Genomic DNA, 41,527 nt, shown 5'->3' with positions numbered 1-41,527 from the left:
CAGTAGTCAGTAGTCAGTAGTCAGTAGTCAGTAGTCAGTAGTCAGTAGTCAGTAGTCAGTAGTCAGTAGTCAGTAGTCAGTAGTCAGTAGTCAGTAGTCAGATGAGGCGGGTGACATATCACCTGCAGGCCTCGTCTACTTACTATTTACTATCTACTGCTTACTGAACATCCGCTCACTCATACTCCTTCTCCAGGGCATCCAGTTCGCGTGAAAGCTCATCCGGGCGCTGGGCGCGTTCGCGTTCGAGGCGATCGCGAAGTTTCAGATAGTCGTCGAAGAGATTGCTGTAGGTTTGTGTTTCGGAAGCTTCGTACCAGTCGAGGAAACTCTCCACCGACTTCGCTTTGCCCTGGATCTGCATGCGGCGCTGGCGCAGCGTCTCCAGCTTCTCTGCGATACCACGGTCCTTCCCGTTCAGCAGTTGCTGTACCACAGAAGCGTAGTCATCCACGAGTGGCTTGTAGAGCGGATGCGCGCGGAGCTTCAGAGCATTGAGCATCGCGAGGTTGCGATTCAGAATGTCCTCGCGGTCGGAGCGTTTCCAGATGCGGCGGTAGTCATCCAGTGCGGCCAGCTCTGGCTTGATCTTGGAGCCCGAGCCTGAAGATGAGGAGCGCGATGCGGCACGGCTGGGCTGGGTGGGGGGCTCAATCGCCTTTTCCGGCAGATCCGTCGCTGCTCGCGCGGGGCTGGTCTTGGGCGGCGTCGACGCAGGCTTTTCTGCGACCGCAGTTCCGGGAGCATTGGCCGGAGGAGTCTCTTCCTCCTTCTTCTCCTTCTCCTCACGCTTGAACCACTTCAGTGGGTTGAACCGGTTGCCTTTCTTCTCTTCGGACTGCCCCTCTTCGGCAGTAGCAGGCGCAGCTTCGCTGGGTTTCACAGGAGTGGGTTCTGGCTTTGTCTTCGGCGTCTCCGCGGGTTTCGGTGCTGGGACGGGAGCCGGTGTTGCTGCAGGCTTCGCGGGTTCCTGTGTTTCCGGCAGTCCGGCAGGTCTTGCGCCCACGCGTCGATTGTTGCGAGGAAGCGCCGGCACGGTTTCCTCCGGCTTTGCTTTCTGCTCTTCCTTGGCGGCAGGCTTTTGATTCTCCTTCTCCTTCGCGCTGGCACTCGCTGTGTTTTCAGCCACCGCAGCCATGGCAAGGAGCATCAATGTGTACGTCACATCCTTGCCGCCGAAGATATTGGGAAAGCGGAAGCGCTTGCGCTCCTTCTTCTCCTCGGGCGCGGCTTCTTCGGGCTTCGTGGTGTCGGCGGGTTTATCCGTGGCCTTGTCCTTCGTTGTCGGCGCAGCGGGTGTCGCATTGGCCTTGTCAGGCGCAGCCGTGGGAGTGGCTGGCTTGGGCTCCGCAGGTTTGGCGGCAGGCTTCGGGGCTGTCCTGCGGGTTTTGGGCTTTTCCGGGGCAGGTTCCGGTTTGGGCTTGGCCTCGCTCTCGGCAGGTTTGGTCGCCTCCTTTTCTTTCGGAGCGTCTGCTGCTGGAGGAGGTGGGGCGGCTTCGTTCGATGAGGGTGTTTCCGGTGCAGGAGCGGGCGTAGGACCGGGGGTGGACACCGCAGGCATCGGCGGTGGTGTATCCTGCGGAGCGGGGCCGGGGGCGTTTTGGTTGTCTGGAGACGGAGGTGGCAGGGAGGAGGGCAGCGGCGGCAAGTCGGTGCCGGGTGCAGGCTTGCCGAGGGGGGCGGGGAGATCCGGGGAAGCTGAACCCTCCACGGGCAGGGCAGAGGAGGCCGAGTTGGAGACAGGCATCTGCGGGCCGCCGTTGGTGAGCGCTGCTGTCACTTCCTGGGGTTTGCTCTTTTCCTTCGCCTTGTCGTCGCGCTTCAGCCATCCAAAGATGCCCTTGCCTTCGCGTCCCGCCTTGATGTCTTCGGGCTCTTCGCCAATCCGATCCGTGAAGTGGAGCGTGAGTGCCTTGTCCAGCATCTCCTCCGTCTCCTTGATGGTCATCGTCTCGAATGCCGAGGGCGTGGCCAGGGACGCCATCTGCAGCGTCCACCATTTCTCCAGGCTGTTCTTGGAAGCGCCCAGCGTGGGGAAATGTTGTTGGAGCAGATCGCGATCCGGCCGGTCATCAGTAGCCAGCGCGTCGAAGAACTTCGCCACGCGCAGTGGGCCGTCCGGCTGGTCCAGAAGCGTGAGCAACAGCGCGCAGGACGAGACTTCATACACACCACGCGCGAGCGCATCCAGGTTCTTTGGGTCAGCGGCGAGGATGCGATCAATGCTGTACACCTGGCCGCTCTTGAAGACCGCGGCAAAGAGCACACTCGGGCGATTGCGGCTGCGGAAGTCCATGGCTTGCATCACGCCGGTGAGCAGCCATTCGGGCAGGATGTCCTTTTCACGCTGGGTATTGATGTCCTTGTGGTTGCGCAGGATGCGCTCCGCCAGAAGAATGCGCACCAGCTCGCGGGTGTAGTCCTCCCTGCGGAAATCATTCCGAAGCTGCACCGAGAGCTGGAGATGGAAGCCGCCATAATCCATCAGGCTGATCCTGGGCCTGACTGTGGGCTCGGCGGGATTGATGTTTGGCGGTGTCTTCACCTCCACCACCACAGGGATGGCATAGCGTCCCTCATCCTTGAGCAGGCGGCCGAGCGTTCCTGCTGTCTCCTCGCTCATGAGGCAGAATGCACTGCGCACGGAGAGATCTCCGCCGTGCACCACGAATTGTTTGTTCGAGCTGACGGAGCTGCTGATGGTCGGGCCCGGCTGGGCGTGCACCGGTGTCTGAGCCTGGGTCTGGAGCGGAGCATCCGCTGCGGGAAGGGGATCCGGAGGGACAGGCACAGGGGCCGCATCCTGAGCAGAGAGTGGCGGCGTGTGGGAAAACAGGCAAAGCCACAGGGGGAGCAGGCTCAGGAGACTGATGGTGCGCAGACGCATGGGGAGAAGTCAGGACAGGGCAGGCAGAGAGACGGACAAATAGACTGGCAGGAAAGGGCGGAAATGGGAAGCGCCGATGTGCAGCGCCAGCTTCACGACTTCACCGTCTCCGAGCGCGGATCGAGGATGACCTTGTCCTTCTCGAAGCGGATCTGGTTCATTTGAAAGACAGTGTGGATCTCGCTGCGGAGGCTCTCCGAAAGGCTCTGCAAACCGGGCACCAGCGGGCTCATGAGGCCCCGAGGTAGTGGCAGCCGGCCAAAGGCGCCACTCTGCACCTCCACCACGAAGTTTCCTCCTTCGCGCTTCACGGTGAAATCCAGGGACGCGGTGGTGGAGTGCTTTTCATTCGCGCCACCCCACGCCAGGCAGATGCGGGCCACACCCGGCTCGAAGTCGAGCGCCACGCGGTCAAAGGGCTTCAGCGATCCGGTGAATCCCACTTGGTGCCCCGCGATGGTCGCGGCGAGGTAACGGTTCACGTCCTCCTCGCTCAGTTCCAGGGAGGAATTGCGACGCCACACGGTCTGCTCCATGCGATCCATGAGCGGCGGCGTGTTGTTCTTGGCCGCATGGTCCAGGCCCTTCAATTTCGACCAGTCTGCCGCGCGATGGGTCTGAATCACCGCGGCCGTGCAGAGGCCGAACCACGCGACAAGGAAGATGTTGTAGGCAAATCGGAGCACGCGCGGGCCGGTGTGGAGTGATGTGAAAAGCGGCGCCTCTGGCCGCTGTCGCTACGGCTCAGGCAGCCGTGCTGGAAGAGGCAGACGAGCCACCTCCAGAGGAAGACGACGAACCTGAGGAGCTGGACGAAGAGGAGGAACTGCTGCTGCCGGCACTGCTCGAGGCAGACGATGAGGATGAACTGCCGCTGTCGCTGTCTTTCTTCGCCGCCGCCTTGTAGGAGTCACTACGGTAGTCCGTGATGTAGAAGCCGCTGCCCTTGAAGATGATGCCGGCACCCTTGCCCAGCTTGCGCTCCACCGGTCCGGGACAGCTTTCCTGGGGGCAGTCCGTGAGCTTGGGATCCTTCATCGATTGCACGGCCTCGAACTGGTGGCCGCAGGTGGTGCATTCGTACTCGTAGGTGGGCATGGGCAGGTTTGGAGAAACAGGATGTTTTGGACCGAAACGATGCCTCACCGGGGGGCGGCTGGCAAGGGGGAAGGTAACGTAGCTCGCGAGTCCCTTCGCGAGGGGAGATTACGCCTGACGTACCATCCCCAATCCCGTCAAGAGAGACCTCGTACGGTGTCCTTGGTAAAACCCGGCGCAGCGGGGGCACCCCCTCGCGAAGGGACTCGCGAGCTACGTTGGAGCTACGAGCCCACCACCCAGGTCTCCGCCACGATGTCCTCCCGCGGCATCCAGCGGTGCTCGCGCCAGCAGTAGCCTTCCAGACCATGGAGTTGCTTCTTGTAGTCATAGGCGCTTGACCCATGGGTGGCGTAGCCGGGGTAGTAGAGGGCAAATCCCTGCGCCTGAGCCCAGAGCATCTCCTGTAGCAGGGTGTAGATGCCGAGGCTGCGCTTCGCATGCGCCGGCTCGAACATGCCGTACACGCTCGACACGGACTTCTCTCCCAAGTCCAGGTAGCTGATGGCCGCCAGCTCACCCGCGACCCACGCCTGAAATTCCATGCAGCGGCATGGCACGACATTCGGCTCGGTCGAGAGGAAGGTGGTGAGGGCCTCGGGGATGTTCTCGGTGAAGCGCGCCTTGTGCCTCAGGAACATGGCCTTGGCCTCTTCAGAGAGCGTGGCTGGCACGGTGCGCAGTTCCACGTCTTCGTTTTTCCGAAGCACGCGCCGCTGGCTCTTGGTGAGCGTCAGCTCCGCCAGATGCAGCCGCAGCGGCACGATGGTCTGCCAGCCGTCCGCCTGAGGACTCACGCTGTAGCGGAAGAACTCCGCTCCGAAATGCCTCCACCCCTCCGCCCAGAGCTCGTCCATCGTCTGCGGCGCGGCGTGCAGCGTTTGAAACGTGTCCCAGATGAGTGGTGGCAGGCTCATGACACTGGAACTTAAAGTGGCCGTGTCACCTCTTCAGTCAACTTGCACGAGGGCATGAGGCGAAGCGCAACCGGGAGAAGTTGATGGTTTATGGTCGATGGTTGATAGCCCGAGTTATTTTTGGGGCGGTCAGGTTGGGATTCAGCTCAATGCGCGCGAGCAACTTTGGAAAATTGTAGCCCCAGCGCATGGCTTCGAGTCTCAGGCTATCAACTATCAACCACAAACTATCAACCCTCTGCTGCCTCGCTGCTTTGCGGTTCTTCCTTGTAGCGGCTCAATGCTCCAGCTGCAGCTTCGCCAGGGTGCGGTACAGGCTGTGCTCGCGGGCGTAGAGTTCGTCATGCGTGCCGTTCTCCACCACCGTGCCGCCGCTCATCACCAGGATCTGATCCGCGCGACGCACGGTGCTCAGTCGGTGGGCGATGATGATGCTGGTGCGGTTCTCCATCAGCTTGTCCAGCGCTTCCTGCACGAGGCGTTCACTCTCGGCATCCAGGCTGCTGGTGGCTTCGTCCAGCACGAGCACAGCCGGGTTCGCGAGGATGGCGCGGGCAATCGCGATGCGCTGGCGCTGGCCACCGCTGAGTTGCGTGCCACGCTCACCCACGAGGGTCTTGTATCCTTCAGGAAGCTTTTCGATGAACAGATGCGCGTTGGCCTGCTTCGCGGCCTCGATGATTTCTGCCTCGGAGGCATCCGGCCTGCCGTAGCGGATGTTCTCCTCAATGGAGCCGCCGAAGAGCAGCACCTCCTGCGGCACGAGTGCAAAGTTCTTGCGCAGGGAGGAGAGGGGATAGTCGGAGGAAGGCTTTCCATCCAGCAGGATTTCACCCTTGTCCGGCTCATAGAAGCGGTAGAGCAGATTCACCACCGTGCTCTTGCCAGCGCCACTCGGACCCACGAGGGCAATCTTCTGACCGGAAGCCGCGGAGAGATTAAAATCCGCAAGCACGTGTGCATCTGGCCGGGAGGGATAGCTGAACCACACGCCGCGCATGCTGAGTTCACCTTTCAGCTTCACGCTTTCACCGATGAGATTCTCTTCTTTCTCCTGAAGAAGCTCGCGGACACGCTCCAGCGCACCGCCTGCTTTCTGCAGCTGGGACACCAGCTCTGGCATGCTGCCGATCGAGGCACTGAGAAAGGCCGTGTAGAGCGCGATGGCGATAAACGACTCACGGTTGATCTCACCGCTCTGGACCATGCGCACGCCAAACCACACACACAGCGTGATGACGCTCATGAAGACGAGAATGATGAACGCAACAAAGGCCCCGCGGAGCTTTGCACCATGGAGGGATGACTTGAGGAAGCTGGTGAGAAATCCCGTGTAGCGGCCAATCTCGTAGGTTTCATTGGCAAACGCCTTCACGCTGACGATGCTCTGCAGGCTCTCATCCACGACCACCTGGCTGGCGGCCAGCTCATCCTGGGCACGCCGGGAGACCTTGCGGATACGCGAGCCAAAGAGCGCCACCAGCAGGATGGCGGGAGGCAGGCTGGCCAGCATGAAGCCCGAGAGTTTGATGGATTTGGTGAGCACGATGATGATGCCACCCACCAGCACCACGGAGTGGCGGATCATCATGGGAATGGTCGATACCAGACTCTCGCGAATCACTTCCACATCATTTGCCAGCCGGGATCCCAGCTCGCCCACACGTCGTGCCTGCAGCACGGTCATCGGGAGTTTGAGGATGCGGCTGAAGGTGTCGAGTCGCACCTGCACCAGTGCGCGCTCCGCAGCCTTGCTGAAGAAAAGGATGCGCCAGAATGCCAGCACAGCTTGCAGGCCCAGGGCTGCGACAATGTACAACGCATAGCGGTTGACCTGCGCCCGGGCATTCTCGAGCTCTGCTCCTTCAGCGGGGAGCGCCAGGGCCACAAGACGGCTGATGAACTCCGGGAATGCAAAGGTCAGTCCCCCCGTGATCACCAGCACCAGCATGGCGGGGATGAACACCTTCGCATGCGGCTTCAGGTACTTGTAGAAGAAGGCAGCCTCGTGCTTCAGGCCGTGCTTCGCCTTGGTGGAGACTTTTTCTGGGGAGACAACGTCAGACACGGGGATGGCGGCGCGATCACTCACGGGGGCTGGATGAGAGGTATTTGTCGGATTCGGCTATCTGTCAGTAGAGCCGTACGGTCCAGCGACCCGTGGGCTTGTCGGAAAGTTCCAGCACCGCCAGGGATTCCGCATCATCACGATGACGTCCGTTCGCAGTCAGGCAGAAGGTCTGGTACGCGCCCTGACCGTTCTCGCCGTTCTGCCAGATTTGCAGCGTGGTGTTCACGCCAAGCTGGCTGTTTGCATTGCCCATGGCCCACTCATGCAGGTACAGGTAACCGCGCGGCAGCGTGATCGTGACGCGGCGTGCGCCATCAGGACGGCTGCTCAGGCGGCACTTCACCTGCTTCTCATCATAGTACATGGCGTAGCCATTGCCGAAGACCCACGGGGGCAGGGGAGCCACCGTGGCGTCACCATCGGCAGCAGCGGCCACGATGCGGATGGGATCGGTCGAGCCGGGGGTGAGACGCTTGCCATAGCTGCGGGCATCCACACTCAGCTCCAGACCCACAGCGCCGGTGCCGGCAGGGCTGTCCTGCAGACGGTACCCGTAGATGTCATAGGTGAGGTAGAGCGCATTGGAATCCGCATCCGCGCGCAGCACCACACCAGGGGAGGTGGTGTCCGGCATGAGGGGATTCTGCGGTTGGTCGCGGAGATAGGTGTTTGGTGAGAGGAGCGGCACGGGCTCCTTCAGTGAGATGTTCCGCACGACTTCCAGCTCCCGGTCAAAACGGTAGCTGTTGTTTCCAATGGTCACCTGGAAGGTCACGGTGCCCTTCTGGCGCGTGGTTGGTGGCACGTTGAACTTGATGCGGAAGGGTTCCTCGCTCGCGCCCGTGGCGCTGAAGGTGCCGCTGGCCGTTTGTCCCATCCACTTCGCTTCCCACTTGCCCACGACCGTCTGCCCGCTCGTATTCACGAACCGTCCGGAAAGGTCGATGGATTGCTGGTTGAATGCAGCACCGGTATTCCACAGCACCGCGATGGGGGTGATGCCCGCGCGTGCTTCTTCGATGCGTGCCATGCCACCGCCCACGGTAAGGATTGGCAGGCGGAACACGGCCTCATGAGGAGGGAACAGATCCGAGCGCCCCTGCGTGGTGGCGGGCGGGGTGCGCTTGTAGGTGATGTTCACCATGGTCTTCTTGCCCGGCTTCAAGACGACCTGGCTGGGGGCATCCTGAGGAGTCCACGTGGGGGTGAGCAGTGGCAGCACTGCGTAGGTCTGCTCCTGCTCGGTGGGATTCTCCAGGCGGTAGGTCAGCTTGCAGGTCTCCGCATTCTCCAGATTCACCGCCGCGGCGGCCATGACCCACGGCACCTTCTTCACCCCATTGATGAGCTCCTGATAAACATGGCGTCCCAGAAGCTGCTGGCTGGGTGTATCAGGGTGTACCAGGTCAGCGATGTCACCGTGGTTGTAGCGGGTCTTGAGCAGTTCCACGATTTGCTGGAAGCTCACCATCGCCTTCTTGTCCGGGTCGGCGTTCAGTTCGTCCTCCAGCGGGTTCTCAATCACCGGAGGGCGGGGAGGCGTGGGTGGAGCGGGTGCCTTGGGATCGTTCTTCGCGGCTTCGGCTGCTGCCGCGGCGGTGGCTTCAGCTTTCGCAGCCTGCTTCGCCAGCTTCTTTCTCACCTCGTCCAGTGGATGCACACGCTGCTCGAGCTGGATGAGCCAGGCCAGATCACCAAGGTCAGCGAAGAAGACCCCATTCGCCTGTGCCACCTCGCGCATGGTATCCGTGTAGGGGCGGGTGAGGGCCAGGTTCATCTCCGGCGGATCGCTGAGGATGAGCGACGGTCCGCAGAGGATGAGGTCGGCGTTGTGCGCCTTCACCGAGTCCACCACCTGTTGCACGTTCTTGCGGTACACGTCGAGCGGCTGGCCATTGAGGCAGTCATTGATGCCGTAGCTCACGATGACCAGGTCCGGATCGTTCTCGAATGCCGTCGTGCTCAGTGGCTGCAGCGCGTGGAAAATCTGGCGGCCACCGCGGGAGAAATTCTGTACGGTGATCTCCGGTCCCATGAAGTCCGTCAGCTTGGCGGGCTGGCCCTTGGCCGGGCGCACCAGACGCACGCCGCCATTGTAGATGAACTGGTCTGCCAGCTCCTGGAGGAAGATGCCATTCCATGCCTTGAGCACGTTGCCGTTGTCCGCGCCGTAGCTCCAGTTGATCATCACGCTGTCGCCAATGCAGATGGCATGTACCGGGGCTCGTTTGGCGAGCTTGGCATAGGTGCGGGGCAGGAACTGCTGGATGCGCGAGGTTTGCTCGGCGTTCAACTCAAAGCTGGCTGCCTGGGTGCTGGCACTGGCGCAGGTCATCCCAAGGGCCACGGCAAACAGGGCGAGGGGATGAAAAAATCGGGTCAACATCATGAGGAGGGGAAGGCTATTTCCACCATACGACGCACATTTCCAGCAGGAAAAGTGGAAGCGTACGCCGGTGGCGGAGGGGGAGTGGAGAGGTTGGAATTAGGTGTGGATCTCAAAAAAGGGAGAAATGTGACAAGCCCCTGCGTCTGAGGTCAGAATACGTGTAGCCAGTGCTGGACGGACCCCGCCTGCTGTACGAAACGCAGCCACGCCTCCTTCCGCGCCACGCGCTCCTTTTTCCGGCATCCCATGAGTGAAATCGCCACCATCATCCAGAAATGGAAGAGCAAGACCGTCTCCGGCGCCGCACTGCTGCGGCGACTGGTGATGCATGATCCGTGGCATGTGCCTATTTCTGAAGGGGCTATGGCGGATACCCTGGCCACACATTCCCTGGACCGCGTCCTCTACAATAGGGATGAGGCTGGCCGTACCCGGCTACTGGTCTTTTCCTCGGACGAGGCGCTTGGAGCCTACAGCGAAGCCAGCCACTCCCACGAAAAGCTCAACTTTCTAGGCAGCGCAGGCTCCTGGGTCTTCACCCTTCCTATTGAGGGCATTGATGAGGTGGTGCTGGACCCGGCATCCCCCACACCAATTTGTGCTCAGCGGCGGACGTGTGAAGGCCCTCGCTGCCATGGCGCATGCCGTGCAGGTGGAGCAGGCGCTGCAGCGTTTGCGCTCCGGGGAGTCTCACGCGGGCGACCTCCAGCTCGTGGCGAAATATCCCGACTATGTCATCGCCATCGCCAAATCATCCGGGGGCGACATGGCCCTGTGTCATGCCCCGGATGCGGACGGTCGGACTCTGGCCGCGGTCTTCACTCACAACGACGCAGCGGATCTGGCTCTGGGGAAGATGCAGGCCCACTACGCGCCCTCTCAGGTAGTGACCCTGAAGAGCGCTGGCCCCCAGCTCTTCCGCATGCTCGCAGGCATGCAAAATCTGGATGGCCTCGTCTTCAACTTCGAAGGACCCGGAAATGCCATTGCCTTCGCCGCTGGTATCTCAGAGATCCTCCTCGCCGAGGCAGAGAAGTAGCAACGAAGGAGGTTAGGCGTCCCGCCTGACAGTGGGCGTTAGGCCTCCGGCCTGACGGGGGCGAAAAGCGGGTATCACGCCGCAAGGCTGATTCCGGTTAACCGCAAAGGGGCAGAGAGGCAAAGGACGCAGAGATGTCCTTGGGTGGTGTGGATTTGGTGCTGCTTGAGGTGGTGCCTTTTCGATGCGGAGGAGGCAGAGGGCGCGGAGGTAGAAGGCTGGACTTGGCAACCCAATCGTACCCGCTTTACCTCACTTTTGCTGCTTCGTTGCGTTGCTGCTTTGCGACCCATCAAATGCAGACGTCAGTCGCCCTGCGCATCTCTGCCTCCTCTGCATCGAGGTGCACCACTCCTTCGCACGTGAAACTGCACGGCACCCAACCCTCATTTCTCCTCTGCGTCCTTTGCCTCTCTGCCCCTTTGCGGTTAACCGGAAGCGGCCCCGTGGTGGTATACGGGCTATAAGCACGCAGTCCACCTGCCGTCAGGCCAGAGGCCTAACGCCCACTGTCAGGCGGGACGCCCAACCTCCGTAGCTGCTTTGTGTTCCCTCCTCAGCCGCGCAACTTTACGAAGCGACTTGTCGCCCGGCGAACCCTGCCTAACGTATCCGTCACATGACCCCCAAGATTGACCCTGCGCTGCACACGGACAAGAAACCCGACTGGATTCGGGTGAAGCTGCCGCGTGACCCGGTCTTCTGGAGCACCAAGGCCCTCATTTCCGACCTGAAGCTGCACACCGTGTGCGAGGAAGCCCAGTGCCCGAACCGCTGGGAATGCTGGAGCCAGGGGACTGCCACCTTCATGATCGCCGGCGACCGCTGTACGCGCGCCTGCGGATTCTGCGCGGTGAAGACCGCCAAGCCCTTCGCCCTGGAGGCGGATGAGCCCCAGCGCGTGGCCCAGGCGGTGAAGCGCATGAAGCTCAATCACATCGTCATCACCGCCGTGGCGCGTGACGACGTGGCGGACGGCGGCGCCGAACACTTCGCCCGCACCATCGAGGCCGTGCGTGAGGTGCAGCCCACCATCACCATTGAGATCCTCGTGCCCGACTTCAACGAGAAGGACGATGCCCTGCGCACCGTCATGCTTGCGAAGCCGCACATCTTCAATCACAACCTGGAAACCGTCGAGCGACTCACCCCGCTCGTGCGCAGCCGCGCGAAGTACCATCGCAGCCTCCATGTGCTGAAGCGCGCCAAGGAAATGGCGGAAGAACTCGGCAACAAGGTCGCCACCAAGAGCGGCCTCATGCTCGGCCTCGGCGAGACCGAGCCGGAACTCTTCCAGGCCATGGACGACCTCCTTGATCACGGCGTCACCGTCTTGACCCTCGGCCAATACCTGCGCCCCTCACCCCAGCACCTTCCCGTGGTGAGTTATGTGCATCCCGACACCTTTGAGAACTACAAGCAGATCGCACTGAACAAAGGCTTCCGCCATGTGGCGAGCGCCCCGCTCGTGCGCAGCAGCTACCACGCGGCGGACTTCAAGCCGGAGTTGGATTTGTAGAATGCCGAGGAGGTTGGACTTTCCAGTCCGACAGTGGGCGTTAGGCCTTCTGGCCTGACGGTTCCAGTGTCATCGCGGTTGAGTGTTTTGTGTTTCCACCGTCGGGCCGGAAGGCCCAAAGTCCGCTGTCAGGGCAGAAGCCCTAACCTCCTGTCTTGAATGCCGGCGGGGACATGGCAGAATTTTTCACCGCGATATTCACTCCTTCTCCAACAAATTCAGAATCCTCATCAAGCTGGCGAAGTTCGCCCTTCTGGCGATTCCCTTGGGGTGATTGCCTGATATCTTCCGAGGGAGTCTCCCGAAGACATTGCCTTCGGAGTGCTCGCAGCACTGGTGGCCGCTCCATGTTTGGTGTTCGCTTACATCCTCACGATTCTGCATTGTAAGAGTCGCTACAAAGGTGACTACAGCGATCTCTGGGGTGTGCTCCTCATGGCGGAGACCACCGGATGGTTTAAGCTGATCTACCTCATCCGCCATATGATTCCTGACATGAGAGGAGAGGGGAGATATGTGCAGTGGTGATGGGCAGAGCATTTTACGCCGAAGGCGTTGTACATTGACCAGCCCAAGGTCAGCTTGCGAAGCAAGCGCCACCTTGGGTGACCGTCAGCAACGAATTGAACGCCGAAGGTGTTCTACAAAAGCGTTTCATTCGGCTAGCGATACGGTCTCGCATGAATCGGCGTTTGTGGAACTCCTTCAGAGTTCGATGCATTTCAGCGGCGACCCGGGGTGGCGCTCGCTACGCGAGCTGACCCCGGTCTATGCGTGTGAAACGCCTTCGGCGTAAAATGGCGAATCGCCAGTACCCGATGATGCGCGGATGTTGTCCTTCCGTCCATCCGCACGGTACAATAGTGGCACGAGACGTATTCAGTCCTTTCCCTATACTTGCCCTCATGCTCTCCATCATCATCCCCGCCCACAACGAGGAACTCCTCCTCGGGCGGACGCTTGATGCGCTGCTCTCCGCCGGTTTCAAAATCGATCATCCTCATGAAATCATCGTGGTGGATGATGCCTCCACCGATCGCACAGCGGCCATTGCCGAGGATCGCGGAGTACGGGTCGTCCACGTGAATCACCGCCAGATTGCCGCCACACGCAACGCGGGAGCACGTGAGGCTCGGGGAGACATGCTGCTCTTCGTCGATGCGGATACGATCGTGAATGACACCGTGCTCCGAGCGGCCATCGATGCCATGAGCCACGGCGCGGTGGGCGGAGGTTGCCGCTTCTATTTTGAAGGACGCCTCCCGCTTTACGGACGCATCATGCAGTCGCTGGCCATGCCGTTGTATGGTCTGGCGAAGCTTGCGAGCGGGTGCTTTCTCTTCTGCAAACGCGACGCCTTCGAAGCGGTGGGCGGATTTGATGAAAAGCTGTTCGCGGCTGAGGAAGCGTACCTGAGCAGGGCGCTTCACAAGCAGGGGAAGTTTGTCATTCTCCGCGCGGGCGTTCTCACGTCCGGTCGCAAGCTGCGCACCTACAGCGCCTGGGAGGTGCTGCGACTCTTTGGCGGCATTGGGTTGTCCGGATTCAAATCAGTGCGCCGGCGTGAGGGGCTGGACCTTTGGTACGGAAAGCGACGCGAAGATCCCGATGAAGCAATCCGCAAAGCCGAAGCCGCCAACTCTGAATGGCTCGTGGAACTCAACGGCCGCCCCGTGGCCCTGCTCTCCGAGCCCCTGTGGGAAGACATGTTCTGGGAGAGCTACAAATTCACCACCTTGGTTGAGGACGCGGATATCCTGGCGAAGCTGCAGGACACCGAGTTTTGGAAGGTCTGCGAATCCCAGGGAATCCGCTTCCGCCACAAGGCATCTTCCAAGCTTTCCGAATACGCCTTCCCTGCATTGACTCCCTTTCCTGTCCCGGGGAGGCTCATGATGCGGGGGATGCATCTTTAAGTCTGGTCGCATCTCCATCACAGTTGCCACAGGGGCGGGGATCCTTCATTCTGCTATCCGAATCCAAGATGATACACCCGGAAGTCGCCCAACGGATGAAGGAAACCCGTGCCGCGTTCCGGCAGTGGTTGGAAGGGCGGCGACTCTCAGGTTGCAGGCTGGTGCAATATTGTGGACCGGAACTGACCGGGGCCATCGATGTCGAAGCTGACGCGGTTGAAGCCGGGATCGAAGGAGTTGTTGCGGAAGGTTTCTATGTGAATTGGGCGGCCCACCACGACCGGCTCTACCTGAAAATTTGGGAGTATGGTTACCATGAACCATCTTGGGAGGATGTGTACGCTGAACGGAACATGCCGAAGCCGTGGAAACGCATGAGTGCCTGACTTCATCAGATTGAAGCTTCTTCGAGGCGCAGACTTCTCGTATTCCAGGGACCTTTGGTCACATTTTCAGTGTCATTCGCGATACCGGTGCCCTTGCCGTTCTCCCCTTCTCCCAGCTTGCAACCTGCCCGGGATTCGCTTTTTTATCGGTTCTCACTTCCTTGCTCCCCGCATCTCCCGACCGTTCCAGTTCGCAGCCGCAAGACGCCGCGTCCTCGCAACCTCATGCCCTGCTGTATGCCACCAGTGCGGGGTTGGGTGGGTCCGGGCTGGACTCGACCTCGCTGGAGGGGGTGCTGGCTTCGTGGCGAAAGGGTTTCCTGAAGAAGGCGTTGTGCTACCCGAACCGGCAGCGCGAGATTGCCTCCGCTCACGTGAGGTCTCTGCAATACCATCCCGTGCGCCTGCTCTCCGCGCTCGGCAGCAAGGACTACTACGCGGCGAAGAAGCGCTGGCTGGACTGGCTGGCCTCTCGCGAACTGCGACGGGGTGGGTACGATTTCTTCCACGGATGGAGCAGCGAATGTTTCCGCTCACTCGTGGAGGCGCGGCTGCTTGGCATCCCCTCGGTGATGGACGTGCCCACGTGGCATCGGAACAAAGGTGCGGACAAGCCAAATGAAACCAAGAAGGAACGTGAAGCCCGCCTGGCAGATCGCGGATGGAAGGACTGGCGCAAGCATCTGCACGTGACACGCCAGCAGCAGCTCGCGGAGTACGATCTCGCCACGTTGCTGTTCATGCCCTCGCACAAGTCCGCGGAGACATTCCTCGCGGCTGGCATTCCCGCAGAGAAATTGCACTATGTGGGCCGCGGCGTGGACGTGGGCCGCTATCACGTGGCGGAGCAGCCGCCGGAGATCTTCCGCGTGATCTTCGTGGGCGCACTCATCAAGCGCAAGGGCGTGCATCTCCTCTTGGAAGCGTGGAAAAAACTCAATCTCCCCGATGCGGAACTTCTCCTCGTGGGAAGTGTGCATGAGGAGATCAAGCCGGCGCTGAAGGAGTACTCCACCTCGAACGTGAAACTCCTCGGCTTCACCAAAAGCGTGCCGGAGGAACTTCGCCGCAGCTCTGTGTTTGCCTTCCCCAGCGAGTGCGAAGGTTTTGCCAAGGCCACGCTGGAGGCGGCCGCCTGTGGCCTGCCGCTCATCGCGACCCGCGAATCCGGCGATGCGATTGTCGGCGGCAATACCGGTTTCATGATTCCGCCCAATGATGTCGATTCCCTCGTCACCGCTCTGGAATATGCGCATTCGCATCGCGACACCTTGCTGAGCATGGGCAAAAGCGCCCGGCGCATGGTGGAGCAAAAGTACACTTGGGATGATTATCGCGATCGCGTGCTGGCCGGATATGCGAAGGCGATGGAACTCGTGAAGTGATGGATACCACACTGCGCACTCCGCTATCACCTTTCCGGCGTGCCCTCCGGGACGCCTTGATTTTCCCTGCTGATCCGGTGGTTGCGGTCGTCAAGACTCCCTTCACCACCGGCTACCATCCAGCGTCCCTCCGGGACGAATGAGCGAGCAGCCAATCTGCATCGCTCCTTCCATGACTCCTCGCCCTCCGGTTCTACTTACTACTCACTGCCTGCTACTTACTGACTACTGAACACTGCCCACTGAAAACCCCCTCCCGTGCCTCGCATCCTCCTCATCCAGCTCAAGCGCATTGGTGACTTCATCCTCACTGCTCCTGCGGCGCAGGCGTTGCATGAGGCCATGCCGGGTGCTGAGCTGGTCATGCTGGCGCCCTCGGGCGTGGCGGATCTCGCGCGGTGTCTGGCATCCGTGCAGCGGGTGATTCCCTACACGGCAGGACGCATGAATCTGGAGACGTGGGCCTCGACCATCGCAGGGGAGTGGGCGGCATGTCTGGACTTTACGGGCACGGATCGCAGCGCGCTGATTGCCCAACTTTCACGGGCGAGGAAGCGCATTGGCTACACGAAGTTCGCACGGGGGCTGCGCAGCATGGCCTTCACGGACACGTGCGATGCCTCGGTGCGCGAGCTGCACACCGTCGACTTTCATCTCGCGCTCGTGAGCAAGCTGCTCGGCCGCGAGGTGAGCGTCTCCGGGAAGCCCCCATTTCGCATCCCGCCAGACACCGCCTCCTCTGCGCGTGCGAGACTCGCGGAAGCTGGTATCCGTGAAGGCGAGCCGTATGCCATCCTCCACATCGGCACGGCGCGGGAGGAGAAGTTCTGGCTCGATGAACGGTGGAATGAGGTGGCCCAGCATCTCTACCGGAACCACCATCTCAAAATCGTACTTACCGGCAGCGGCGATGGCCTGGAGGCGCCGCACCTTGATCATCTTCGTTCCCTTTTGCATGTGCCATATGCCGACTTGACTGGCAAACTCCCACTCACCGAGCTGGCCGCAGTCATACGCGACTGTCGTGTCATTGCCGGGGTGGATAGCATGGCCATGCATCTGGCGTCCCTGTTTATGAAGCCGCAGGTGGCGCTTTTTGGTCCTACCAACCCATACCAATGGAGGGCGCGCCACCCCCAGGCGCGCGTGCTTACGCCTTTCAGCGAGAGCCCGGTGCACACATTTGTTCCCAAGATGAAAAAAGGGAGCATGGTCGATATTCCGACCGCCCGGGTCACAGCCTCGCTGGATTCTCTAATTGGTTGATTCCTGCACGGCTCGTGTGATGCTTCGCACCCGCGCCGCAACATACTGAATGTCACAAATCAAGAAAGTCAGCCGCAAACAGCTCTCTGAAATGAGTGGGCGCGAGGTGATGCGCATCGCATTCATCGCCTACCGCAAGCTCTTCGGTTACATGAAGCCCTACAAGGGGCGTTTCGCCATGGGGGCCGTCTTTGGCGTCCTGGCAGGTCTCTTCAATGCGGTGATGATCGTGGGTTTCCAGATCATCTTTACCGTGGTGTTGCCCGGCTCCGCGAGCCATAAGCAGCACGTCCCCTTCTTGGGGGAAGTCGATCCGACCGAGTGGGTGGTGAAGCACCTGCCGTTCATGCACACCTTGGACCAGAAGGCCAAGGAGAAAGAGAAGGAGAAGGAAAAAGAGAAAACCAATCCAGAGGCGGGCTCTGCCGCTGCGCCCACTGGAGCCGCGGCTGCCAACGGCACAACTGCTCCCGCGAGTGCTCCTGTGGATGGCGCTGCCACCACCGCCACTGCCAGCTCCCCAACTCCTGCCGCCACCGTCGCTCCTGCCACTGCGCCGGGTGCTGCTGACACAGCCAAGCCGGAGGTGAAGCGGAAGGTCACACTCCCCGTGGTGGTCTTCTTCGCGGCTCTCATCCCCCTGCTGCTCTTCATCCGAGGGATGCTCACGTATTTCTCAAACTACTGCCTGCTCTGGGTCGGCAACCAGGTGCTCTATGACCTGCGCAATGACACCTTTGCTTCGCTGTTGCGCCAGTCCATCGGCTTCTATTCGCGGGCGAAGACGGGTGAGCTGATTCAGATCGTCTTCAACCAGGCACGCATTGCCCAGCAGAATGTCGTGACATTGGCACAGGACCTCATCCAGCGTCCGGTGGCCATCCTCTCGATCTTTGTCACGCTTTTGATTTACGAGCCTTTCTTCACCATCAGCTCGCTGATCGTGTTTCCCCTGTGCATCGGCCCGGTGATGGCCGTGGGGCGAAAGGTGCGCAAGGCTGGCGCCAAGGAGGAAGAAGAGGCCGGACGCATCATGGTCACCATGCATGAGACCTTCGCCGGCATCCGCCTGGTGAAGTCCCACGCTCGTGAAAAGTACGAGATGGGCCGCTTTGACCGCGCCGCGAAGAAGATGCAGGAGCTCATCATGCGCTGGAGCAAGGCGCTGGAAATCATCGGCCCCATTGTGGAAGCCGTGGCCGCCCTCGGCATCGCAGCCGGCCTAGTGTATGCCTGGCAGCGCGGCATCGAGGCACACACGTTCCTCATCATCTGCATGGCGCTCACGCAGATCTATCCCCATGCCAAGGCCCTGAGCCGCATCCAGCTTCTCATGCAGAAGACGGTGGTGGCCACCACGAGCCTCTTCGAGATCATGGAGATGAAGCCGGACATTGAGGACGCTCCAAATGCCGAGAAACTTTCGAGGGTGCGCGGCGAGATCAAACTGAACAACGTGGCCTTCACCTACAAGAAGGAGGACAAGAAGAAGGGGGGCTTCAAGAAAGCCACCAACCGTCCTGCGGTGCAGAACGTCACCCTGGACCTCAAGCCGGGAAACTTCTACGCCCTCGTGGGTCCCAGCGGCAGTGGCAAGAGCACACTCTTCTCCCTCCTTCTGCGGTTCTACGACCCCGATAAAGGCTACATCACCCTGGATGGTCATGACATCCGCCGCGTGACGCAGGACTCGTTGCGCGACAACATCGGCGTCGTGAGCCAGGATACCTTCCTCTTCCACGACACCATTGAGGAGAATATCCGCTACGGCAGATTGGATGCCACGCAGGAGGAGATCATCGAGGCTGCCACCAAGGCGCACGCGCATGAGTTCATCATGCAGCAGGAGCAGAAGTACGATACGATGTGCGGTGACACCGGCAGCAAGCTCTCCGGTGGCCAGCGGCAGCGCATCACGATCGCGCGTGCCATTCTGCGCAATGCTCCCATTCTTCTGCTGGATGAGGCCACCTCCGCCATGGATTCCGAAGGGGAGAAGATCATCCAGGAAGCCCTCCACAACCTGATTGAAGGCCGCACCGTCATCGCCATCGCCCACCGTCTCTCGACGATCCTGGAAGCCAACCAGATCATCGTGATGGAACACGGCGAAGTGAGCGACATGGGGACCCACGCGGAGCTGCTCCAGCGCTGCGAGCTCTACCAGCGCCTGTATCACCTCCAGTTCAAGAGCGGCAGGGTCGCCCCTGACGAAGCCGTTGCGGACGTCAATCTCGACGAACCCTACGAGACGGATGCGATTGAGGCGGCGGAGTCTTGATGAGGTGCTTGCCAACGCGGTAGCTCCAACGTAGCTCGCGAGTCCCTTCGCGAGGTGGAGTTACCCCTGACGTAGCGTTCCGTTTGTGATGTTGCCCCAAGTGGCTCGCGCCAGGAGTGCGTGAGCTGCTTGTGTGGCAGCGTCACGAATACGTGCCATCGGTTGGCAAAGAAGAATCCTCGCGAAGGGACTCGCGAGCTACGTTGCGCTGACGCGAGCTGCGCTACGGCTTCGCTGGCACAGCCACCGGTGTGGTGGGCGCGGCATGCGGTGGTGGCACTACCTCACCCGCGATGGCGTTCCTCCAGTTGAACTGCGGCAGGTTGGTGAGTTCCACCCACTGCTGATCTCCTTCGCGACGCCATTCCAATTCCACGACAGCCGCGGCCTGATCCACTTCCCAGCCGAGATAGCGGTCCAGGATGTTGGAGATGGGGGTGCCCTTCTTTGCAAAGACGCTGCCTACAAAAGGCGGGGTGGGGGCCTGCACTTCCACGCAGATCTTCTTGTCCACCTCAGGCACGTTGTCGTCGAAGTAGTGGGTGCGCCGCACGAGTACGTGGAAACGTTTGGGGCCTTCCTGCGGGCTTTCCATGAAGCGGGCGAGGAGGTTGTCCTTGAATTCGGTGAAGGTCAGCCAATCCACCTTCCATCCTTCCGGCGATTGCTCGACCATGATGGGGAGGGGGCGCTTCACATCGCCGCCACCGACCTGGAAGACACAGTGCGGCGGTCCCGTCTGTGGAGCCTTGTCATGGCGGATGAGGCCAATCTTGGCCACATGGAGCGGGCCATCCGGCATGGAGGCGTAGTAGCTCTCCATAAGGGGCCGCATGAGGTCTGCTCCCTGCACCACTTTCAGGCGCTCTTCCCAGGTGGTGGCCACGAGAAACTGCTGTAGAGCCTCCAACGCAGGCCGGGCCTCCGCCGGCACATCCACCACCGTGGGAGTCGCTGGTACGGTGGGGGCGGGACGCTTGGGAGGGGTGTTCACGCCCGCAGGGGCATCACCGGGGGCGGGGGCTGGAGAGGCGCTGGGGACCTCGACCAAATTCGGTGCCACAGGCTGCGGGGGGGCTTCGGATGCTGGCGCCGCGTCCGATGGTGCGGAAGCCATCGAGGGGCGCTGAACCTGTTCAGGAGGCGTGGAGCCGGGGTTGGCTGGAGAGGTACCGGAAGCCGCGGGTGGCGATTGAGAGGGCGCTCCATCGCCGCCTACAGATGCCACGGGGGCGGGAGTGGAAGCTTTCGGCCCTGATGAGGTTGGGGCATCAGGATTGGCCGTTCGCGGTGGGGTGGCGGGATTGAATGCCGTAGGCGGTGTCGCAGGTTCATCCGGCTCCGGCGGCGTGGGATGGAACTCCAAGGCATCGGCCTCTGCTTCGCGAGCGGCCAGGTGCGTGGTCCAGGCCACGCGAATCTGGTCGCGGAAAAACCACGCGGTGCCCGCGATGGCCATCAGCGCCATGAGTATGGCGAGCACTGCCGGGCCTTTGCGGGTAGTCGAGTAGCCACGTGAGGACTTGAAGCGCTGGGAGGCCGCGTTGCCGGGCGATGCCAGCGGAGATGTCCGGGGTGGTGGCGATGGCGGGAATGGGGCGGACGCGTGCGCTGCTCCTTGTGGGGGCAGGGAGTGCTGCACAGGAGCGGGTGCCGGGCTCTGTCCAGGATGCACGCCGGGCATCTGCAACACGCTGTCCATGATGGGATGCGCCGAGCCAGGCGCGCCCGGGTTGGGTACCGGCAATTCGCCCCCTGTCGGAGGCCAGGCGGGATGCATCACACCCCCGCCCACGACGGGTGGCAGTGGGGATGCCTGAGGCGGATTGGAGGCTTCCCAGGCGGAGCTGGGGGTGTGCACCGGCTCAGGCACCTCAACAGGGGCAGGAGCGGGTGCGGGTGCGGGCAATGGGGCCCGTGCAGATGGCTGGGGAGGCGGAAGATGCTGTGGCGGCGGCAGAGACTGCACGGGAGCAGGTGCGGGCGCAGGCACAGGAATGGGCACCTGTGTCGTCATCACCGGAGCCGGGACAGGTGGAGCCCCCGCTGCATTCTGTGCCATGGGCCACGAGGGTCCGGGAACTGCTGCCGTGGGCGCGGGTGCCGCAGGTGAGGTGATGGTGGCCCGGCAGTGAGGGCACGGTCCCGTGACGCCAGCCATTTCCCTCGGCACCGTGAGGAGCATGCCGCAGGACTGACAATTAAAGTGGATGACGTTCGGGAGTGAACTCATGATCTGGACACCTCCTGCGACTGACCCATTGAACAAACACCACGTTCATCCATGAAGGCCATAGCGGGAAGAAATTCCACGGTTGTTGCCTGACACAAAATATCAGACTTCCCTAGGGGAAATGCAAGACTGAAATGTATGTAGAACCTTGAAACGCAAGAAAGCACCGGACTGGTCCGGTGCTTTCCAGAGATTCGAATGGCGGTATGCCTTCGCGATTAGCGCTTGGAGAACTGGAAGCGCTTGCGGGCACCGGGCTGACCAGCCTTTTTGCGTTCCTTCATACGGGAGTCGCGGGTCAGCATGCCGTTTGCCTTGAGGACCGGGCGGTTCTCAGGGTTGGCGAGGCAGAGTGCGCGAGCGAGGCCCATGCGGATGGCACCCACCTGACCGGTGACGCCGCCGCCAGTCGCGGTGACCTTCACGTCGAAGTTCTGGGCGTTGCTGGTCACATGCAGGGGAGCCAGGAGCTGGTTCTGCAGGGTGACGGTGGGGAAATATTCATCCAAGGTCCGGTTGTTCACCGTGACGGTGCCGCTGCCGGGGCGGAGGAACACGCGGGCAATCGAGGTCTTGCGTCGGCCGACGGCGTCGAAGGAAGTGATGCTCATATCAGAAGGGAAATCAGTCGTTGCTGGTCAGTGCGTGTTCAGGAATTAGACCAGCTTGTAAGCCTGGGGCTGCTGGGCCTCATGGGGGTGGCTGCTGCCAGCGTACACATGAAGCTTGCGAAGGACGGCGCTGCCCAGACGGTTGTGCGGGATCATGCCGAAGATGGCCTTCTCAAGGATGCGCTCGGGGTGCTTCTGGCGCATGCGCTCGGGATTGGTGGACTTGTGGCCGCCGACGTAACCGGAGAAGGAGGTGTAGGTCTTGTCCGTCTCTTTCTTGCCCGTGAAAACGGCCTTCTCTGCGTTCACAATGATGACGTTGTCACCGGTGTCCACGTGATTGGTGAAGATGGGCTTGTTCTTGCCGCGAAGGATGTTCGCTGCGTTCACAGCCACACGGCCCACCACTTGGTCAGCGGCATCAATGACCCACCACTTGCGCTCCACTTCTTGGGCCTTGGCAGAAAAGGTTTTCATGTCTTATTCGGTTGCTATACAGGTCTCGTCGTTTGTCTAAAAATGGGGAGCGCGACAGTAGGGGGTTCTTTTGGAGTGTCAAACAAATTGTGATAAGTGTCGGCGTCTTTCCCCACATTTTGTGTTCGTTAACATTCAGGACCACAACACTATCCTCATGGCTTCCAACCAACTCCGCGGCTTTCCCGGTCTTTTGCTCCTCGCCTTTGGCGTGGCGGTATTGATTGTGGCGGTTTGGAAGTGGCTGTCGGCGTGAGCTCCGGCCTTCCTTTGGTTGCCTATGTGGTTTGATATTCCGCCAGAGCATCGTGACAAACCCGAAGCGATCGAGTTGCTCAGGCTCGATGCAGAATTTTCAAGGGTTTTGGCGGAGTCGGCCAATGCTGTGGCGGCCAGACTTTGGGAGAGCGATCCCGCAGCCTTTGATGACCTGACCCGGAAAGAGCGCGGACTGCTGCAAGCATTGAAAACCGCGGTGGCCGCCTACGACCAAGCGACCGGGGAGCCGGGGCCAGCCAACCTGGCTCGTGAGGTTGTGTATGCGATTCATCAGCAGTTTGAGCCGGAGAGTCGGGATCGGGTGATGGCAAAACTTTCCGAAACGGCAGGTTACCTGAGGCGACTGAATGCGGATGAATCAAGGGTCTTGCGATGCATCCTTCACCTGGCTCAAGGAGACATGGCGAGACTCGAACACCATTCTGCTTTGGCACTTGTGGATTGGCGCGACGTCATCATGTCGGCAGGCGGTTGAGCCACGATGGAGCGGGTCTCGCGTTCTGTTTCTCCCAGTGCCGCGAGTGCCTGGCTGCGGTAGTGCTCTTCACAACTGTGAGTGAAACGGATACACCAGCCACTCCGTGACGCGCTCCTTCAGGGACCGCTTCTTGAAGTCCTCCAGCTTGTACTCCTGGCAGTTCTTCAAGTCTTCGCGGAAGACACGATCCATCTCCGTGCCGAAGCTGGCGTCATAGACGCTCACGTCGATCTCCTCATTGATGAGGGAGGAGCGGGCATCCAAGTTCGAGGTGCCGAACATGGCAAACATGCCGTCTACCACCATGGTCTTGGAGTGGATCATGGTGGGTTTGAACTCATAGATCTTCACGCCGGCTTCCAGCAGTTTGCCGTAGCTGCCGCGACCGGCGGCTTTTGTGGCGGGCTGGTCGTTGTGCTTGCCGGGGAGAATCATCTTCACATCCACCCCGCGCTTCACTGCCTCGCCGAGGAGATGCACCTGCTCATCGGTCGGGGTGCAGTAGGGGTTGGTGATGTAGATGGTCTTCTCCGCAGCCGCGATGGCCACGGCCTGGATGAGTGGCAGGGCGGCCACGGTGAACTCGTCCGAGGTGGTCACCTGCGTCTTGAGATCCCCGGCTTTTTCCAGGAGAGGGAAGTGGCCCGCGCCGGAAAGCATCTCGCCCGTCTCGGACAGCCAGTGTTGTTGGAAGGCACTCTGCAGCTGCGCCACCATGGGGCCTTCGAGTTTGGCATGGACTTCACGCCAGTTCTCCGGTTTCGCGCCATCACCCCTCCATTCGTCAGCAAAACCCGCGCCTCCGGTGAAAGCGACCTTGCCGTCCACGACCAGAACGCGGCGGTGCGTGCGACGATTCAGCCGATCTACGCGCAACGCCCGGGTCGGGTGGTAATAGGCGAATTTGCAGCCTCCATCGGTGAGCCGTTGCACATCGCTGTTCTTTAAGTCCGTGCCCGAACCGATGCCATCGAGAAGAACTCGAACCTCGACGCCATGCTTCGCACGATCGACGAGGGCCTCAATGAATTGGTTCCCGATTTCGCCCGAGTGAAAGAGAAAGGCCTCGAAGTTGACGGTCTTCTTCGCACCGCGAATGGCCTCCAGCATTACGGGAAAGATCCCGTTGCCATTATGCAGCAGCGTGATGCGATTGCCTTCGATGGGAACAGGGTTGGTCGCTGCGTGCGCGGAGCTGAAGAAGGCGGGATCTTGCACAGAGAATGTGTGCGCCGGTCGATACTCGATGTGTTGTCGCCGCACGAAGAGAATCGCATAGAGACAGATGGCTGCGATGAAGACCAGGAGCAGCTCGACCCACCCGCGGATGGAGAGCTTTCCCCAGCGGATGGTCGACCATCGTCCCTCACCAGGCCTGGCGAACTTGGGGGACGAAGGTGATTTGGTCGCGGTCTTGGTCCGCTTGCGTGGCGGTGTCTTGGTGGCCGACATTCGAGGTGAGGAGCGAGTTTTGAGCTACACTCTGGAATCGAATGGATCGGTGGGGATGGACGGAGGAAAGCATGCACTCGTTCGTCAGCGAGCTATCACCGCAAGATGAGTTCATTCTTTCGCCAATGCTCATCGGGCGGGATGGGCGAAACCTTCCTGAAACAGAAACCCTGCAGTCCCGCGGCCTTGACTCGTTCAACAAACGTCTCGGTCACAAACGTGAAGCTTGGCAATTCCAGGATCCGAAAGATCGACAAACCCTTCAAGCGGTCTGGCAGGAACTCAAAATGATAAACGTTGACCGCGGTCGTGGGTGGATCGCACCAGAATTTGCACTTTGAGGCCTCCAAATCCAGCGCATCGACAATGGTCGTCACGTTGAAGAAGAAGAAGCTTCCTGCATGGGTGACCAATGGCAAAAGCTCGCCGTTCGGCAGGAGCAGATCGGAAAGGGCATCATAGGCTCTCTTGCTGAATGCCGGCAGGAAAAGATTGATGCAAGGGTAGTCGTTTTCAGGTCGGACGGCTCCGTCACATCTCGGTGGCTGCCATCCTGGAGCGAGGTTCGGCTGCGACCAGAGTCGAGTCTCTGGCGAGATGTTCACCCCGGGAGTGATGTCATCCACCAGGCTGTCTTGTCCCAGTCTGGACGGAAGGTCCAAGCTGAGCGCCAATCCTTCGTAGAGTGGATCGTCGCAGATCATCTCAAGCTTGTACACGGATGTGGAAGGTGAAATCATGGGGCGAGCATTTCGTACGCTGTGCTCTTCTTCAATCCCTCAATTTAATGGAGTAATCTGGCGTTCGCTTGGACTTGGTCAGATGCTTCAAGCAAGACAGCACACGAAATCGTAATCGCGCTAGGCCGGATTCGACTCCCTCGCACCATCCACGATATCATACGTGGTGATCTCCAGCAGGAACCCGTCCGGATCAAAGAAGTAGATCGAGTGGGAGATCTCGTGGTCTTGAAACTGGAACGAGACTCCCTTTCCTTCCAGCTCGCTCTGCGCCTCCCGGAAGTCTGCATAAGTCGCAGCCCGCAAGGCAAGGTGCCAGGCCTGGCCATTCGCGGCGGGCGGCGCGCCCTCTTTCTGGGGAAAGAGCGTCAGGTAGGTCGAACCCAAACGCAGCATGATGGGGTTGCCGGACCACTGGCCCGGGAACACGTGCTCGAATCCGAGCGTGTTCACATACCAATCCTTCGTCGCTTCCGGTGAAGCACACCGCAGTGCGACATGATCGATGTGCTCCAGTCGCATCACGAGATACGGCCTGCCTGCCCGAGTTGTCTACTTCGCACGCGGGAAGTAAGTCCGCGTCTCCGTGGTGGTCGTCGTTCCGTTCCGTGGCGGTGGAGGTGAGCTGGGGATGCCTTCGGTCTTCTTGAAGATTTCGTACCACTTGCGCTTCACGGGAGGATCCGGGTCGGTGACAGGCACAGCCTTGGGCACCACGGTCTGTGGGAAGGCATGGTAGGCGCTCTCGCCGGCCTTCGTGCGAAGGTCCTCCTGCTTGCTGGCCTTGCGCACGGCGAAGTCGTCCGTGACCACCACGGGCTGGATGAAGACGATCAGTTCCTTGCGCTGCTTGCTGGTGACGTCCTCCTTGAAGAGGCGGCCAATGCCGGGGATGCGGCTGATGACCGGAATGCCCTGCGTGTCTGTTTTGAATTGCTCGGAAATCAGGCCGCCGATCACGATCGTATTGCCCGTGGGCACGGTCACAGTCGTGGTGAGCTGTTCGGTGCCGATGATGGGCACGGTATTGTCCGCCACGATCTGGTTGCCGATCACGGTGTCATTCACCTGGGCAATGCGCAGGGTGACATCGCCATCCGGATTGATGAGCGGAATGACTTCCAGTTTCAGCACCACGTCCTTGTAGGTGATGGTGGTGGTCACGTTGCCCTGGTTGTTCTGGTTCTGGGACGAGGCGTTTGTCAGTGTGGACTCAGGCACGGGAATCTGCTGGCCGCTGGTGATCATCGCACGACGATTGTTCTGCGCGAAGACACTCGGACGGGAGAGTACCTTGAAGTCATTTGTGGTTTCCAGGGCGGACACGAACACATCGACGGACTCGCCGATCTGGCCGTAGAGGTTGAATCCGTTCGTGTTGGCAATGGCCGACGTGATCAGGTTCGTCGTCATATCGGACACATTGTTGTTCGTGATGATGTCATCACGCGTGATCAGCGCGCTGGCCACGCCGCCATTGCCTGACTCGGTGAATCTCTGGAGGTAGTTGATGCCAAACTGATACCCATCACCCAGGGTGAGCTGGCCGATGACCGTGGCGAGATAGACCTGCGGCGCCTTGCGGTCGAGCTTGTCGAGCAGCATGTCCACCTTGTCCTGGTTTTCCTTCGGCCCGATGACGATGATGCTGTTCGCCAGCGGATCCGCGATGAGGCGGGTCTTGTTGATCAGGACGGAAACCGGAGCGGTTTGCTCTTCCGACTCCAGCAGGAGGTCGGGGCGGGAGGTGACTCCACCCGTCGTGCCCGTGGTGGCGGTGCTGGCTGCGCTTGCGTTGAAGGTGCCGCCGCGCTGCTGGGCTCCCGTAGTGCCGGTGAGGAATTGATTGCTGCTGGTGATGAGCTGCTGCTGGTTCTGTCCCGAAACGGAGCCGCCGCCTGGAAGCTGCGCCGTACCGCCCACGGGCTCGCGCAGCATGTCTGCCAGCACGGAGAGCACATCCACGGAGAAGACGTTCTTCAGCTTGCGCTCATACGCGGCTGGCACATCCACCGGCTTGTCGAACTCCGCGATGAGGCTCACCACATACGCGTACTCATCCGGTTCTGCGACCACGAGCACCTGATTGAGGCGGGTATCCGCGATCACCTGTGAAGTCGCCTGGATGCGGCGGTTTCCACCCTGCTGGTTGTTGTTATTGTTGTTGCTGGACTGCTGCTGTTGCTGCTGCTGGCGGTTGTCTCCGCCACCGCCGCCGGAGGTTCCCTGTCCGCGGATGGTGGTGATCCCTTTGGCTTCCTTATCCTGCGCCTGGGCATTCAGCGTGGCCTGCACGATCTGTGCGACGGTCGCGGCGTCTGCATACTTGAGCAGCACAAACTTGGTGACCAGTGAGCTGGCGGCTCCTGGCGTATCGATGACCTCACGAATCGCCACGAGCTGTTTCACAATGTTGGCATTTTCCGTGATGAGGAGTCCGGGAGGGCTTACCACCGGCGTGATGCGGCCATACGGATTGAGTCCCACATGACCGCCGAGCATGGTGGCAGCCTCGGTGGGGTCCAGATTCGTGAGGCCCATGAAGTAGCTCACGATCGTTTCATTGTCCGGCAGGTCATTGGCGCTCTGGTAGAACTTCACACCTTGAGAAAACTGCGCACCGCTGGTCGCAGTCGTCGTGCGTGTGGAGAGAATGCGCGAGCTCTTGCCGTCCGGGTCCGCCACGATGGCGTAGCCGTTCGTGAGCAGTGCGGCTTCGATGAGCTTGATGGCCTCTGCCTTGTCCACTGGCACCGGCGTGACGAGGCTGATGGTCTGCCCTTCGAAGATGGTGGTGTCCTTCACGAGCGTCTTGTTTGTCAGGCGCTCGTAGATGCCGAGGATGTCCGTGATGGTGTTGTTGGGGAATTGCAGGGAAACCTTGTCCCCATCAATGCGGAAAAGTTCTTCCGTGCTGCTGCTGGCACCGCCACGTCCGAAGCCGCCTCTGCCGAAGCCACCGCCGGGACCTCCGGGAAATCCACCGGGACCTCCTGGGGCCGGCTGGGTGGGAGAGGTGGGCTGCTGCTGAGGTTGCGGCGCTGCCTGGGCCACGACGGGATCCATGGGCGCGCGTTGCTCGGCTGGCATGTTCGCCAGCGGGCGGAATTCACGGGGGCTGGTCGCGGTGTCAGGTTTCAGGGTGGTGCCGCCGCGGATCTGCGCGTGGAGCATGCCACTGCTGCTACACGCCAGCGTTCCCATCAGCAGGAGTAGAGACAGAGAGAGGGAGCGGGGACGAATGGCTGCAGGGAAGGGGGAGAGACAATGCATGAGAAAGCGGGGAGGGAGCGGCGTGGAGGGAGAGATGCGGGAGTGATGCGGATGCAGGGAAACGAGAAGGCCTCAGCGCTTGTTTTGCTTGTCTTCGGCTTCCACCCTGTCCCTGATGTTCCTGATAAAGGCGGAGCGCTCCTCAGGAGAGGCCATGCGCATCTTTTCTCCATTCTCGCGCATGATGTCGATGAACTTCTTCCGGGCTTCCTCCGACATGGACATGAAGCGCTGGCGATCCTCCTCGCTGGGGCGGGGGAAGTCGCGGCGTGGACCGTCATCACGGCGTTCGCCATCGTGCCGGCCATCACCGCCGCCGGGGCGGTAGCCACCTTTTTTCATGGCTTCCGGGGTGAGTTGTTCCTGGCTGTACCGCACGGTGACCACTTCCGTGCCGATCATCAGTTTCGCCTGGGTGCGGTCGAGTTTCACCGTCGCGCTCGTCTCCGCGAGCTTCCAGCCCTGGGCATTGGGCAATTCGCCCACCACGTGGCTTTCCTTCGTCTCCTTGTTCATCACTGTGACGACGGGTTTGCCTTCAATATAGGCAATGCCGGTGAGCACGAGCGAGTCCGAGAGATTCAGCGAGCGCGTGAAGGGAGAGGCGGACGTGAGCGCCGCGACCTCAGTCGGCTCCACACGCTGCGGGAGATCCGGATCCTGCTGTGCCGTCGCGATGGAGACGGATGCACACAGCGGCAGAAGCAAACAGGCGGCGAAGGTTGGCTTCATGACTAGGAGGGGGCAAGGGGGACGAGGCCGTCGAGCGGGGTGGTGAGCTCGAGCGGATTGGTGTTTTCAGCTGGCACAGCCGCGGGTGCCGGAGCAGGAGCCGGCACGGGTTCCTGGTAGCCGGGAGGCGGCTTGGGATTGAACCAGCGTGCCACGGTGATGTTGCACTGGGCCTGCGGCGTTTTCTCACGTGAACGGGTGTCGAGTTCGAGTTCCACCGACTTGATGGCGGTGAACTTCTCCGGCGACTGCAGGGTGAGCAGCCAGCTGATCACCACCTCCTGGGCGCCGCGCACGCGCAGGCTCACGGACACCTCGTTGTGGTGGGAGAGCTCCAGCGATTCCAGCGGATTCTCATTCTCGGTCTTCAGTCCCATGTCGAGCGCCGAATTGCGCAGGTCATCGAGGAGCTGGCCCTGCGCCTTGCCGGCGGAGTTGGTGTACGGCATGGACTTGTCCAGCCAGGCATCCAGCTTCTCCATGCGGGGGCCATCCAGCAGCAGCATGCGGTTGGCGGTTTCCTGCTTCTTCAGCTTGTCCAGACTGGTGACCAGATCCTTGCGGCGGCTGGTGAACTCACGCAGTGCCATGAAGTTCCCCACGAGGAAAATCGTGCCGACACAGAGGAAGAGCAGGCGCTTCTCGCGGGTGTTGTAAGTTCGCTTTTTCAAAGGGAGGAGAAGAAAGGAAGGATGAAAGGGGGAGAGAGCGGGTGGGGGAGATCAGGTGCCGCTGTCCATCTTCCCGGTGATGCGGAAGGTGGCGATCTTGTTCTTGATGTCGGGAGTGGGCATCTCCCAGTGGAAGCGGTTGAGCTTGGGATGTTTCTTGAGATCCTCCAGAAGCTGCGCCGCGGTCTGCAGGTCGCGCGCATCACCGCGCAGTTCAATCTCACTGGGCTTTGCGGAGAAGCGTTTGATGACCACGCCGCTGGGGGGCATGATGCTCGTCACGTGGCTGAGCTGCATCATGGGGTAGCGCTGCTTTTCCACGGCGGGCTCCAGGGAGCGCCAGCGTTCAGAGGCGGCGCGCACGCGTTCCGCGGGTCCGCGTGACACGCTGGCGCTCTCTTCCATGGTTCCGACCTCTTGTTTCAGCGACTGCAGGTACCACCATCCGCACGCGAAGAGAATGGCGTACAACACGAGCGTGAGCACCCCCACGGAGAAGAGACGGCGCTTCGTTTCGCGATTGGCCTGGGCGGTGAATACGGAAGCCGGCAGCAGCTTTGGCAGCACTTTGAGATCCAGACCGCGATTTGCCCCGGGAGGTCCGGAGACTTCCAATGGCATGCCGATGTACTTGCGAAGTTCCGCGGCCAGAGCGGATGGTCGTTCACCCGCCAGCGTGACACCGCGCACCACGCCAAAACCCTCCTGCGATTCCAGCGTGAGCCGGGCCAGCTCGATTTCACGGGCCAGATCCTGCACCGGCATCTCCGCGAAGCCGGTGACGTGACTGTGCCACAGGCGGCCCTGGAAATTTGCGACCAGCACCAGCAGCCCATGCTCCTCGATGATGCAGAGGTTGTTGGCCGGAAGGGTGACAAGACGGAGCGCGGCGGTGTAGTTCACCGCATGCGGCACGGCGAGGTCCTCGGGGAAGGGATGCGCCAGCACATCCACGCTGACGAAGGACTGCCCTTGATTCTGCCCCAGCAGATGCCATGCGAAATTTGGAGTGGGAGATTTCTCCACATGAACGCCCCGGCGCTCCAGCTGCGACTCGATCATGGAGGGCAGCAGGGTGGCATCGACGGTGGGAAGAATGAGACCGATGCTGCGGCAGGCCGTGGCGGGCAGGCCGACCACCAGGGGGCGCGACTGCTCACGGAACTCCGCAGGCGAGCTCACCGGCTCCGCCTTCGTGGAGGCAAGCGAACGCCAGAGCCTCCAGGAGGGCTCGGTATCAGGAAGGAGAAAACTGGCTGCGCTGGCACTCATGCGTTCTTTTCGAAATCATCATTCTTCAAATCGGGCGAGGTAATTCAAGGATCCATCATCCTGACGTCGCGCGATCACCACCACCTTGTACGTGGATTCACCGATTCTTCCCACACTTTCCACGCGACGGGTAAGGTGATCCGCTGTGAGGATGCTGTTGAGGGATTGGGCTTCCTGGCCGTCCATGCCCAGCAGTTGGGTGGCCTGATTGAGCTGGAGTGTCTTGTCATCTTCCGTGCCGGGAATGCCGTCTGCACCGCTGCGCTCGCGGATGAGGGATTGAGCGGCGTTTTCCTCCACATCTGCCACCGCCATGAGGATCTCCTGCGGGGCGTAGTTCAGGTCGATGTAGCCGTCACCGTAGGTGCTGAAGTAAGTTCTCCAGTCGGGCTTCATGCGCTCCACCGCGTCCATGCCTTTTGCGAGAATCATTTCATCCAGCGAGCCGAAGCCCTGATTTCTGGGGAAGTCGGCATAACCGCGCTCTTTATAGTAGTCGGACTCGGCGCCGTAGGTGCGCATCTGGCTGTCTGTGTCCACCCAGTCCGCCAGACCATCCACTGCGGTCTCCGCCTCCTGAGGGGTGAGCCGCCAGAGGATGAAAAGATTGTAGATGATCTCCCGGAAGCGGGAGTCGGTGATGTAGTTGATGGGGATGCGCGCGCCTTCCGAGGAAATGGTAACTGTGAAACCGCTGTCTGAGCCGAGGGTCTGCTTCAGCACGGGGTCGCCCGGGCGCACCTGCGGATGCAGGCCCACTGCGATGCCGCACTCGGCGAGGTGCAGCGCGCGAAAGCGCAGGCCATGCATGCCATTCTCCTCGATGCTGTCGCTCATGTAGTTCACCAGCGGGATCACGGTGAAGGTCATGAGCCCGATGGCCGCGAGCACGAGGATGAGGGCATAGCCCCCGTCGCGGCGACGCGCACGGAGATGATGAGGCAGCAGACGCAGGGTCTTCACCGGGACAGGCACGGACGCAACATGGCTGCCGGACCTGACCTCAACGGTCTCCGTTTCCATGCTGCTGCCTTCGCTGTTCCTGTTCATCCGCAAACCCATGTGCTTCATGCCCTTGTCCTGCCTTTACCTGCCTCCACCTCCCGATGGCGCGCTGGTAGAACCGCCGCCACCTCCTCCAGGTTGCATACCTCCGCCAAAATTTCCCTGCCCACCGCCGGAACCTCCTGGACCACGACCGCCACCCGGCCCTCCTTGGGGAGGACCACCGTCACCGCGACCGCCGCCATCGCCGCGGCCACGACCACCATCTCCTCCGCGACCGCGATCGCCACCGTCACCACGGCCACGACCTCCGTCCTGATTGTTGCCACCGCCACGGCCTCCGTCGTTGTTTCCACCGCCGCCACCGCCACCGCCACCCTGGCTGGAAGAGGTGGTGCTGGTCTGCGGACGCAGCGCGGGATTTGCCCCGGCCAGCTTTACTGCTGGGAGTGCAAAGACGACACGGATGGGTTGAGTGCGCTCGGCAAGGAGGAGATTCATCTCCACGAGCTGCGGCAGATTTGTGGAATCCCATTCCTCCACCCAGGTATCGTCGTTCACCTGGTAGAAGCGCCATGTGAGCGAGGTCACATTTTGCATGAGTGGCATCCAGTAGCGGCCCTGATCGTCTGGGGCGGCCACGCCCTCGCCAGTGGTCTGGGCCACCACCTCACCGCTGTTGGGGTCCTTCGGAATGACGTCCTTCCGGCTGAGGGCAAGGTAGTACATTTGTTGTCCCGTGGTGGAGGCCTCAGTGGCAGCATAATCGGGACGGGTGCCGATGATGGTGTCGTTGTACGACATTGGATTCAGCCCAAAGGAGAAGGCATCCGGAGCACCAGTGAGCGTGAGCTCCTGCTTCACGGGCTGCGCGGTGTCGGTGATCTTCAGCGTGAGGATCGCGGTGGAGGGGAGGCTCTGGAAGGAATGACGGCAGAGCGTGATGAAGCGGTTCAGCTCATCATTCTCGAGCTGGATCTGGCGGTTCTCCATCGCCGTGGTCATCGAGACACGCACCACGCCGAAGACCATGCCAGAGAGCATGGCGAGCAGGGACAGGGAAAGGACGAGTTCGAGGAGGGTGAAGGCCGAGTTCGGAATGCGGAGTTTGGAATGCGGAGTTCGGGAGCGAACGTCCGTGGTCAGTCCGCCTGTCCTACACGCCAACGAACCTCCATCCACATGCAACAACGCATGCGGTTCACTCGGGACTCCGGATTTTGAATGCCGAACTTTCATTGCGACTGTGACCCCGATTGTTGCTGTCCTCCGCGTCCCTCCGTCGCGGTTTTGTAGACCCACACTTCCAGCACCTCTTCGCGCATTTCACCACTGGCCTCATAGGAGGCCACGACCCGCAGCTTGTGAAGGTCACGGAGCACGGTGCCGTTGCGATCCTTCAGGGTGAGTTCCTCAGGCACGCTGTTGAAGGTGACTCCGAGGCGTGGGTCGGTGTAGGTCTGGGTAAGTTCCGCCAGGGGCTTGCGGCGCACCTCCTCCAGGAAGGAGCGCATGGCGATGCGGATGTCATTTTCCCGGTTCAGAATCCCGGAGGTCTGCAGGGCCATGTGCAGCGACTGGGCAAGGCTCACGACCGTGAGGGAAAAGATGGTCATGGCCAGCAGCAGTTCGAGCAGCAGGTAGCCGCGCCCCATGCGTGCACGCAGTCCGCCAACGCGACGAGGCGCGCTGGTGCGGGCGTAGCTTCGTGCTGCCAGGGGCAGGTTCATGGGGATGTCAGCGTTTGGTCAGTTGGAAGTCTCTTTGACGATGTCTGCTGTCAGGGCATTGAACTTCGCGGAATAGGAGGCGCCGCTGGAGGTGGTCATGGTGACGGTGAGCGGGGCGACCATGCCGGTGGGTTGGAAGACCCAGAGCTTCACCTCGGTGCCTTCGATGGGGGTGGCCTGTGGCTCATACCAATATTGGATGCTGCAGGTCATGCCCTCCGGCAGCGTATGTTTCTCGGTCCACTCCTTGAAGGCGGCGGCGGGAGGAGCGGACTGTTGCGGGCCGCCAGTTGAGGACTCTGCCGCCACGACGCTTTCCGTCGTCTCGCCACTCTCTTGCGTGAGACCGGCTTCCATCTTCTGCTCCGCCTCCAGCTCTGTGCGCTGGATGAACTCATCAATCTGCGCTGCCTGCAGGTAGGGTGAAAGGTAGCGGGTGGCTGTGTAGCCGGTGCCGGTGAAGGCGATCTGGTAGGGACGCTTCTCCTCCATGGCGCGCAGGCGGGTCTGCTTTGCCAGGCGGGCGAGGTCCTCCAGTGGCTTCCGCGCCTCCGCATCCTGCATGAGGCCGGAGACGCTCGGTACCGCTGCACCCAGGATGATGGCAAGGATCGCCAGCACCAGAACGAGCTCAATCAGCGTGAACGCAGCCGTCCGGAACTCCGGCGGGAGCGGAGGGCGGGGGCTGCGTACGTTCATGGGTGGGTTTTTGCGCCGCGTAAGGGGGCGGGTGCGGCTTATTTGGCCTCGGTGGGCTTCCAGTTACCCACGTCATCTTCCGTGCCGTCCTGGCCGTCCTTGCCCACGGAGTAGACATCATAGCCGTCCTTGGACTTGGTGGCGGGGTAGCGGTACTTGTAGGGCTGCTTCCACGGATCCTTCGGCACTTCCTTCAGGTACGAGTACCAGCGGTCCGGAATGGGGTCCTTGGTGGGCTTTTCCACGAGGGCTTCCAGACCCTGTTCAGTGGTGGGGAAACGACCGGCGGCATTGCGGTACGACTCCAAGGCGATGCTGATGGTGTTGTCGAGGTCGCTCTTGATGGTCTGGTCGACTGCCTGCTCGAAGAATCCGCTCTTGTTGAGCTGGTAAATCGCGGCACCCATGAGCACGGCGAGGATGGTGAGCACCAGCACGAGCTCGACCAGGGTGAAGCCGGAAGGGCGGCGGCGCTGCTGTGACAGGAGATGGAATCGGGTGCGGAGGGAGGGCAGTTTCATGTGTGGAGAAAGAGAATCAAAAAGGGGCAGGATCTATCAGTACAAAGGATACCTTAAAGATGTGTAAACACGAAAACGAGCATGAGTTTCGTGGGTGAACGCGATTCTCCCAGAATTCCTTAACGGAAGTTGGTTAAATCGAGGCGGTTTTGGAGAGAGTTGATAGTCGGATGGTCGATAGTTGATAGCCTGAGACCGTGGGTGTGGCGGCATGCGTGGAACTCGATGGTGTCCAAGGTTGTGGACGAGGAAACAGACACGCGCCTGTAGGCGCTTCCCATTTCAGGCTATCAACTATCAACCATAGACCATCAACCTCTTGACGCCCCCCTCGCGCGCCCTACCGCTGTGTTTTGCCTCCCTCCGTGCCCCGCACGCTTCCGCTTCTTTCATGTCCACCTCTGCTGATCCGATCCTCGTCCCCACTGACTACTTTCGCGAACTCACGCCTCAGGAGATTTTTGCCGATGGTGAGCGTCCGCTGGAACTGGACCTCGGCAGCGGGGACGGCACCTTCCTGGTGGAAATGGCGGCGCTGCATCCGGAGAGGAATTTCCTGGGTGTGGAGCGCCTGCTCGGGCGGGTGGAGAAGACAGCCAAGCGAATCCGCCAGCGTGGGCTGAAGAATGTCCGCGTGCTGCGGCTGGAAACCACCTACACCGTGGCCTGGCTGCTGCCCGCGAACCTTGCCAGCCGCATCCACCTGCTGTGCCCGGATCCCTGGCCGAAGAAGAAGCACCATGGCCGCCGCCTGCTGAATGACCCGGAATTCCTCGCGGGCCTGCACAAGGTCCTGCGGGACGGGGGTGAGTTCCTCGTGAAGACGGACGATCATCACTACTACGAGCATGTGCTGGAGGTCATGGCTGGCCAGGCACGGTTCCAGCGGCTGGACTGGCCCGAGGGTGCCTTTCCCTATCCGAAGACCGATTTTGAGGTGCAGTGGCTGGCGCTTAGCAAGTCCGTGGAGCGCGCCCGGTGGCGAAAGCTTCCGCCGGTAGTTTGAGATGGTGAAGGAATTGGCGCGGACTGTGCTTTCAGTCGCCCAACCTCCCGTTTGCACGTGGCGAGTCCATGGGACTCAAAGCTGCATCCTACTCCCATCTTATGCTCAACCATGGAACTCAGCCGCTTTTCTGACTACTCGCTCCGGGTGCTGATCTACGCGGCCGCGCGGGAAAACCAGAAGGTGACGCTGAGCGAACTGGCGCAGGCGTACCGCATCTCTCACCATCACCTTGTAAAAATCGTCCACTACCTGGGCAAGGTGGGCTTCCTGAGCAATCGACGTGGTCGCTCGGGTGGCATCCAGCTTGGCAAGAAGCCGGGGGACATTCGGGTGGGAGATGTGATTCGCCAGACGGAAACTCACTTCAATCTCGCGGAATGCTTCAATCCCGCCACGGACATGTGCCGCATCTCACCCACGTGCCGGCTGAAGGGCGTGTTTCATGAGGCACGGGATGCATTTCTCGATGTGCTGGATCACTACACCCTGGAGGATCTGGTGCAGAATCGCGGTCCCATCCTGCGATTGCTCACGCTGAACGGCACCACTCCACCTCCACCTGCTGCCGCCGCAGCGATGGCTGCTCCGCTGGAAGTGCCGAGGTAATGCCACAAGGGTGGTGAAATCGGCGAAGCTGTGATGACTCGTGCCTTCATGGAAGGCTGTGCTGTGGTTGCACCCCGATACTCCAATCAGGGACTCCCGCCGCGTGAAACACTTTCGCCAACAAGCTGTGGAAGGATGATGGCGCGAACCGGCATCAGCACGCTTGCGCAGTTTGGTCACAGGGTCATGAAAGTGCTCCCCATGCTCGCGGTGTGCTGCGGTTCCAGCAACCCAGCATCCCGCATGAGACCATACACGACTCGCCTGTCTCTTCTCCTCGCCCTGAGCTCCGCATCGCTACTCTTGACAGCGCAGGTTGTTTGCGCAGGAACCACGGCCTATTCCTCCAAGCAAGTCCAACAGCGGGTGGAGACTTTTGATCCCTATCGCAAGGGTGTCACTGAAGTCGAACTCAGTGCCGGCCACTTCTGGTCCGTCGGGACGAAGGGAACCGTGCGCCGTCCAGATACGGAGTGGATCATGGGCTCGGCCCGTTTTGGCTGGATGCTGAATGATGCCTCTGGCTCGGGTCCCTTCCGTGGGAACTGGGAATTCCTGGTGGGTGCGTTCGGCGACTACTTCTATGACGGTCCCGGCAACTACTTCGTAGGAGCGGACCTGAACCTGCGGTACAACTTCGTGCAACCCAACGCCACCGTGGTGCCCTTCATCCAAATCGGCGCCGGTGGTGCGTATGGCGACTGGGCAGATGAAGCGCCGGAGCAGGGGCTGGTGGGAACAGACTGGAACTGGGAACTTCAAGGTGCTCTCGGTGTCCGCTGGATGCTTAGCGAGCGACTCGCCCTGGTCACCTATGCTCAGTGGCAGCACTTCTCCAATGGCGGCAGCTCCAACAACAATCGCGGTCTCAATGGCGTGGGTGCGATGGCGGGATTGAGCTGGTTCTTCTAAACAATGAATTCCTGAATAACGATTGATTCGCGGATCGCGACATGCACGCGTTGCGATGATCTGGCATCTTTCATGCAGCACATGGCCATCTCACCAGGACTTCACTTGCTCCAGTGAATGGTCATCGCTTCATGAGCTGAGAAATTACCAACACCCCGTCGCGACCAGCGGTCGCAGCCACAAACAGTTTCCGGCGATGTCGTACGACGTCGCGAATAAAGATCCTGTTGTTCATGCTGTGGCCGCGACCGCTGGTCCCGGCGGGGTGTTTTCGGTGCGGCGGTAAGCGGTGCGACAGTAGGACGGTGTGGGCTCTTTGGGAAGTTCGCATGTTCCCAAGGTCTAGATCGCTCTCTGTCGTCTCTCGCCATACCACCGTCCTACCGCTCACCGTCGCACCGTTCACTGGATCAGCCGCGCAACGCGTGCGCTACGTTCACCATATTCGCCAGCGCTGCTTTCACCTCAGGCCAGCCGCGGGTCTTGAGGCCGCAGTCGGGATTCACCCACAGGTTGTCCTTGGGCAGCACGGCGGAGGCGCGATCCATGAGTTCGCGCATTTCCGCTGCGGGCGGGACACGGGGGCTGTGGATGTCGTACACGCCGGGTCCGATTTCATTCGGGTACTGGAAGCGCACGAAGGCATCGAGGAGTTCCATGCTGGAGCGTGAAGTCTCGATGGTGATCACATCCGCATCCATGGCCGCGATGGCTTCAATGATGTCATTGAAGTTGCTGTAGCACATATGCGTGTGGATCTGTGTGTCATCCCGCACAACCGACGCAGCAACACGGAATGATGCCACGGTCCACTGGAGATAGAAGGCTCGATCCTTCTCGCGAAGCGGCAGGCACTCGCGCAGTGCAGCTTCATCGATCTGAATCACACGGCAGCCGGCGGCTTCGAGGTCACGCACTTCATCGCGGATGGCGAGTGCGATCTGGCGGCAAACATCCGGGCGCGACAGGTCATTGCGCACGAAGCTCCAGTTCAGAATCGTGATGGGGCCGGTGAGCATGCCCTTCATGGGGCGCGAGGTGAGGCTCTGTGCATACTGGAACCAGCGCACCGTCATGGGATGAGGACGCGACACATCGCCGAAGATCACCGGTGGCTTCACGCAACGGCTGCCGTAGCTCTGCACCCAGCCATTCTGTGTGAAGGTGAAGCCATCGAGTTGCTCGCCGAAGTATTCCACCATGTCATTGCGCTCGAACTCACCATGCACCAGCACATCGATATCGAGCTCCTCCTGCACACGCACGCAACGCGCGGTCTCCTCGCCCAGCAGCGCTTCGTATTCTGCGTCGGTGAGTGAGCCCTTGCGCCAGCGGGCACGCCAGCTTCGCACTTCATCGGTCTGCGGGAAGGAGCCGATGGTGGTGGTGGGGAAGGCGGGGAGCTTCAGGCGGTTCCGTTGTACTTCCTGGCGCTTGGCGAAGGCGGAGTCGCGTTGCTCGTCCCCGGGGGTGAGGGCCGCCACGCGTTCACGCACGGCGGGCACCTGCAGTCTCGGATCGGTGGCCTTGGATGCGAGTGCGGATTGATTCCCAATCCACGCTGCATCGGTTTCGCGAGCAGCAGATACCGCGAGGCGTGCCAGCGTGGAGACTTCACCGAGCTTCTCAGCAGCGAAGGACATCCAGCTCTTGATGGCCGGCTCAAGCTTCGTCTCGTGCTGCAGACTCACGGGGGAGTGCAGCAGTGAACAGGACGGCGCGAGCCACACGCGATCACGGCCCAGCTTCTGCACGACCTGGTCGATGACTTTCAGCGAGGAGGCGAAGTCGTTCTTCCAGACATTGCGTCCGTCCACCACGCCAAGCGAGACGATGGTGCGCGTGGGCACCACTTCGAGCCCGTGCTCCAGATCGCTGGCGCCACGGGTGGCATCCAGATGGATGGCTTCCACGGGGAGACGGGCGAGTGAGAGGAAGTTTGCGCCTGCCGCGCCGAAGTAGCATGCCGTGATGAGCTTCAGTGCACCGGCTTTTTCACGCAGTACGTCATACGCCGTGGTGAAGTACTGCTTGATCGTAGTATCCAGATCCAGTGCGAAGATCGGCTCATCGAGTTGCACCCATTTCGCGCCCTGCGCGGCGAGCTTCTGCAGCACCTCGCCGTACACTTCGAGAAGTTTGGGAAGCAGTTTGAAGCGATCAAAGGAAGGGTTTGTGCCTCCGTGAACCTTGCCGAGGTAAAGATAGCTCACCGGACCGAGCAGCACGGGCTTGGTGCGATGACCCAGCGCGAGCGCTTCCTGGAACTCTGCGAAGGGCTTCTGGCTCGCGAGGCGGAAAGTGGTGCCGTCGTTGAACTCGGGCACGAGGTAGTGGTAGTTCGTGTCGAACCATTTTGTCATTTCACAGGCAGTCGCGCCGTGGCTGCCGCAGCCGCACTCACCATCATGTGTGTGCGAGGCACTTTCCTTCTTTTCCCCGGAGCGGCCTCGCGCCATGGCGAAGTAGGTTTCCAGATTCACATCGCCCTTGCCATCCCAGCCGAAGCGCTCCGGCACATTGCCCACGAGGCAGGACATGTCGAGCACCTGGTCATACAGGCTGAAATCATTGCTCGGGATCAAATCGATGCCGGCATCCGACTGGAGCTTCCAGTGCGTGGCGCGCAGCTCCCGTGCGGTAGTTTGCAGCGCGGTTTCATCCGAGGCGCCCTTCCAGAAGGACTCGACGGCTTTCTTGAGTTCGCGTCTGGCTCCGACGCGGGGAAAGCCCAGCGAATGCGAGAAGAGCGGGGCAGGGGAGGATGCAGTTGTGGTTGCGGATTCATTCGTAGTCATGCTTGCCGAAGTTGAATCCCGAGCCGCCTGTTGCATAATTCATGTTTTGGCGCTTCAACATTCGCCATACTTATGAGCCGTTCCGCCCTTCCCCCGCTTGAGCTCCGCCATCTGCGCACCTTTGCCGCCATTGCGGAGACACACAGTCTTTCCAAGGCCGCCGCCCGTCTGCACCTCACACAGCCTGCTGTTTCACATCAGGTGAAGGCGCTGGAAGACCTGTACGGCATCCCACTCTTCGAACGCAAGACCATGCCACTGCGGCTCACCCCGGGTGGCCAGCGCCTGCTCGGACTTGCACGCGAAGTGGAGATGCGTGTGGCAGAAGCGGAGCGCGATCTCTCACGCATCGCGGATGGACGTGCGGGGCAGTTGCGCATCGCCGTGGAGTGCCATTCGTGCTTCGACTGGCTCATGCCTTCCATGGATGCCTTCCGCGAACGCTGGCCGGAGGTGGAGATGGATCTCGTGTCCGGCTTCCACGCGGATCCGGTGGGCCTGCTGGGCGAAGATCGCGCGGACCTCGTGATCGTGTCGCATGCCATCAAGCGGACGGATACGGTGTTCCATCCGTTGTTCCGCTATGAAGTGTCTGCGCTTCTTGCAAAAGAGCACCCGCTGACGGCGAAGCCGTTTCTCGCAGCGAAGGACTTCGCCAAGGAGACCCTTGTGACCTATCCCATTCCGGATGATCGCATCGACGTGCTGCGCGAGTTCTTGATTCCCGCACGCGTGGAGCCTGCCAAGCGCCGCACCACGGAGCTCACCGTCGCCATCCTGCAACTCGTGGCCAGCAAACGAGCCATCGCCGCCATGCCCCGCTGGGCCGTGCAGCCGTTTCTGGATCGCGAATACGTCGTGGCCCGTCCCATTGG

Annotated in this window: 35 protein-coding genes and 1 pseudogene (1 of these 36 running past the window's edge); 14 read left to right on the top strand and 22 right to left on the bottom strand. The window is 60.9% G+C overall.

What is annotated here, in order from left to right:
• Positions 1-175: 175 nt before the first annotated feature.
• The 6 genes from DES53_RS31195 to DES53_RS31170 form a co-directional block, all read right to left on the bottom strand.
• Positions 176-2,887: a hypothetical protein gene (locus tag DES53_RS31195; RefSeq protein WP_113962260.1), complete on the bottom strand. Its 2,712-nt coding sequence runs from the start codon at positions 2,885-2,887 to the stop codon at positions 176-178.
• A gap of 92 nt (positions 2,888-2,979) precedes the next feature.
• Positions 2,980-3,573: a hypothetical protein gene (locus DES53_RS31190; protein WP_113962259.1), complete on the bottom strand. Its 594-nt coding sequence runs from the start codon at positions 3,571-3,573 to the stop codon at positions 2,980-2,982.
• Positions 3,574-3,631: 58 nt separating this feature from the next.
• A complete protein-coding gene (locus tag DES53_RS31185) occupies positions 3,632-3,985 on the bottom strand; it encodes an FmdB family zinc ribbon protein (RefSeq protein ID WP_113962258.1) in 354 nt (117 codons plus the stop codon).
• A 224-nt stretch (positions 3,986-4,209) separates the two neighbouring features.
• Positions 4,210-4,902, bottom strand: a complete 693-nt coding sequence (locus DES53_RS31180) for an arginine-tRNA-protein transferase (protein ID WP_113962257.1) — start codon at positions 4,900-4,902, stop codon at positions 4,210-4,212.
• A gap of 277 nt (positions 4,903-5,179) precedes the next feature.
• The gene (locus tag DES53_RS31175) at positions 5,180-6,994 is read right to left on the bottom strand and encodes an ABC transporter ATP-binding protein (RefSeq protein WP_211325755.1); all 1,815 of its coding nucleotides are present in this window, start codon (positions 6,992-6,994) and stop codon (positions 5,180-5,182) included.
• A gap of 40 nt (positions 6,995-7,034) precedes the next feature.
• Positions 7,035-9,362 (bottom strand): SGNH/GDSL hydrolase family protein, encoded by a 2,328-nt coding sequence (locus tag DES53_RS31170; RefSeq protein ID WP_113962256.1) that lies wholly within the window; start codon positions 9,360-9,362, stop codon positions 7,035-7,037.
• Positions 9,363-9,608: 246 nt separating this feature from the next.
• Between DES53_RS31170 and DES53_RS34135 the strand changes: the two are divergent.
• From DES53_RS34135 to DES53_RS31130, 9 genes and pseudogenes are all read left to right on the top strand, one after another.
• Positions 9,609-9,896: pseudogene (locus DES53_RS34135) on the top strand (hypothetical protein); the annotation flags it as partial.
• Positions 9,897-9,921: 25 nt separating this feature from the next.
• Positions 9,922-10,401: an SseB family protein gene (locus tag DES53_RS31165; RefSeq protein ID WP_113962255.1), complete on the top strand. Its 480-nt coding sequence runs from the start codon at positions 9,922-9,924 to the stop codon at positions 10,399-10,401.
• 619 nt (positions 10,402-11,020) lie between these two features.
• Positions 11,021-11,920 carry a lipoyl synthase gene (gene lipA / locus DES53_RS31160; RefSeq protein WP_113962254.1) on the top strand — a complete coding sequence of 300 codons (900 nt, stop codon included), beginning with the start codon at positions 11,021-11,023 and terminating at the stop codon, positions 11,918-11,920.
• A 354-nt stretch (positions 11,921-12,274) separates the two neighbouring features.
• Complete coding sequence (locus tag DES53_RS33375; protein WP_170157568.1) at positions 12,275-12,448, top strand: hypothetical protein; 174 nt, start codon at positions 12,275-12,277, stop codon at positions 12,446-12,448.
• Between the two features lie 377 nt (positions 12,449-12,825).
• Complete coding sequence (locus tag DES53_RS31150) at positions 12,826-13,836, top strand: glycosyltransferase (protein WP_170157567.1); 1,011 nt, start codon at positions 12,826-12,828, stop codon at positions 13,834-13,836.
• A 95-nt stretch (positions 13,837-13,931) separates the two neighbouring features.
• Positions 13,932-14,222, top strand: coding sequence for a hypothetical protein (locus DES53_RS31145; protein WP_113962251.1), 291 nt, complete (start codon positions 13,932-13,934; stop codon positions 14,220-14,222).
• Positions 14,223-14,383: 161 nt separating this feature from the next.
• Positions 14,384-15,607 (top strand): glycosyltransferase, encoded by a 1,224-nt coding sequence (locus tag DES53_RS31140; protein ID WP_113962250.1) that lies wholly within the window; start codon positions 14,384-14,386, stop codon positions 15,605-15,607.
• Positions 15,608-15,865: 258 nt separating this feature from the next.
• Entirely contained in the window at positions 15,866-16,873 is a 1,008-nt protein-coding gene (locus tag DES53_RS31135) for a glycosyltransferase family 9 protein (protein ID WP_113962249.1), read from the top strand.
• A gap of 49 nt (positions 16,874-16,922) precedes the next feature.
• Positions 16,923-19,154: an ABC transporter ATP-binding protein gene (locus tag DES53_RS31130; protein ID WP_113962248.1), complete on the top strand. Its 2,232-nt coding sequence runs from the start codon at positions 16,923-16,925 to the stop codon at positions 19,152-19,154.
• 223 nt (positions 19,155-19,377) lie between these two features.
• On the opposite strand, the gene DES53_RS31125 is transcribed toward DES53_RS31130, so the two are convergent.
• From DES53_RS31125 to rplM, 3 genes are all read right to left on the bottom strand, one after another.
• Positions 19,378-21,387, bottom strand: a complete 2,010-nt coding sequence (locus tag DES53_RS31125) for a hypothetical protein (RefSeq protein ID WP_170157566.1) — start codon at positions 21,385-21,387, stop codon at positions 19,378-19,380.
• 218 nt (positions 21,388-21,605) lie between these two features.
• A complete protein-coding gene (gene rpsI / locus DES53_RS31120; RefSeq protein WP_113962246.1) occupies positions 21,606-21,998 on the bottom strand; it encodes a 30S ribosomal protein S9 in 393 nt (130 codons plus the stop codon).
• 45 nt (positions 21,999-22,043) lie between these two features.
• Positions 22,044-22,475, bottom strand: coding sequence for a 50S ribosomal protein L13 (gene rplM, locus DES53_RS31115; RefSeq protein ID WP_113962245.1), 432 nt, complete (start codon positions 22,473-22,475; stop codon positions 22,044-22,046).
• A 280-nt stretch (positions 22,476-22,755) separates the two neighbouring features.
• Here rplM and DES53_RS31110 point away from each other — a divergent pair, with 280 nt between their 5' ends.
• A complete protein-coding gene (locus DES53_RS31110) occupies positions 22,756-23,229 on the top strand; it encodes a hypothetical protein (protein WP_113962244.1) in 474 nt (157 codons plus the stop codon).
• A 69-nt stretch (positions 23,230-23,298) separates the two neighbouring features.
• Here DES53_RS31110 and DES53_RS31105 read toward each other — a convergent pair whose 3' ends face one another.
• The 12 genes from DES53_RS31105 to gspG form a co-directional block, all read right to left on the bottom strand.
• On the bottom strand, positions 23,299-24,684 hold the full coding sequence (locus tag DES53_RS31105; RefSeq protein WP_113962243.1) for a phospholipase D-like domain-containing protein: 1,386 nt from the start codon (positions 24,682-24,684) through the stop codon (positions 23,299-23,301).
• Positions 24,685-24,779: 95 nt separating this feature from the next.
• On the bottom strand, positions 24,780-25,403 hold the full coding sequence (locus tag DES53_RS31100) for an imm11 family protein (protein WP_147263735.1): 624 nt from the start codon (positions 25,401-25,403) through the stop codon (positions 24,780-24,782).
• A 141-nt stretch (positions 25,404-25,544) separates the two neighbouring features.
• On the bottom strand, positions 25,545-25,946 hold the full coding sequence (locus DES53_RS31095) for a VOC family protein (protein ID WP_113962241.1): 402 nt from the start codon (positions 25,944-25,946) through the stop codon (positions 25,545-25,547).
• 30 nt (positions 25,947-25,976) lie between these two features.
• Positions 25,977-28,697 (bottom strand): secretin N-terminal domain-containing protein, encoded by a 2,721-nt coding sequence (locus DES53_RS31090; RefSeq protein ID WP_113962240.1) that lies wholly within the window; start codon positions 28,695-28,697, stop codon positions 25,977-25,979.
• Positions 28,698-28,769: 72 nt separating this feature from the next.
• A complete protein-coding gene (locus DES53_RS31085) occupies positions 28,770-29,429 on the bottom strand; it encodes a hypothetical protein (RefSeq protein ID WP_113962239.1) in 660 nt (219 codons plus the stop codon).
• Positions 29,430-29,431: 2 nt separating this feature from the next.
• Positions 29,432-30,100, bottom strand: a complete 669-nt coding sequence (locus DES53_RS31080; RefSeq protein WP_113962238.1) for a hypothetical protein — start codon at positions 30,098-30,100, stop codon at positions 29,432-29,434.
• Between the two features lie 51 nt (positions 30,101-30,151).
• Entirely contained in the window at positions 30,152-31,372 is a 1,221-nt protein-coding gene (locus tag DES53_RS31075) for a hypothetical protein (RefSeq protein WP_113962237.1), read from the bottom strand.
• A gap of 18 nt (positions 31,373-31,390) precedes the next feature.
• On the bottom strand, positions 31,391-32,395 hold the full coding sequence (locus tag DES53_RS31070; RefSeq protein ID WP_211325754.1) for a type II secretion system minor pseudopilin: 1,005 nt from the start codon (positions 32,393-32,395) through the stop codon (positions 31,391-31,393).
• Positions 32,396-32,458: 63 nt separating this feature from the next.
• Positions 32,459-33,421: a type II secretion system protein GspJ gene (locus DES53_RS33370; protein ID WP_170157564.1), complete on the bottom strand. Its 963-nt coding sequence runs from the start codon at positions 33,419-33,421 to the stop codon at positions 32,459-32,461.
• A 191-nt stretch (positions 33,422-33,612) separates the two neighbouring features.
• A complete protein-coding gene (locus DES53_RS31060) occupies positions 33,613-34,107 on the bottom strand; it encodes a hypothetical protein (RefSeq protein ID WP_113962235.1) in 495 nt (164 codons plus the stop codon).
• An 18-nt stretch (positions 34,108-34,125) separates the two neighbouring features.
• Positions 34,126-34,806 (bottom strand): prepilin-type N-terminal cleavage/methylation domain-containing protein, encoded by a 681-nt coding sequence (locus DES53_RS31055; RefSeq protein WP_113962234.1) that lies wholly within the window; start codon positions 34,804-34,806, stop codon positions 34,126-34,128.
• Between the two features lie 38 nt (positions 34,807-34,844).
• Positions 34,845-35,327: a type II secretion system major pseudopilin GspG gene (gspG, locus tag DES53_RS31050; RefSeq protein WP_113962233.1), complete on the bottom strand. Its 483-nt coding sequence runs from the start codon at positions 35,325-35,327 to the stop codon at positions 34,845-34,847.
• A 391-nt stretch (positions 35,328-35,718) separates the two neighbouring features.
• Between gspG and trmB the strand changes: the two genes are divergently transcribed.
• From trmB to DES53_RS31035, 3 genes are all read left to right on the top strand, one after another.
• Complete coding sequence (trmB, locus tag DES53_RS31045) at positions 35,719-36,333, top strand: tRNA (guanosine(46)-N7)-methyltransferase TrmB (RefSeq protein ID WP_113962232.1); 615 nt, start codon at positions 35,719-35,721, stop codon at positions 36,331-36,333.
• Positions 36,334-36,444: 111 nt separating this feature from the next.
• On the top strand, positions 36,445-36,942 hold the full coding sequence (locus tag DES53_RS31040; RefSeq protein WP_113962231.1) for an Rrf2 family transcriptional regulator: 498 nt from the start codon (positions 36,445-36,447) through the stop codon (positions 36,940-36,942).
• A 243-nt stretch (positions 36,943-37,185) separates the two neighbouring features.
• Positions 37,186-37,854, top strand: a complete 669-nt coding sequence (locus DES53_RS31035; RefSeq protein WP_211325753.1) for an acyloxyacyl hydrolase — start codon at positions 37,186-37,188, stop codon at positions 37,852-37,854.
• Positions 37,855-38,264: 410 nt separating this feature from the next.
• Here DES53_RS31035 and metE read toward each other — a convergent pair whose 3' ends face one another.
• Positions 38,265-40,652 (bottom strand): 5-methyltetrahydropteroyltriglutamate--homocysteine S-methyltransferase, encoded by a 2,388-nt coding sequence (metE, locus tag DES53_RS31030; protein WP_211325752.1) that lies wholly within the window; start codon positions 40,650-40,652, stop codon positions 38,265-38,267.
• A gap of 72 nt (positions 40,653-40,724) precedes the next feature.
• Here metE and DES53_RS31025 point away from each other — a divergent pair, with 72 nt between their 5' ends.
• Positions 40,725-41,527: the 5' portion of a LysR family transcriptional regulator gene (locus tag DES53_RS31025; RefSeq protein WP_113962228.1), read on the top strand. The gene runs 133 nt beyond the window's last position; only the first 803 of its 936 coding nucleotides appear in the window; its start codon is at positions 40,725-40,727; the stop codon falls past the right edge of the window.

The sequence above is a fragment of the Roseimicrobium gellanilyticum genome, from assembly GCF_003315205.1.
GTDB classification, from domain to species: domain Bacteria; phylum Verrucomicrobiota; class Verrucomicrobiia; order Verrucomicrobiales; family Verrucomicrobiaceae; genus Roseimicrobium; species Roseimicrobium gellanilyticum.
The sequence above is the reverse complement of the archived record's forward strand: the minus strand, read 5'-3'. Positions and strand labels throughout refer to the sequence as shown.

What these genes read in the sequence shown, in the direction of transcription:
- DES53_RS31195 (WP_113962260.1), bottom strand. Translation starts at nt 2,887, where the DNA reads ATGCGTCTGCGCACCATCAGTCTCCTGAGCCTGCTCCCCCTGTGGCTT.
- DES53_RS31185 (WP_113962258.1), bottom strand. Translation starts at nt 3,985, where the DNA reads ATGCCCACCTACGAGTACGAATGCACCACCTGCGGCCACCAGTTCGAG.
- DES53_RS31180 (WP_113962257.1), bottom strand. Translation starts at nt 4,902, where the DNA reads ATGAGCCTGCCACCACTCATCTGGGACACGTTTCAAACGCTGCACGCC.
- DES53_RS31170 (WP_113962256.1), bottom strand. Translation starts at nt 9,362, where the DNA reads ATGATGTTGACCCGATTTTTTCATCCCCTCGCCCTGTTTGCCGTGGCC.
- DES53_RS31165 (WP_113962255.1), top strand. Translation starts at nt 9,922, where the DNA reads ATGAGGTGGTGCTGGACCCGGCATCCCCCACACCAATTTGTGCTCAGC.
- lipA (WP_113962254.1), top strand. Translation starts at nt 11,021, where the DNA reads ATGACCCCCAAGATTGACCCTGCGCTGCACACGGACAAGAAACCCGAC.
- DES53_RS31150 (WP_170157567.1), top strand. Translation starts at nt 12,826, where the DNA reads ATGCTCTCCATCATCATCCCCGCCCACAACGAGGAACTCCTCCTCGGG.
- DES53_RS31145 (WP_113962251.1), top strand. Translation starts at nt 13,932, where the DNA reads ATGAAGGAAACCCGTGCCGCGTTCCGGCAGTGGTTGGAAGGGCGGCGA.
- DES53_RS31130 (WP_113962248.1), top strand. Translation starts at nt 16,923, where the DNA reads ATGTCACAAATCAAGAAAGTCAGCCGCAAACAGCTCTCTGAAATGAGT.
- DES53_RS31125 (WP_170157566.1), bottom strand. Translation starts at nt 21,387, where the DNA reads ATGAGTTCACTCCCGAACGTCATCCACTTTAATTGTCAGTCCTGCGGC.
- rpsI (WP_113962246.1), bottom strand. Translation starts at nt 21,998, where the DNA reads ATGAGCATCACTTCCTTCGACGCCGTCGGCCGACGCAAGACCTCGATT.
- rplM (WP_113962245.1), bottom strand. Translation starts at nt 22,475, where the DNA reads ATGAAAACCTTTTCTGCCAAGGCCCAAGAAGTGGAGCGCAAGTGGTGG.
- DES53_RS31110 (WP_113962244.1), top strand. Translation starts at nt 22,756, where the DNA reads ATGTGGTTTGATATTCCGCCAGAGCATCGTGACAAACCCGAAGCGATC.
- DES53_RS31105 (WP_113962243.1), bottom strand. Translation starts at nt 24,684, where the DNA reads ATGTCGGCCACCAAGACACCGCCACGCAAGCGGACCAAGACCGCGACC.
- DES53_RS31095 (WP_113962241.1), bottom strand. Translation starts at nt 25,946, where the DNA reads ATGCGACTGGAGCACATCGATCATGTCGCACTGCGGTGTGCTTCACCG.
- DES53_RS31090 (WP_113962240.1), bottom strand. Translation starts at nt 28,697, where the DNA reads ATGCATTGTCTCTCCCCCTTCCCTGCAGCCATTCGTCCCCGCTCCCTC.
- DES53_RS31085 (WP_113962239.1), bottom strand. Translation starts at nt 29,429, where the DNA reads ATGAAGCCAACCTTCGCCGCCTGTTTGCTTCTGCCGCTGTGTGCATCC.
- DES53_RS31075 (WP_113962237.1), bottom strand. Translation starts at nt 31,372, where the DNA reads ATGAGTGCCAGCGCAGCCAGTTTTCTCCTTCCTGATACCGAGCCCTCC.
- DES53_RS31070 (WP_211325754.1), bottom strand. Translation starts at nt 32,395, where the DNA reads ATGGAAACGGAGACCGTTGAGGTCAGGTCCGGCAGCCATGTTGCGTCC.
- DES53_RS33370 (WP_170157564.1), bottom strand. Translation starts at nt 33,421, where the DNA reads ATGCTCTCTGGCATGGTCTTCGGCGTGGTGCGTGTCTCGATGACCACG.
- DES53_RS31060 (WP_113962235.1), bottom strand. Translation starts at nt 34,107, where the DNA reads ATGAACCTGCCCCTGGCAGCACGAAGCTACGCCCGCACCAGCGCGCCT.
- DES53_RS31055 (WP_113962234.1), bottom strand. Translation starts at nt 34,806, where the DNA reads ATGAACGTACGCAGCCCCCGCCCTCCGCTCCCGCCGGAGTTCCGGACG.
- gspG (WP_113962233.1), bottom strand. Translation starts at nt 35,327, where the DNA reads ATGAAACTGCCCTCCCTCCGCACCCGATTCCATCTCCTGTCACAGCAG.
- trmB (WP_113962232.1), top strand. Translation starts at nt 35,719, where the DNA reads ATGTCCACCTCTGCTGATCCGATCCTCGTCCCCACTGACTACTTTCGC.
- DES53_RS31040 (WP_113962231.1), top strand. Translation starts at nt 36,445, where the DNA reads ATGGAACTCAGCCGCTTTTCTGACTACTCGCTCCGGGTGCTGATCTAC.
- DES53_RS31035 (WP_211325753.1), top strand. Translation starts at nt 37,186, where the DNA reads ATGAGACCATACACGACTCGCCTGTCTCTTCTCCTCGCCCTGAGCTCC.
- metE (WP_211325752.1), bottom strand. Translation starts at nt 40,652, where the DNA reads ATGACTACGAATGAATCCGCAACCACAACTGCATCCTCCCCTGCCCCG.